A 56,303-nucleotide genomic window follows, 5' to 3' on the forward strand; every position below is an offset into this window, starting at 1 on the left:
GCCGATTTAATAAAAACCAGGTTTACGGCGGTGATGATATAAGCAGCAACGGTCGCCCGGTCATAATTGAGCTCTACCCGGTCAATGTTGAGATGAATACCTTGATAAAGCGCATAGCTGTTTACGGCCAGGCCGGTCATAACGGCGGCGATGATTGCGGCGCGCTGGCTTATACGCCTTTCGTTTAGCGTTACCAGCAGCAAAAACGAGGCTGCAATTTGTAGCCTTCCGGTCGACTGATACTGGCGGTAAAGGGTAATGTAATCCCCGGGCTGTTTATAGAGTGTGGTCCAGATAATGCTTACCATCCCGACAAGGAAAAGAGCACCGGGCAAAATCAGGTTTTTTTTCTCTTGCAGATAATATCTGGAATGAACAATAAATCCGGCCAGTGCCAGATAGCTGGTGATATAAAATACGTTTCTGCCGAACGATCCACCGAACGGGGCCGTCAGAAAAGCAAGGGCGCATCCGGAGAAAATGAGCAGGCTAAAAAATAAATGCGGCGTATCCTGTCGAAAAAGAGTCGGCTTAATTTTCATATCAGCTACCAGTTATAGCGTTCAACGCACCGTTAAATTCGATCCTGAAAACGGCGTAATCAAAATGCTCTTTCGTCCAGCGTTTTGCCTCTTCGCTAACGCGCTGATAGGTTGGCGGATTTAATAAGGTTTCTATAGCGTCCGCGCAGGCGGTATGGGAAAGCAATAGCGGGCGGGTCATCATATTTTTTACGGGATCGTAGACGTCGTAAGGAAAATCTACCCGTATGCCCGTCAGCTTTTCATGCTCCTCAATGGTAACGGAAGGCGTCAGTCCGATACCACACACGCCATTCTTTATAACCTCAGGCTGACCATCGATCAGAGGGTAAATAACAGGCACGCCGAAATAGAGGGACTCCATACATGACAGGCCGAAAGGTTCAGTAACCGGCGTACTCATATAGATATCAATACGATTAAAAAACGGCGCAATATCCTGCTGGAAGCCGCTGAAAGTGACTTTTTCCTCAATACCCAGTTTTCTGGCCAGAGCGGCAAAAGCATCACGGTCAGGCCCTTTGCCCGCGATTTCAAGGGTAACGTTGTGACCCCGCTGCAATAATTCTTTCAGCGTCAACAGGGTGACGCTAATCCCCTTCAGGCTGACCTGGCGCGAAGCTGTACCGATTTTAATCGGGGACGTCAGGACGCGAGGTTCTGTCCGGATACCGGGCGGAGTCATGATGCGGTTAATTACCACATGATGAGGGCAGGGCAGATTAAAACGATGCTTCATTACCTGAGAAGAAGCAGAAGATGCAGAGATAACGCCATCTAACATGCGCATAAAACTCAGGGTCTTATGATTCTTTGGATAGCGCCAGGAGCAGCCATGATCGTAATAAACCAGCTTTGCTCGCTTCGGTTTTGCCGTCAGCCGGGGAACTAAATCCCAGACCACAATGACCTGCGCATCGCTGGCCTCAACCCGCTTTTGCAGGAGATATTTTCTGAGTGACTGGGGCGCTTTTAATTTAAGGCCGTTAAACAACCGGCTCGCGAAGGTAATCTTTTGCTGCGGCATCTGCTGACGAATCTCTTCATCGATCTCATTGCTGATGCAAATAACCTCATCCTTTCCCTCAGAAAAATCATTGATGTACTGCAGAAAAAGGCGTTCAACGCCGCCCATCTTACCAAGATTGATAATATGAAGCTTTTTCATCCTAAAGCTTTCTCCAGCCTTTCTTTGACAGCTTCCGCGCTAATATCTGACATATCGTTGCCCTGAGGCGGACAGATAGCCTGCTGATTTTGTCCATAGCCCCCAATCAGGCCCGGATCCGTTGGCCCGTAAAGCGTGATATTCGGACGATCCAGCGCCGCGGTCAGATGGCTCAGTCCGGTATCTACGGACACAACCGCCCTGGCACCCGCCAGCTCGCGCGCTATCGCTTCCAGCGTCAGCTTCGGCAGCACCTCAACGTAATCAAAACCTTCCGCCAGGCGCTGGGCGCGCTGGTGCTCGTGCTCGGCACCCCACGGCAGCTTGATACGCAGTCCGGCTGGCTGCAGCAGGCCGATCAGCTCGCGCCAGTGGCTTTCCGGCCAGTGTTTGTTGTCACGCGTAGTCGCATGGAGGAACACCAGATAAGGGGCAATATCCTGCGGCTCGTCGCGCAGAAAGTGTGCGGCGATGGCATAATCGCCCTGGGTCTGCGGCTTCTCATAGCCGAGGCTTTTGGCGAACAGTTCGCGCGTCCGTTCTACCGCATGCTGCTTCTTATCAATCTCATGGCGTTGGTCGTACCACCAGCTGGCGAAAGGTTCGCGCGCGCTGCGGCTGTCCTGGCCATGCTTAACGCCCCTGGCCAGACGGGTCACCAACGCGGCGCTCTTAATCAGCCCCTGCGCATCGATCACGACGTCATACTGGCGCGACTGCAAATCGCGCTTGAAACGCACGCGCTCTTCGCGCTGCTGGCTGCCGAACCAGTGTTTGCGCCAGCGGCGAATCGCTACCGGCAAAACTTTATCCACCGCCGGATGCCAGGAGGGGATCTGGGCGAAATTCTCCTCCACCACCCAGTCGAAGCGGATACCGGGGATCGCCTGCATGGCATCGGTTAAGGCGGGAAGCGTATGAAGTACATCGCCCATCGACGAGGTTTTGACGATCAGGACGTGCATGCCTTCTCCTGCGGGTGAGCCAGCAGTTCGCTCAGCTCCTGATGAACGCGCGTCGGCTGAATATCGATCAGGCTCTGATGATAGCCCTCTCCGGCATCGCCTTTGCGCACCTTATGGTAGCCGGTGATCAGACGAATAATGCGCACCTGCCTGGAAAGCGGCGGCGTAAAGTCGGGGCTGCTTGGCCCATAGAGGGCTACCAGCGGGCGATTGAGCGCGGCGGCAATATGCATCAGACCAGAGTCATTGCTGACAACGGCGTCGCAGCGCGCAATCAACATTACCGCCTGCTCAAGCTGCGTTTCGCCCGCCAGGTTGCGGCAGTAATGTCGCGCTTCCGCAGGCAGCGCCGCGATAATCTCTTCGCCGCAGGCCCGGTCTTTTGCCGAACCGAACAGTACCACCTGCTTGCCTTCGGCAATCAGCTGCTGCGCCAGCGCGGCGTAGTGATAGTGCGGCCAGCGCTTCGCCGGGCCAAATTCCGCGCCGGGGCAAAAACCGATCAGCGGACGCTCCGCCGACAGCTGGAACTGGGCGGCGGTCTCGATTTTTTCCTGATCTTCTACCTGAAGCTTCGGCCAGAGCAGCGGTTGCGGCAGCTGCTGCGCCGAGGCGACCGGCGTGTCGCAGGCTAACGCAATGTAACGCTCCACCATCAGGGGAAACGCCGCTTTGTCCAGCACGCGAATATCGTTCAGCAGGCCGTAGCGCATCTCGCCGCGCCAGCCGATACGGCGTTTGATTCCGGCGAAGAAAGGCACCAGCGCAGATTTGAAGGAGTTAGGCAGCACATAGGCGCGATCGTAACCGCTGGCGCGCAGCCTTTTGCCAATGCGGCGACGCTCGCCGAGCGCCAGCGCGCCGTGTCCCAGCGGCATCGCCAGCGCCTGGTTGACTTCCGGCATGCGCGACAGCAGCGGACGGCACCATGCAGGCGCCATCACATCAATCACGGCGTCCGGATGCTGAGCCTTGAGGGTGCGATAGAGGCTTTGCGACATCATCATATCGCCGACCCACGATGGGCCAATAACCAGAATTTTCATCGCCGGTACGCGTTCCTTATGCGCTGCGGTTCAGCCAGGCCATATACTCGGCCACGCCCTGCGCCACGGTTTTGAACGGCTTGTCATATCCAGCCGCACGCAGGTTAGTGAGATCCGCCTGAGTATAGGCCTGATAGCGGCCTTTCAGCTTATCCGGGAAGGGAATGTATTCGATTTGCCCTTTCTGGTGGAATTTCAGCACCGCGTCCGCCACTTCCTGGAACGATTCGGCGCGGCCGGTACCGCAGTTATAGATGCCCGAAATGTTATTTTCCCAGCACCACAGATTGACCGCGACCACATCATCAACGTGGATAAAGTCGCGTCTGAAGTTATCGCTGCCTTCAAACAGCTTGGGATTTTCGCCGTTGGCGATTTGCGTATTGAGGTGGAACGCCACGCTCGCCATGCTGCCTTTGTGGCCTTCGCGCGGGCCGTAAACGTTGAAATAGCGGAAGCCGCATACTGGTGATTCCGCTTCCGGCAGGATCTGACGCACGTAGTGGTCGAACAGCATTTTCGAATAGCCGTAAACGTTCAGCGGCTGCTCATATTCGCGCTTCTCAATAAAGTTGTCGTTGCGACCGCCGTAGGTCGCGGCAGAAGAAGCGTAGAGGAAAGGAATTTCACGCTCCAGGCAGTAGTGCAGCAGATCTTTGGAGTACTGATAGTTATTGTCCATCATGTACTTGCCGTCCCACTCCGTCGTCGCGGAACAGGCGCCTTCATGAAAAACTGCCTCAATCGGACCCAGATCTTCGCCCGCGGCGATATAGGTCAGAAACTCCTCTTTATCCATGTAGTCGCTGATATCCAGATCGGCCAGATTGACAAATTTGGTGCCGTCTTTGAGGTTGTCTACAACCAGAATATCGCGAATACCACGCTCGTTGAGCCCCTTGACGATATTGCTGCCAATCATTCCTGCGCCGCCAGTGACGATAATCATGTGCTCTACCTTAAAAGTTGGGGCGCGAAACAGGCGGTTTCACGCGCTAATGTCTCACATCATAACATTTCGTCACGGAGCAGACAGCCAGATGACTCTGACACGCTGTCGCCGCTCCGCCCGCTGACGTGAACTATGCTGCAAAATTAACATTCTCCTGGTCGATTTATCGTTAGCATCCTTCTTATTCAGTAAGATGTGCCGAATTTATGCCATCTGAGGAGAACAATGATGCCAGCGCAATTTTATCAGCAGATCCGCCAGCAGCTGGATGTGGCGCACCGGGAAGGATTGTTTAAGCAGGAGCGCATCATTACCTCCGCTCAGCAAACCGATATTGAAGTCGGCCACGATCGGGTTATTAACTTTTGCGCCAACAATTACTTAGGACTGGCTAATCATCCTGCGTTAATCCAGGCGGCAAAAGAGGGTATGGAGTCGCATGGCTTTGGTATGGCCTCGGTACGCTTTATCTGCGGCACGCAGGATACCCATAAGCAGCTGGAGAAAAAGCTGGCGGCGTTTCTCGGCATGGACGATGCCATTCTCTATTCATCCTGCTTTGACGCCAACGGCGGGCTGTTTGAAACCCTGCTGGACGCGGAAGATGCGATCATCTCCGACGCGCTAAACCATGCCTCGATTATCGACGGCGTGCGGCTCTGCAAGGCGCAGCGCTATCGCTACGCCAACAATGATATGCAGGCGCTGCGGGCCTGTCTGGTTGAGGCGCGGGACAAAGGCGCGCGCCATATCCTTATTGCTACCGATGGCGTCTTCTCTATGGATGGCGTGATCGCTAACCTGCGCGCCATCTGCGATCTCGCCGACGAGTTTGATGCGCTGGTGATGGTGGATGACTCCCATGCGGTAGGCTTTGTCGGCGCGGCCGGCCGCGGCACGCATGAATATTGCGACGTTATGGGGCGCATCGACATTATTACCGGCACGCTGGGCAAAGCGCTGGGCGGCGCCTCCGGCGGCTATACCGCCGCTCGTGCAGAAGTAGTCGAATGGCTGCGACAGCGCTCGCGCCCCTACCTGTTCTCCAATTCGCTGGCGCCTGCGATCGTTGCCGCCTCAATTCGCGTGCTCGATCTGCTGAGCGAAGGCGATGGTCTGCGACAGCGCTTGTGGGACAACGCGCGCTTCTTCCGCGAGAAAATGACCGCAGCCGGTTTTACCCTGGCGGGCGCCGATCACGCCATTATTCCCGTGATGCTGGGCGAAGCCAGCGTGGCGCAGGAGTTCGCCCGCCTGCTTCAGCAGGAGGGGATTTACGTTACCGGCTTTTTCTTTCCTGTGGTGCCGCGCGGTCAGGCGCGCATCCGCACGCAGATTTCGGCAGCGCATACCCAGCAGCAGCTGGAGCGCGCAGTAGACGCCTTTACCCGTATTGGAAAACAGCTTGGCGTGATCGCCTGAGGAGCTCTGAATGAAAGCGTTAGCCAAACTTCATGCGCAGGAAGGTATCTGGATGGTTACCGATGCGCCGATACCGGAGCCGGGCCATAACGATTTGCTGATCAAGATCCGTAAAACCGCTATCTGCGGCACCGATATCCATATCTATAACTGGGATGACTGGTCGCGGAAAACGATCCCTGTGCCGATGATCGTCGGACATGAATATGTTGGCGAAGTGGTGGCGATCGGCCAGGAGGTGCGCGGCTTCAGCATCGGCGATCGCGTCTCTGGCGAAGGGCATATTACCTGCGGACACTGCCGCAACTGTCGTGCCGGACGCACCCATTTATGTCGCAATACCATTGGCGTGGGCGTAAACCGTCAGGGCTGTTTTGCCGAGTATCTGGTGATCCCGGCTTTCAACGCCTTCCGCATCCCTGACAATATTTCCGACGAGCTCGCCGCGATTTTCGACCCCTTCGGCAATGCGGTGCACACCGCGCTGTCGTTCGATCTGGTCGGCGAAGATGTGCTTATTTCCGGTGCTGGCCCTATCGGCATTATGGCGGCGGCGGTCTGTAAACATGTCGGCGCACGCAACGTAGTGATCACCGATATCAACGACTATCGCCTTGAACTGGCGCGCAAGATGGGCGTGACGCGCGCGGTTAACGTGGCGCGTGAGGATCTGCGCGTCGTCATGCGCGAGCTGGGGATGACGGAAGGTTTTGACGTCGGGCTGGAGATGTCCGGCGCGCCGCCTGCGTTCCGCACGCTGCTGGAGGTGATGAATCACGGCGGACGCATTGCGCTGCTTGGCATCCCGCCGGGTGAAATGGCTATCGACTGGAATCAGGTAATATTCAAAGGACTGTTTATTAAAGGCATTTATGGCCGTGAAATGTTCGAGACCTGGTACAAGATGGCGGCGCTGATTCAGTCTGGGCTCGATCTTACGCCGGTGATCACCCACCGCTACTCTATCGACGACTTCCAGCAAGGCTTCGACGAGATGCGTTCCGGGCGTTCAGGCAAAGTGGTGCTGAGCTGGGATTAAAAAGCCGCACAGGCGGCTTTATGGCTATTGCTGTTGCTTCTCCGCATCCGTCAGGTAGCGCACTTTCCGGGTGTAATCCTGTCCCTTAAAGGTCAGCGGCTGGCGGGGATCATCCAGGTATTTCTGCCATTCAGAAAGAGGAAAGCCGCCGTGTGCGCCCACCACTTCAGGCGGTATAACCCCCGGCTTGCCGCCAATGCGTTTAGAGACCGGCCAGTTTGCCCATTCGCCCAGGTTAACGGTGCGGAGGTCGAGCAGATCCAGCAGGCACGCCAGCGGCAGCTGATCGGTTGGCGGCTGGCTGTCATTCATTAATTTCCATGTGTCATCAAATAATGTCAGCCAGAGCGGGCAGACGCGCTGCCAGGTCTGGCGCGTGGCCGCCAGATAAGCGCCGTTCACATGGTCTACCAGGTAAGGGCGAACGCTGAGCTGATAATAGGCGGGGATGGCTTCCTGCGCCGCGCCAGCCAGTTTGGCAATCATTTTCCCCTGGCGGAAGCTGGAGTAAAAATGCCCGGGTTTCATGCTGATTTCAGGCATCTTGAGCAGGTTGAGATCGGAATCGATCATCAGGATCCCGTCACCCTGCGCGTGTAATGGCGCCTGTATTTTAATTAGCCGGCTGCGATAAATTTGCTTGTAGGGGTAGGACTCTTCGCGCTGCGGCACTTCCAGCGTCACAATGCGAGTTTTGCCCGGCAGCGTGCCAAATGCAGCGGCGGGCTGGTCGCTAACGATAACGATCTCCTGGGCCGCCGTTGCAAAACGTTCGGCAAACAGCGCGCTGAGCTTCGCCTCTTCAACGTAATCTTCCCCGGTACAAGGGATAACGATTGATGTAACGGGGATCTCGCCCTGCACGTCAGATTGTGAGTAGGGCAAGTTATGGCGTGCGCGCACGTGACGAAAGCGCGGGTTAAGAAAATTAAGCATGCTTCTTCCTTGTGACGCTTTTCAGGATGGCTTCTACGCCTTTAACGTAGTTTTCGATAGCGTATTGGGCCCGAACGCGCGTCGATGCGGCATGGGTTAATCGTTGACGCAGGGCCTGATCCTGCCAGAGCGTGATGAGATGTTGTGTTAACTGTGCGACATCGCCATATTCAAACAGCAGGCCAGTGTCGTTATGGCTGATTAATTCTTCAGTGCCAACCACGCGGGAACCTGCCACGGCGGTGTTTACCAGCATCGCCTCCAGCACGACGCGCGGCAGGCCTTCGCTACGTGACGCCAGGATAAAGACGTCAAAAGCGGCGAGGTAATCCAGCGCGTTATTCTGAAAACCGGTAAAGATTACCCGATCGAGAATATTTTCTCTCTCGGCCTGCTGGCGCAGCGGGCCTGCTTCCGGCCCATCGCCAACCACAATCATTTTCCAGTTCGCATCGGGACAGGCCTGTTTGAAATGGCTTAACGCTTGCAGAACATGATGGTTCGATTTGCGCAGGATCAGCGAGCCAATAGTCCCGAAAATAAAGGCGTCTGCCGGCAGGTTTAAGCGCTGGCGCACCGTCACGCGGTCGGGTAAAGGCTGGTGGATATCAATCGCGTTGGAGACGGTAAAACAGCGTGAGGCATCAACTCCGCTGGCGCGTAATGTCTGGTTTACTCCATGCGAGACGGCAATCACCGCGTCGCACCCATCGTTAACCATTTTTACCAGACGGCTGTTCATCAGCGGTTCAATGCGGCAGTGCTGAACAACGGAAATATCAAGACCGCGTGCGGCAACGTAGCCTTCAACATTCGTGCTGGGCTGATTATTCATATAGAGCGTATCGTAGCGCCCCTGTTGCAAAAGCGCGCGCAGCTTGCTGGCGTTAGGCAGGACGCGCCAGCGCGCGTCAATAGCGTCGACCGCCTCTTTTTTCAGACGACGGCTGAAGAAAAGTAGGGCGCGTGCAGCTTCCTTAGCGAGTTTCGCCCAGGCAGGCTGCTTTCTCTGCGGAATAAAGATCACCGGTATATTGATGGCGTTCAGAACCGATTCGATGGTTTCGCCATTGCCGCGCGTGTAATTGTGATAAAAGCAGCAGGTGATATCAAAAGCGTCACGGTCGATGCGTTTAAGCAGCTCCAGCATGCTGTTGGTGCCGCCGCCCCATTCTCTGCCGTTATCCAGCAGCATAATTCTTTGTTTCGCCGTCCCCATCCTGACAGAAATCCTTATAACCGGTCTGCGTAGCTCGCTCGGATTATAGTGATTTCTGTTCAGAAAAGAATGTTAAGGCTGCGCGGCCAAAAGAAATCGCTTGTTAGAAAAGCTCTTTTAGCCTTTGTGCGATGACGCTCTGGCTAACGCTCTCCCACACTACGCCAAGCGCTTTCGTCGCCGGAACCGGCTGCGGCTGCACCTGACATACGCCAGGCGGCTGGAAGACCGGTTTCTGCGGACGCGGTCGAGGCTGCGGCTTAACCGGAGACGTCCCGCTGTGCAGCGGCTCATTCAGCAGCTGGCTCGGACGCACCAGCGTGATATCCGCAGGCAGCGTCGGCAGCATCTGCTGCAGCACGCGCACCGTATTAGGATGTGGATGGCCAATAGCGATAGCGTAGCCGTCGCGCTGCGCCAGCTTCACCGCTCGCGCAAACTGCTGGCGAATCGCGTCAATATCCTGGCTGTCGTCCAGAAAAACGCGGCGCTTCAGCACCTTTACACGCGTGCCTTGCGCGGCGGGCACCGACTGGCTGTTGCCGATGGTCATGCTGTCGAGGAAGTAAAAATTGTACTGATTAAGCGCCTGCATCATCTTCACCATACCGGGCAGGCTGGATGTCATTTTACTGCCCATATGGTTATTCAGCCCAACGGCGTAAGGCACGTTATTGACTGCGTTGCGCAGGATGCGCGCGATCTCTTCGCTGCTCATCTCCGGCGTCAGCGTATCTTTTTCCAGCGGCTGCTTGCTGAGCGGCGCCATAGGAAGATGGATTAATACTTCATGACCGCCCTGATGCGCCTTAATCGCCATCGAACGCGCGCCGGGCGCGTCAGGCAGCACCGCGACGGAGATCGCGGCGGGCATCTGCAGCACTTTATTCTCTTCAGAAGGCCGATAGCCGAAATCGTCGATAACGATGGCGAGCTTACCCGCATGGGCGGCGCAGCTCAGTAGCAGTCCGCCGATAACGGCGGCGAGATGGGGACGTTGAAAAAACACTTACCTTCCTAACCACGGGAGTGGATTGACGGCCTGTCCCTGACGTCGGATTTCAAAATAGAGCGATGGCGTACCGCGTCCGCCGCTGGTGCCCACCAGGGCGATAGGCTGTCCGGCCTTCACCTGGGCACCCACGCTCACCAGCGCGCTCTGGTTATAGCCGTAGAGGCTCATATCGCCTTTGCCGTGTTCCAGCACGACCACCAGTCCGTAACCCTGCAACCAGTCAGCCATCAGCACGCGGCCGTCGGCTATCGCTTTAACTTCGGAACCTTCCGGCGCATCGATTACCAGCCCCTTCCAGCGCAGCTCGCCCTGCAGCTGCTCGCCGAAGCGGTGTTCGATACGTCCGCGCACCGGCCACATCGCCTGTCCGCCTGCGCGGCCAAGGCCCCCGGTACGCGCCACCAGTTCGCGCTCGCTCTGCGTCGGCTGGTAGGTAGAACCTTTGGCTTTCGCCTGCGCCTGACGCTGACGCACTTTTTCCGCCTCGCGCGCTTCTCGTGCAGCGCGCTCGCGCGCCTCGCGTTCGGCCCTGGCAATTTTGTCCTGCAGACGGCTTTCGTTCTGCCGCATCTCTACCAGATCGGCCTGATCTTTCTCCAGCGCGTTTTCCAACGCGCTCAGCGTCTTCTTACGCGCCGCGCTCGCCTGCTGCAGCTTCTCCTGCTGGCCTTGCTGCTGGGCCAGCAGCGTTTTTTGCTGCTGCTGTTTCTGCTCCAGCGACGTCTTTTGCTCGCCCAGCGTCTGGCGGGTTTTTTGCAGCGCGTCGATGCTCTGCTGACGCGCGTCGTTGAGATAGCCAAAATAGGCGAGAATACGTTCGCTGCGCTGGCTCTCTTCGCCGCCAAGCAGTAGCTGTACGCCGTTATGCTTGCCCTGACGGAACGCCGCATCAAGCTGCTGAGCCAGCAGGCTTTCCTGATGCGACTGCTGTTTTTCCAGCCGCGCTATCGAAGCGGTAAGCTGGCTGATTTCGCTGTTAAGGGCGTTCAGGCTGTTGCGGGTTTCACGCAGCTGGCGGCTCGCCTGCGCAATCACCTTTTCCTCGCTTTGCAGCTGATCGAGCAGCTTGCTGCGCGCGATTTTTTGCGCCTTAACGCTTTTCTCTTTTTCGGCGATATTTTGCTGGATGGATTTTAGCTGCGATTTGCTGTCGTCAGCGCTATGCGCAGCCACAGGCAATAACAGTACGCCCGCGCAAAGCAGGCTGAAGGAGAGAGTGGACAGGTGTGCAGGCAACGGGCGTTTCTTTCCGCTGTGACGAGTCCTTGTGGCTAAAACAGTCGCTTTTCCCTTCATAGGCCAGTGATTATTCCACGATGAACAGCCGCTTACCAGCGCAACGCCACTGGATTTCCTTTTCCAAAGATGTCGGTATTTCTCCCGATCTCGCATAAGGGTTACGTCATTTTTGCTATACGGCAATTTTTTTTAGAAAATGACGCACAAATCGTAACTCTGGCTGCTTAGCGTCTGTACATGAGAAGTGGCGCAGGTATACTCAGAACCCTTGTTTTTAGCTTAATTAGCCCGGTCTGGAGTCTTTACCCCTCATGCAAGAAATTATGCAGTTTGCAAGCAATCACACCATCCTTAGTCTGGCATGGGTCGTTTTACTGGTTCTGGTGATTGTGACCACCTTTAAAGGTATGTTTTCAAAGGTGAAAGTTATCAGCCGCGGTGAAGCAACCCGCCTGATTAACAAAGAAGAGGCGGTAGTAGTAGACGTGCGGTCGCGTGACGATTACCGCAAAGGACATATTTCTGGCGCGCTGAACGTGGCGGCGGCAGATATCAAAAAAGGCAGCTTTGGCGAGCTGGAAAAGCATAAAGCCCAGCCCATAATTGTGGTGTGCGCGACCGGTCAGAGCGCAAGCGAACCGGCTGAAAAACTGAGCGCTGCCGGCTTTAGCCAGGTGACCGTACTGAAAGACGGCATCAGCGGCTGGAGCGGAGACAACCTTCCGCTGGTACGCGGAAAATAACATCTACTGAGGTACGCAACATGGCGAATGTCGAGATTTACACCAAAGCGACCTGTCCTTTCTGCCACCGGGCGAAGGCGCTGTTGAGTCAAAAAGGTGTGTCGTTTCAGGAGATCCCTATCGACGGGAACGCCGCGAAACGCGAAGAGATGATCAAACGCAGCGGCCGCACTACAGTGCCTCAGATTTTCATTGATGCGCAGCACATTGGCGGCTGCGACGACCTTTACGCGCTGGACAGTCGTGAAGGATTAGATCCGCTACTGCAGGCGTAAGCGGCGCAGGATTTTTCAACTCACAGGACTTAGTCAGATGTCAGAACAAAACACCAACGAAATGCAATTCCAGATTCAACGCGTTTACACCAAAGACGTTTCCTTCGAAGCGCCGAACGCGCCGCAGGTTTTCCAGAAAGAGTGGGAACCGGAAGTGAAGCTGGATCTGGATACTGCGTCATCACAGCTGGCTGACGAAGTTTATGAAGTGGTGCTGCGCGTGACCGTGACCGCCAGCGTTGGCGAAGAAACCGCATTCCTGTGTGAAGTTCAGCAGGCGGGCATTTTCACCATCAGCGGCATCGAAGGCACGCAGATGGCACACTGCCTGGGCGCTTATTGCCCGAACATCCTGTTCCCGTATGCGCGCGAATGCATCACCAGCCTGGTCTCTCGCGGCACCTTCCCGCAGCTTAACCTGGCGCCGGTCAACTTTGATGCGCTGTTCATGAACTATCTGCAGCAGCAGCAAGGCGAAGGTGCCGAACCACATCAGGATGCCTGATGACTACACACGCTTCGATTAGCGTCATCGGTGCCGGCTCGTACGGCACCGCTCTGGCCATTACCTTAGCCCGCAACGGCAATCCTGTGCTGCTGTGGGGACACAATCCCGCGCATCTGGCGCAGCTGCAGGCCGAACGCTGCAACAGCGCTTTTCTTCCCGACGTGCCTTTTCCCGATAATCTTGAGCTTGAGCCTGATTTAGCCAGCGCCATTGCGGCCAGTCGCGATCTGCTGGTCGTCGTGCCAAGCCATGTATTTGGTGAGGTGCTGAGGCAGATTAAACCGCATCTGCGCCCCGAATCGCGCATCGTCTGGGCGACCAAAGGGCTGGAAAGAGAGACCGGAAGACTGTTGCAGGATGTGGCGCGTGAGATCCTGGGCGATGATACGCCGCTTGCGGTGATCTCTGGGCCGACCTTCGCCAAAGAGCTGGCTGCAGGCCTGCCGACCGCGATTGCGCTGGCGGCGACCGATGCCACCTTTGCCGAGGATCTGCAGCAAAAGCTGCACTGCGGCAAGAGCTTCCGCGTCTATAACAATCCTGATTTTATCGGCGTACAGCTTGGCGGCGCGGTGAAAAACGTTATCGCCATCGGCGCAGGCATCTCTGACGGCATCGGTTTCGGCGCGAATGCGCGTACCGCCCTGATCACGCGCGGCCTGGCAGAAATGAGCCGACTCGGCGCCGCGCTGGGTGCCGATCCCACCACCTTTATGGGCATGGCTGGCTTAGGCGATCTGGTGCTGACCTGTACCGATAATCAGTCGCGTAACCGTCGTTTCGGCCTGATGCTGGGACAGGGCGAAGAGGTCGAGAACGCGCAGCGCATTATCGGACAAGTTGTAGAAGGTTTTAAAAATACCAAAGAAGTCAGAGCGTTGGCAGCGCGTGTCGGCGTTGAAATGCCGATTACCGAGCAAATCTACCAGGTGCTCTATTGCGGAAAACCGGCGCGAGAGGCAGCATTAAGCCTGTTAGGCCGTACAAGGAAGGACGAAAACAGTACAAGCTGATGCAGGATGCGCAGCATTGTTACCTGTAGCGCCATCCAGGCGCTTTTTTTATCGGGAGAAAACCGCAATGTCGTCTGATGAGTTAGAACTGGTCTGGAACAACATCAAAGCGGAAGCGCGCGCGCTGGCCGATTGCGAGCCGATGCTGGCCAGCTTTTTTCATGCGACTTTGTTGAAGCACGAGAACCTCGGCAGCGCTCTGAGCTATATGCTGGCGAACAAGCTCTCCAATCCCATTATGCCCGCTATCGCCATTCGCGAAATCGTTGAGGAGGCCTATCGTCAGGATCCCTCAATGATCGCCTCGGCCGCGCACGATATCCAGGCGGTACGCCAGCGCGACCCGGCGGTAGATAAATACTCTACGCCGCTGCTCTATCTCAAAGGCTTCCATGCGCTGCAGGCGTATCGTATCGGCCACTGGCTCTGGAACGAAGGGCGTCGCGCGTTAGCAGTCTACCTGCAAAACCAAATCTCCGTCTCCTTTGCCGTGGATATCCATCCGGCGGCGCACATTGGTCATGGCATTATGCTTGACCATGCGACCGGCATCGTTATCGGCGAAACGGCGGTGGTGGAGAACGACGTTTCTATTCTTCAGTCGGTCACGCTTGGCGGTACCGGTAAAACCAGCGGCGATCGCCACCCGAAAATCCGTGAAGGCGTGATGATTGGCGCAGGCGCAAAAATCCTCGGCAATATCGAAGTAGGGCGCGGCGCAAAAATCGGCGCGGGCTCAGTGGTATTGCAGCCGGTGCCTCCGCATACTACCGCGGCAGGCGTACCGGCGCGCATCGTCGGCAAACCGGCGAGCGATAAACCTTCGATGGATATGGATCAACACTTCAACGGCACCGTACCGGGCTTTGAGTTTGGCGACGGGATCTAACTGAGCCGCGCGCCTGCGTAATCAAGCTGGCGCCAGGCTTCATACACCACGACCGATACCGCGTTCGACAGATTCATGCTGCGACTCTCTGCGCGCATAGGGATGCGGATTTTATGCTCTGCCGGCAGCGCGTTAAGGATTTCGGCTGGCAAGCCGCGACTTTCCGGACCAAACAGCAGATAGTCACCCGCCTGGTAGCTGACCGTGCTATGCGCTGGCGTACCCTTGGTGGTCAGCGCAAACAGCCGCTCCGGCTGCTCTACGCGCAGAAAAGCGTCGTAGCTCTCATGCTTCTTAATCGCGGTAAATTCGTGATAGTCGAGACCGGCGCGGCGCAGCCGTTTGTCATCCCAGGCGAAACCGAGCGGCTCAATCAGATGCAGGTGAAAGCCGGTATTCGCGCAGAGGCGGATAATATTGCCGGTATTAGGTGGGATTTCTGGTTCAAATAAGACGATGTTAAGCATAAGGCCCCCGATAACGAGGGCCGAAGCATAGCAAATTATTGTCGGCTGGAGGAGTAGAGCGGCAGCCAGAGCGTCAGGCGCAGGCCGCCAAGCGGGCTGTCGTCAGCTTTTACCCAGCCGCGATGCTGTTGAATCGCGGTCTCGACAATCGCCAGGCCGAGCCCCGTTCCGCCGGACTCGCGGTCTCGCGCCTCATCGGTACGGTAGAAGGGACGGAAGATCTGTTCGCGATCCTCAGGGCTGACGCCCGGACCGTCATCGTCAACGTGTACCGTCAGGCCGCTGATATCCACCGAGAAGCTGACGCTGATATGCGAGTGCGAGTAGCGCAGCGCGTTTCGCACGATGTTTTCCAGCGCGCTCTCCAGCGCATGCGGGTTGCCGTAAAGCGGCCAGGGGCCTGGCGGATAGGGCACATCAAGCTGTTTACCCATCTGCTCGGCTTCGAATTTCGCGTCTTCCAGCACGTCGTTCCAGAGCTGATTCGCCTTTATCGCCTCGCTGACCAGCGCGTTCTTGTGCTGGGTACGCGACAGCACCAGCAGATCGTTAATCATGCCGTCCAGACGCTGCGCTTCTACCTCGATTCGCTCCAGTTCTTTGCCTTCGCCGTGACGGCGGCGCAGCAGCGCTGTGGCGAGCTGCAGACGCGTCAGCGGCGTGCGCAGTTCATGGCTGATATCTGACAGCAGACGCTGTTGCGACGTCATCATTCTTTCGAGCGCGCTCACCATCTGGTTAAAGCTGGAGCCGGCGGCGAGAAATTCCTGCGGGCCAGATTCCAGTTCCGGATGCTGGCGCAAATTGCCGCTGGCGACTTCATCCGCCGCATATTTAAGCTTGCGCGCCGGACGCGCCAGGCTCCACGCCAGCCACAGCAGCAGCGGCGAGCTGATTAGCATGGTGACAATCAGCAGCAGCAACGGGCGGTCAAACAGCAGATTAATAAAATCGAGCTGCGAGCTGGTCGCCGGTCGAATCAGGTAAAGCTGATAGTTATCTTCGCCGTCGCGTACGGCAAAGGGGCCGACCATTTCGATACGGCCATATTTCTTTTTCTGAGGATGATCGGCGTTATCGGACTGCCCGATAAAGTTGCGAATTACCTGCATTTCATTATGCTGCGCGCCAATTACGCGGCCTTCGCTGGTAACCAGCAGCAAACGCTGTCCCGGTGGCGCCCATTTGTCGATGGCGCGCGAGAGTCGCCGCCACCACATCAAATCGTTGGGCGGATCCTGCGCCAGCTCCACTTCCACATGCTGTTCAATCATAGTGCCCTGTCGCTGCTCACTATCGAGCAGCGACGCCATCTGACGGGAGTCCAGCTTGGGCACCATCAACACCAGCATCAACACCAGCGCCAGAGTTAACCAGAAAATGGCGAAGATGCGGGTGGTAAGGCTGCCAATCATGAAGCTGAAACCATCAGATAGCCGCGGCCGCGCAGGGTTTTAAACCAGGGGTGGCCGTCACGGCGCTCGGGCAGTTTACGGCGCAGGTTGGAGATATGCATATCGATGGCGCGATCGAACGGCGTCAGACGCTTGCCAAGCACTTCCTGGCTCAGGTGTTCGCGTGAGACGACCTGGCCAAGATGCTGCGCCAGCAGATAGAGCAGGGTGAACTCCGTACCGGTGAGATCCAGCGTCTGGCTGTCGAAGCTGGCTTCCTGACGGCCCGGATTAAGGCGCAGGCAGTCCACTTCCAGCGTCGGCGAGCTGCTGTCGTGCTGCTGTTGCTGTTCGCTCCAGTTAGAGCGGCGCAAAATGGCGCGGATACGCGCTACCAGCTCTCGATCGTTAAAGGGCTTAGGAAGATAGTCATCCGCACCCAGTTCAAGCCCCAGCACGCGATCCAGCTCGCTACCGCGCGCGGTTAACATAATGACGGGCGTCTGATGTTGCTGGCGTAGCTCTTTTAGCGTGTCGATGCCGTTCTTTTTCGGCATCATCACATCGAGCAAAAGCAGATCGATGGAGTTGTCCAGCAGGCTCAACGCCTGTTCGCCGTCGCTGGCAACTACCACTTCAAACCCTTCCATTTCTAACAGTTCTTTAAGCAGCGAAGTCAATTCGCGATCATCGTCAACCAACAGGATTTTATTCATTTTTTATTGCCCTCCGCAGGCAAAATACCGTGTTCCTGACTCGTCAATCCAACGCTTTACGTAGTTTTACACCCCCTGACGGATGTTTGCAGCTGTCGCCGTACACTGGTTCTCGTTGAATCGTAAAACGGAACGAACTGGAGTAAACGATGCGCACAGTAACCGCCGTCGTCATTGCCTCAGCGATGGTTCTCAATCACGCCAGCGCAGGAGCAGCAGACACGACGACGATTGACGAAATGCATCACGGCGGATTGACGACAGGCAGTATGACGCAAAATCCGCAAAGCCACATGTTCGACGGCATTGATCTGACAGAAGAACAACGTCAGCAGATGCGAGACCTGATGCAGCAGGCGCGATATGAACGTTCCCCTGTCAGCATCGGCGATATCGAAAACATGCATGGGCTGATTACGGCAGACAATTTTAACGAAGCGGCTATCCGCGCTCAGGCTGAGAAAATCGCTCAGGCGCAGGTCGAACAGCATGTCGAGATGGCGCGCATTCGTAACCAGATGTACCACTTGCTAACGCCGGCGCAGCAGGCCGTATTGCAGAAGAATTACGAGCGGCGCCTCGCCGAGTTACGCAAGCTCTCAAATTTGCAGTCAGCGTCATCGCTGCAAGCAGTGAGTAGTACCAGCAGTAACCAGTAACATAGTATCCCTGTTTTCCTTGCCATAGACACCATCCCTGTCTTCCCCGCCATGATGGCGGGGTTTTTTTTGCTTTTTTGCGCGTTTCTGGCCGCTGTGTCAACCTGCGTTGAATGTTGCCATAAAGCTATTAACACTCCATTTAAGAAAGGGACTAACCCCTTAAATATTCAACTAATTGTCGGAAATATATTTTCCCGCGTCTCGTTTGTTTTTTTTTGAGTGGCTAAGTAATGTCGGGTAAATACAGGAATAAGCGAGGCGAAGAAAATAAATAAAGCGATACGGTGAATTATTTAAATATATGATAATAAGCAAATAAGTTTTACTTATATATAAAATAAACTTTAAAATCATAAGGTTATCCATTTTTGCCGTTTCTTGAATTATCTCAGGTTACCTCTACACTTAATCCTGTCGCAGCAAGGAAAGCGCACATCCCGGGAATTTAAATGGAGTGCATTAACCACATTACGTAAATCAATCTGAATATATTAACGGAGTAAGTTATGGCAGAACATCGTGGTGGTTCAGGCAATTTCGCAGATAACCCGCAGAAAGCCTCTGAAGCTGGTAAAAAAGGCGGACAAAACAGCGGCGGTAACTTCAAAAATGACCGTGAAAAAGCCTCTGAAGCGGGCAAAAAAGGCGGTCAGAACAGCCACGGCGGCGGCCGCAGCTCTTCCTGATTTTTAACGAGCTCAGCTGTAGTCGTGCATTTCCCGAGCGGGAAATGATGCCCCGTCCTCCCTGAGGACGGGGTTTGTTTTTTTATAGTGCTTTGACAGCTTTCCTCTTCCTGGTGACAGAGGATTTATGCGCAGCGACAGTCTGGATGTTAAACTTTAGCCATTCCTTTATTTCGGGTGCATGCCTGTAATGGCTCAGGGAGCAAACTATGCAACCCACCTATGCCCGTCTGGTAAAGCGCGCAGCGCTGGCGGCGACTATTCTGGCGAGCTGCCTGCTTATCGTAAAAATTTTTGCCTGGTGGTATACCGGCTCCGTCAGCCTGCTGGCTGGCCTGGTGGATTCGCTGGTGGATATCGCCGCCTCGCTGACAAACCTTCTGGTAGTGCGCTATGCGCTGCAGCCTGCTGACGCCGACCATACCTTTGGTCATGGCAAAGCGGAGTCGCTGGCGGCGCTGGCGCAGAGCATGTTTATCTCCGGCTCGGCTCTGTTCCTGTTTTTAACCGGTCTTCAGCATCTGGCTTCGCCAGGTACGCTGCGCGCGCCGCTGGTTGGGGTGATCGTCACCGTTGTGGCGCTCTGTTCGACCCTACTGCTGGTGGCGTTTCAACGCTGGGTCGTCCGCCACACGCACAGTCAGGCGATCCGCGCCGATATGCTGCATTACCAGTCCGACGTCATCATGAACGGCGCTATCCTCATCGCTCTTGCCCTGAGCAGCTATGGCTTTACGCGCGCGGATGCGCTGTTCGCGTTGGGCATCGGCGTTTTTATCTTGTACAGCGCGCTGCGTATGGGTTACGACGCCGTACAGGCGCTGCTGGATCGCGCGCTTCCTGAAGAAGAGCACAATATCATTCTGAATCTCGCACTGAACTGGCCCGGCGTAGAGGGGGTGCACGATGTGCGCACGCGCCAGTCAGGACCGACTAAATTTATACAGCTGCATCTGGAGCTGGATGACAATTTACCGCTGGTTCAGGCGCATCGCGTAGCGGATCAGGTTGAAAAGGCGCTGCGTAAGCGATTCCCCGGCTCGGACGTGATTATTCACCAGGATCCCTGCTCGGTAGTGGCAATCGAACAGCAAGATTCACCGGGCTTTTAACCTGATTGAATCAGTTTTATCTATTTAAAATGACGAAGCGCTAACATATATGCAAAAAATTTAGTGAAAACTTGTCTGACCTGAATCAATTCAGCAGCAAGCCTTTGATATACTATCTGCCATCACGGGTCGCGCATAACGATATGCCGCTTAGCGGCGCACGACAGGCAGGATTAACTTTTCGTTTTAACAATCCAGAGGTTGTCATGATCAAAAAAATTGGTGTATTGACCAGCGGCGGCGACGCCCCCGGCATGAACGCAGCCATTCGCGGCGTTGTGCGATCAGCGCTGAGCGAAGGACTGGAAGTTTTTGGTATCTATGACGGCTATCTGGGACTGTATGAAGACCGTATGATTAATCTCGACCGCTATAGCGTGTCTGACATGATTAACCGCGGCGGCACCTTTCTGGGATCGGCGCGCTTTCCGGAATTCCGTAACGACGAAGTCCGCCAGGTCGCGATTGAGAATATGAAAAAGCGCGGCATCGATGCGCTGGTCGTCATCGGCGGCGACGGCTCCTATATGGGCGCGAAGCGCCTGACTGAAATGGGCTTCCCCTGTATCGGCCTGCCTGGCACCATTGATAACGATGTAGCGGGTACTGACTATACCATCGGCTACTTCACCGCGCTGGAGACCGTGGTCGAAGCGATCGACCGTCTGCGCGATACCTCTTCTTCGCATCAGCGTATCTCTATTGTCGAAGTGATGGGACGCTACTGCGGCGACCTGACGCTGGCTGCGGCAATTGCGGGCGGCTGCGAATTTATCGTGCTGCCGGAAATTCCGTACACCCGCGAAGAGCTGGTAATGGAGATTAAAGCGGGCATCGCGAAAGGCAAAAAACACGCGATTGTGGCGATCACAGAGCATATCTGCGATATCGACGATCTGGCGAAGTACATCGAAGCGGAAACCAAACGCGAAACGCGCGCTACTGTGCTCGGCCATATTCAGCGCGGCGGCGCGCCTTGCGCTTACGACCGTATCCTGGCATCGCGTATGGGCGCCTATGCAATTGAACTGCTGCTGCAGGGCTACGGCGGTCGCTGCGTCGGTATCCAGAACGAGAAGATGGTGCATCACGATATTATCGACGCTATCGAAAATATGAAGCGTCCGTTTAAGCGCGACTGGCTGGAAACGGCGAAGAAGCTCTACTGATTTACAGACAATTTCAGGCGTGTTCTACAGGCACGCCTTTATTTTAGCTGTCTATATTCCAGCCGGTTATAACTGCTTATTTTTAATTCTTTTAGCTCTAAAATGGTTTATGTCACGCTACCGGCCAGATGAGATCGGGAGCGTGCATAATGAAAAAGTGGAGTATCGGAATTACCCTTCTGCTGGCCTCAGCCAGCGTTCTGGCAAAGGATTACCAGCTGCTAAACGTCTCTTACGATCCGACGCGCGAGCTGTACGAGCAGTACAATAAGGCCTTCGCCGCGCACTATAAGCAAGAAACCGGCGATAACGTCGTGATCCGCCAGTCCCACGGCGGCTCAGGCAAACAGGCGACTTCCGTAATTAACGGCATTCGCGCCGATGTCGTTACGCTGGCGCTGCAGTCCGACGTCGATGCCATCGCCGAACGCGGCCGTATCGATAAGAACTGGATCAAACGTCTGCCGGACAACTCCGCACCTTACACCTCCACCATTGTCTTCCTGGTGCGTAAAGGCAATCCGAAAGGCATTCACGACTGGCCAGATTTGATCAAGCCAGGCGTTTCAGTTATCACGCCGAACCCGAAAACCTCAGGCGGCGCGCGCTGGAACTATCTGGCCGCATGGGGCTGGGCGCTGGATCAAAACAACGGCGATCAGGCGAAAGCGCTGGCTTACGTAAAAGCGCTGTTTAAAAACGTCGAGGTTCAGGACTCTGGCGCGCGAGGCGCGACTAACACCTTCGTAGAGCGCGGCATTGGCGACGTGCTGATCGCCTGGGAAAACGAAGCTTACCTGGCGGTTGATAAGCTGGGTAAAGACAAATTTGAAATCGTCACGCCGAGCGAATCTATTCTGGCCGAGCCGACCATTTCCGTAGTCGATAAGGTGGTAGACGGGCAGGGCACGCGCAAAGTTGCAGAGGCCTACCTGAAGTACCTCTACTCGCCGGAAGGCCAGACCATTGCGGCGCAGAACTTCTATCGCCCGCGTGATGCGGAAGTAGCGAAGAAATTCGCCAGTACCTTCGCGCCGGTGAAGCTGTTCACCATCGACAATAAGTTCGGCGGCTGGACGCAGGCGCAGAAAACGCACTTCGCCGATGGCGGCACCTACGATCAGGTGATGAAGCCTTAACCGTAAAAATGCAGTAAGGGGGGCCAGCCAGCAAGCTGGCCCTTTTTATTTGTGCGTGACATTCGGCGGCGGCCAGGCGAGGATTCGGGCAAAAGCTGAAAGAGGAACATTGCTATGCGGGAACGTCGCCGTGCGCTGGGCCTGATTGCACTGCTGCTGTTGCTCCTTATAAGCGGCTTAGCGATCGCCGCTCTCCACCTGCATAAAAACAGCGATGCGCTGTGGCAGATCGTCAGCGAAAAATGCGAGCCGAATCAGCGCGCAACGGGCAGCCCCGCGCCCTGCCAGCGCGTCGCGCTCGATCAGGGCTATGCGCTGCTAAAAGATCTGAACGGGCCGCTGCAGTATCTGCTGATCCCGCTGGCGAAAATCACCGGCATGGAAAGTCCGGCGCTGCTGGATCCCGCCACGCCCAACTTTTTCGCTTTCGCCTGGCAGTCGCGCGCACAGCTGGCGGCGCGGCGCGGCGCGCCCATCGCAGACAGTGCGCTGTCGCTGGCAATTAACGCTCAGTATGGCCGCACCCAGAATCAGCTGCATATTCATATTTCCTGCCTGCGTCCCGATGTGCGCCGCACGCTGGACAGCCTTGCGCCTGCGCTATCCAGCCGCTGGCAAACGGAAAGGCTGCGTCAGCACGATTACCTGATACGCACGCTAACGCTGCCGGAGCTGACGCAGCAGAGCCTGTTTATCCGCGTGGCAAATGAAATTCCTGATGCGCGCAGCGAGATGGGCAAATATGGCCTGGCGCTGGCGGCACTGCCGGACGGGCGTCTGGCGCTGATGGCGCTTGAGCGCAACTGGCTGTTGCTAAACCGGGGATCGGCGGAGGAGTTGCAGGACCACAGCTGCGAGATTTTACGGCAATAAAAAAGGCGGCCTGCAGGCCGCCTTTATTACTTAGCTGACATTACGCTTTTTTCGCTTCTGCCGCTGCTTTAACGATAACGGCGAAGGCATCAGCCTTCAGCGAGGCGCCGCCTACCAGCGCGCCGTCGATATCCGGCTGGGTAAAGAGTTCAGCCGCGTTCTTGTCGTTAACAGAACCGCCGTACTGAATGATCACCTGCTCGGCGACCGCAGCGTCTTTCTTCGCGATGTGCTGACGAATAAACTTGTGTACCGCCTGCGCCTGCGCCGGGGTAGCTGATTTGCCTGTGCCGATAGCCCAGACCGGCTCATAGGCGATAACAACGCCGTTAAAGGCTTCTGCGCCCTGGGTTTCCAGCACCGCGTCGATCTGACGCGCGCACACTTCTTCAGTCTGGCCCGCTTCGTTTTCCGCTTCGGTTTCACCAATGCACAGCACCGGCACCAGGCCAGCCGCTTTCAGCACGGCGAATTTCTTCGCGATGAACTCGTCGCTCTCTTTGTGGTAAGTACGACGCTCAGAGTGACCGATAATGATATATTTCGCGCCGATGTCTTTCAGCATTTCCGCGGAGGTTTCGCCGGTAAAAGCGCCGGACAGGTTTACGTCGACGTTCTGCGCGCCAAGGGCAATATGGCTGCCGGAGATGGCATGTTTCGCCTGGTCGAGATAGATAGCCGGCGGTGCGATCGCGACGCCGCAGCCGTCAACGCCGGAAAGCGCTTTGCGCAGGCCTTCGATCAGCTCGCCCGTCATCTGCTTGCTGCCATTCAGTTTCCAGTTACCCATAACCAATGGATGTCGCATTCTATCCTCCGCGTTACGCGATTCATTAAATTGCACTGCCGTCAGGCAGCGTAGACTGCCAGACAGTATAGAGATCTCTCAGGTCAATGGCTTTGCTTTTCGTCATTTTTGCCGCCCTGATCGACAGGCGGCAGCGTGAGTTTTATCGGCTCAATGGCGAAGGTCAGCCCCTTGTCGCCGTTATCCGCTACGACGAAACGCAGCGCGCCTTCGGTGCGGGAAAAATAGCGCGCGCCTTTGCCCTCGCTCAGTAGCGCGTTCAGCTTTTGTCGCGCCTCCTCCGGCGAGAGACCGGAAACAAAAAAGCGCAGCAACGCGGTCATATAAGCCATCGCTTTCTCCTGTGAGGCTTTCTGATCCGGTCCCGGCACCGGCAGCCAGGTCAGCTGGAGCGTTTTCACTTTCCCGGTACCCTGTTCCAGTGCGGTGGAGGCGTAAAGCGTTTCGCTGATTTTACTCGCCGCGCGCGTCAGGTGGCTGCTGTCGTTTTTGTTGTCGATGGCGCGATACTCCATCAGCGGCAGGTCAGCGTTAGCGGCGTTATACCTTTCGCGGAACTGGCCGATGGTCATATCAAAGGTAGGCGCGCCCGCCAGCAAATAGGGCGCGGCAGGCACGGACTCGCTACGCTCGCGCAGCGGGAGATCGGCAGCGAACGCCGAAGCCGTAAGCGCAAGACTCAGCAACAATGCGCCAGGCAAATTCTTCATTTCGTAGGCTCTACCAGTAAACTTAGTGCCAAATTAGAACGGTTTTTATCTGCTAAAGTCAAAAGCACAACGGGCAAAATTTGCCCTTAGATAAGATTTACCGCATCGCAGCACCGCTTACCAGTAGTGCTCACTGGTGATATGTCCCGGTTTACGCTTCAGATGCTTGCGCATGTCACGCGTCTCTTTCAGCAGCTGCTGGGTATCGCGCACCATCTGCGGGTTGCCGCACAGCATAATATGACCCGATTCCGGCTCTATCGGCAGACCTACCGCGCGCTCCAGTTCGCCGCTCTCTATCAGCGCCGGCACGCGGCCGGTCAGCGAGCCGGTGGCGTTTTCACGGCTCACTACCGTCTGAATACGCAGCTTGCCGTTATAGATCTGCTGCAGTGACTGCATCAGCGGCAGGTAGCTGAGATCCGCGGCGTAGCGCACCGCGTGCACCAGCACGATATGGTCGAAGCGATCCAGGCCTTCGCCCTGTTGCAGAATAGAGAGATAGGGGCCAATCGCCGTACCGGTAGCCAGCATCCATAAGGTTTTACACGGCGGGATCTCATCCAGTACAAAAAAGCCGGCGGCCTCCTTTGTCACCATTACAGTGTCGCCTGGCTTAAGCGCCTGCAGACGCGGGCTCAGCTTGCCCTCCGGCACAGTGACCAGATAGAACTCCAGCAGCGGATCGCTGGGCGCGTTAACGTAAGAGTAAGCGCGCTGCACGCGTTCGCCGTCTATCTCCAGCGCCAGCTTAGCGAACTGTCCGGCGGTGAAAGTATCGATCGGTGCGTGCACCCGCAGACTGAACAGCGCATCTGTCCAGTTTTTCACTTCCTTTACTTGCGCATTGACCCATTCGGCCATCATTACTCTCCTGGTCGTTGATTTTTCAGGCACAGAGATATCATCGCGGCTGCTCGATGGATTTTCCACCCGCGCGCCGGTTTTTAGGCTCTAATCGACAAATGCACCGCACGCCTCAACACGCCGTTGCCCTGGATTGACAGGGTGGTACGAAAACTTGACGCGCCTTCTTCTGCAGCTTTACGCCCGCCTCTCGATTTGTCACGTAATCCTGATATTTTGCCCGTCATTATCTCAATGCAGCGCGTTTTGCTGCTGAATTAACCTTATTTCCCAGACCGAGATGTCGATGAAGAAGATGGAAAATCGGCCGCTGCTGCTGATGTTGATTTTAATGCTGGCGGTTGGGCAGATGGCGCAAACTATCTATGTACCGGCGATGGCTGACATGGCGGACGCGCTTAACGTGCACAACGGCACAATGCAGCGCGTGATGGCGGCCTATCTGATGACCTATGGCGGATCGCAGCTGATCTATGGCCCGCTTTCCGACAGCATTGGACGCCGTCCGGTGATCCTCGCTGGCATGACGATCTTTATGATCGGCGCCGTGACCTCTATGCTGGCGCCGTCGCTGAACGTGCTGGTGCTGGGCAGCGCCATCCAGGGACTGGGCACCGGCGTGGCGGGCGTGATGGCGCGCACCATGCCGCGCGATCTCTATGCGGGCGTTGCGCTGCGTCAGGCTAACAGCCTGCTCAATATGGGGCTGCTGGTCAGCCCGCTGCTCGCGCCGGTCATCGGCGCGCTGCTGACGAAGCTGTTCGGCTGGCACGCCTGTTTCGCCTTTTTACTGCTGCTCTGCGTCACAGTAACGGGCGCGATGGCGCGCTGGCTGCCGGAAACGCGGCCGCAAGGCGGTGACGTAACGCCCTTTTTCCGCCGCTACCAGCGTCTTCTGAGCGACGCCAGCTTCGTGCGCTTTATTCTGCTGCTTATCGGCGCGCTGGCGGGGATTGCGGTATTTGAAGCGAGCTGCGGCGTGCTGTTGGGTGGGGTCCTCGGACTGGATGCGTTCACCGTCAGTATTCTGTTTATTCTGCCTATTCCCGCCGCCTTTTTCGGCGCGTGGTTTGCCGGACGCGAGGCGCGCTCATGGCACAGCCTGATGTGGACCGGCGTCAACAGCTGTCTGCTGGCCGGGGCGCTGATGTGGATCCCGGCGTGGTTCGGCGTAATGAATATCTGGACGCTGCTGGTGCCCGCTGCGCTCTTCTTTTTCGGCGCGGGCATGCTGTTTCCGCTGGCGACCTCAGGCGCGATGGAGCCCTACGCGTGGCTGGCGGGTAGTGCAGGCGCGCTGATTGGCGGTTTGCAGAATCTGGGCTCAGGCGTGGTGGCATGGGCGTCCGCACTGCTGCCGCAGCGCGACCAGTTCAGCCTGGGCATGTTAATGTTTGCTACCGCGCTGGTGATGCTGCTCTGCTGGCTGCCGCTGTCGCGGCAGCCGGAGAGTCAAAGCGGTACGGTTACAGGATAAAAGGGTGCAGCGCCGCGTCTTTGCGATCCAGGTAGTGGATCGACTGAATGCGGCGGATAGTGCGCGATTTACCACGAATCAGCAGCGTTTCGCTGGTGGCGATATTGCCCTGACGCGTAATGCCTTTCAGCAGGTCGCCGCTGGTAATGCCGGTGGCTGCGAAGATAACGTTATCGTTGCGCGCCATACGCGCCAGCGGTAACACTTCGCCCGCCTTAATCCCCATCTCGTCGCAGCGCGCCAGCTCCTGCTCGCCGATGCGGCGATTCTCTTCGCTCTCGCCTTTGACCTGATGACGCGGCAGCAGGCGGCCCTGCATATCGCCATCCAGCGCGCGGATCACCGCCGCCGACACCACGCCCTCTGGCGCGCCGCCGATGCCGTAGAGCACGTCGACTTCGCTGTCAGGCATACAGGTAAGGATAGAGGCCGCCACGTCGCCGTCCGGGAACGCAAACACGCGTACGCCAAGCTGTTGCAGCTGCGCGATGATCGCGTCGTGGCGCGGTTTCGCCAGAATAGAAACCGTCAGCTGCGCCAGCGGTTTATCCAGCGCCGTCGCGATATTACGCAGATTGGTCTCCAGCGGCAGGTTGAGATCGATATGACCCCTCGCCGCCGGGCCGACAATCAGCTTTTCCATATACATATCCGGCGCGTGCAGAAAACTGCCTTTGTCGCCGACCGCCAGCACCGCCAGCGCGTTAGCCTGGCCCATCGCAGTCATGCGCGTGCCTTCGATCGGATCGACTGCGATATCTACCGCGTCGCCGCGACCGCTGCCGACCTTTTCGCCGATATAGAGCATCGGCGCTTCATCGATTTCCCCTTCGCCGATCACAATCTGGCCGTCGATATCAATGGTGTTCAGGACGTGTCGCATAGCGTGGACAGCGGCGCCGTCGGCGCTGTTTTTGTCGCCGCGGCCCAGCCAGCGATAGCCAGCTAAGGCTGCCGCTTCGGTCACGCGGGAAAATTCTATGGCAAGTTCTCGTTTCATGGCCTGCACCTGATGAAAAAGGGCAGTGTAGCATAGCGGGGAAGGGCAAAAAAAAGCCCGCGATAGGGTCGCGGGCGCAGAGTGCTCAGAGAGCGTGTCGGCGAAAGGCCGTGGTCAGCGAGTAAAACATCCCGCGTAAGGACGCGGGACGGTGCATTACTCGTCGTGTTCTTCCCACGCCTGCGCGCGAGCCACAGCTTTTCTCCAGCCGGCGTAACGAACGTTGCGCTCAGTGGTCTCGATGCTTGGGCGGAATTCACGTTCGATAACCGCCTTGGCGCGAACCTCTTCCAGGTCGCCCCAGAAGCCCACAGCCAGCCCCGCCAGATAGGCGGCGCCCAGCGCGGTAACTTCACGCACTTCCGGACGCTCTACGCGCGTGCCGAGAATGTCGGACTGGAACTGCATCAGGAAGTTGTTCGCTACCGCGCCGCCATCCACGCGCAGCGACTGCAGGCGTGTATTGGCGTCGTTCTGCATCGCTTCCAGCACGTCGCGCGTCTGATAGGCGATAGACTCCAGCGTGGCGCGAATAATGTGGTTAGCATTAGCGCCGCGCGTCAGGCCGAAAATCGCGCCGCGTGCATAGGGATCCCAGTAGGGCGCGCCCAGACCGGTAAAGGCGGGAACCATATAGACGCCGTTGGTATCTTTAACCTTAAGAGCGAAGTATTCAGAGTCAGTAGAGTCGCTGATCAGCTTCATCTCGTCACGCAGCCACTGAATAGAGGCGCCGCCGATAAACACTGCGCCTTCCAGCGCATAGTTCACTTCGCCGCGCGGGCCACAGGCGATGGTGGTCAGCAGGCCATGCGATGAAGTTACCGCTTCTGTGCCGGTGTTCATCAGCATAAAGCAGCCGGTGCCGTAGGTGTTTTTCGCCATGCCCGGCTGAACGCAGAGTTGGCCGTAGAGCGCCGCCTGCTGGTCGCCTGCGATACCAGCGATAGGAATACGCGTACCGCCTTTACCGCCGATGTTGGTCTGGCCGTAAACTTCTGAAGAGCCTTTCACTTCCGGCAGCATTTCACGCGGAATGTCGAGGATCTCCAGCATACGCTGATCCCATTCCAGCTTGTGAATGTTGTACATCATGGTACGCGAGGCGTTGGTGTGATCGGTAATATGCACGCGGCCCTGGGTCATTTTCCACACCAGCCAGGTATCCACGGTGCCGAACAGCAGCTCGCCGCGCTTCGCACGTTCACGCGCGCCTTCTACATGATCGAGGATCCATTTAACCTTGGTGCCGGAGAAGTAGGGGTTAATCACCAGGCCGGTGGTGTGCTGGATATACTCTTCCAGACCCTCTTTTTTCAGCTTATTGCAGTAGTCCGCGGTGCGCGGATCCTGCCACACGATAGCGTTATAGATCGGCTTGCCGGTCTCTTTGTCCCAGACGATGGCAGTTTCACGCTGGTTGGTGATGCCGATTGCGGCGATCTCATCAGAACGGATGTCGGCGTGCGCCAGCACCTCTACCAGCGTAGAGCTCTGGGATGCCCAGATATCCATCGGGTCATGTTCAACCCAGCCGGCTTTAGGGTAGATCTGGGTAAATTCACGCTGCGATACCGCAACGATATTGGCGTCATGATCCAGCACAACGGCGCGTGAGCTGGTGGTGCCCTGGTCGAGCGCAACAATATATTTTTTATCAGTAGTCGTTGTCATAATGCATTCCCGATGAAAAGGTGAAACTTACGCTTTACGCTGCTCAGCGCGTGCGACCGGTTTTTCTGATTTGCTGCTGGCCACTACTGCGCCCGGCAGATGGCGACCAATCAGTGCGCGATAGGAGAAGGCGCCCAGGCAGGCTCCCACTAACGGGCCAAAGATCGGTACCAGGAAGTAGGGGATATCTTTACCGCCCGTGAAGGCAACGTTACCCCAACCAGCGAAGAAGGCGAACAGCTTGGGTCCGAAATCACGCGCCGGGTTAAGGGCGAAGCCGGTCAGCGGGCCCATGGAACCGCCGATAACGGCTACCAGCAGACCGATCAACAGCGGCGCCAGCGGACCGCGAGGTACGCCGTTGCCATCGTCGGTCAGCGCCATGATCACCGCCATCAATACTGCTGTAATCACCATTTCAACCAGAAACGCCTGTCCCACGCTGATATGCGGGTTAGGGTAGGTTGAGAAGATACCGGCGAGATCCAGGCTCTGAACCGTACCGCGCACCATCTGGTGACTCTGCTCGTAATCGAAAAACAGATTGTAATAAAGGCCGTAAACCAGCGCGGCTGCGCAGAATGCGCCTGCGACCTGCGCCAGAATATAGGGAACCACCTTACGCCCTTCAAAGTTGGCGAACAGACAAAGCGCCACCGTGACGGCAGGGTTAAGATGAGCGCCAGATACGCCGGCGGTAAGGTAAACGGCCATGGAGACGGCAAGTCCCCAGACAATGCATATTTCCCATTGTCCGAAGGCGGCACCAGCGACTTTCAGCGCGGCCACGCAGCCTGCGCCAAAAAAGATAATTAAGCCGGTCCCAATAAATTCGGCGATGCACTGCCCTTTCAGTGTGTTTGTTGTCTGACTCATAATGGTATTCCTGAAGCGAGGTTAAATTTTATCAGTTTTTGTTCTCAATCCATGAGCCACCCAGCTCTCTTGTAGGGCTGATGTGAATTTATCGTTAACGAGCATAAACGAGAAATAGCGAAATCTAAATCTGTGTGCTGAGTCAAAAAAATGCGCGTTTTCGCGCCTTTTGGCTTTCATGAAACATCATTTCATCTTTTTAACCGCTTCGTTTTTAGACAGGCTCGCGTCTGGCGGTCAGGCTCCAGGCATAAGCCGAAAAATGGTACAGACTGCGCTCGCAGCGCCCACGTCGCTGGACTTGCGCTATCAGGCTACATACAATCGGAAACATTGTTGCTGGCCTGGCTGATACAGGGCGTCATGCGCTAAGGCTGGCATCATCAACGCCCTGCGAGAATTTAGGAGAGGTCAGAAAGATGTCATTTGAAGTATTCGAGAAACTGGAAGCGAAAGTACAGCAGGCGATTGATACCATCACCCTGCTGCAGATGGAAATCGAAGAGCTGAAAGAGCAGAACAACGCGCTGAGAAACGAAGCGCAACAGGCCGCGGGCAATCACGACTCGCTGGTGCGTGAAAATCAGCAGCTTAAGGAAGAGCAGCATCTGTGGCAGGATCGCCTGCGTGCACTGCTGGGAAAAATGGAAGAGGTGTAAGCGCCTCAGTAGAATGAAAAACGGGAGCGATGCGCTCCCGTTTTCGTTTTCGACGCTACTCGATATCGAGCGGATCTTCAGAAAGGATAATGCCGGTATTGTCGGCATAGAGATGGTCGCCGGAGAAGAAGGTAACGCCGCCAAAGTTAACGCGCACATCGCTTTCCCCGATGCCTTCGCCCGCCGCGCCCGCCGGAACAGCGGCAATCGCCTGAATGCCGATCTCCAGCTCCTCCAGATCGTCTACCTGACGTACGGAGCCGTAAACCACCAGGCCTTCCCATTCATTTTCAACCGCCAGGCGAGCCAGCTGCGCATCAACCAGCGCGCGCCGCACCGAGCCGCCGCCGTCAATCACCAGCACGCGGCCCCGTCCGTTCTCTTCCAGCAAGTCGTAGAGCAGGCCGTTGTCTTCAAAACATTTCACTGTGGTTATCTGACCACCAAATGAGGTGCGGCCACCAAAGTTTGAAAAAAGTGGTTCAACAACGTTCACTTCTTCATGATAGATGTCGCAGAGTTCAGAGGTATCGTATTTCATGATGGGTTCATCTGTTTGCCACAGGAGCGGTAAGTATACCGCCAGTTGCGGATTGTTGGCAAAATCATCAGCGGAAAAAAAGGCGCTGCATCAGCAGCATGCAGAAAATAAAAGCCCGGCGCAGTGGCCGGGCTTTGCGCAAGCGCATTGAAAAACGGAATTACAGGATAAAGCGGCTGAGATCTTCGTCCGCCACCAGCTCATCCAGATGCTTGCTGACATACTCCGCATCAATGGTGATGGAGTCGCCATGGCGATCGCTGGCGTCATAGGAGATATCTTCCATCAGACGCTCCAGCACAGTATGCAGACGACGCGCACCGATATTTTCGGTGGTTTCGTTTACCTGCCATGCCGCTTCGGCGATGCGGCGAATACCATCCTCGGTAAACTCGACGTTAACGCCTTCGGTACCCATCAGCGCTTTGTACTGTACGGTTACAGAGGCGTTCGGCTCGGTAAGGATGCGCTCGAAGTCGTTCACTGTCAGCGCCTGCAGCTCAACGCGGATCGGCAGACGGCCCTGCAGCTCCGGGATCAGATCTGACGGGCTGGCGACCTGGAACGCGCCTGACGCGATAAACAGAATGTGATCGGTTTTCACCATGCCGTGTTTGGTCGAAACGGTGCAACCCTCCACCAGCGGCAGCAGATCGCGCTGTACGCCTTCGCGTGACACGTCCGGGCCGGATGACTGGCCGCGCTTACAGATTTTGTCGATCTCGTCGATAAACACGATACCGTGCTGCTCTACCGCCTCGATTGCGTCCTGCTTCAGCTCTTCCGGATTAACCAGCTTGGCCGCTTCTTCTTCGATAAGCAGCTTCATCGCGTCTTTGATTTTCAGCTTACGCGGCTTCTGCTTCTGGCCGCCCAGATTCTGGAACATCGACTGAAGCTGGTTGGTCATCTCTTCCATGCCGGGAGGCGCCATGATCTCGACGCCAGCCGGAGCGGCCGCAAGGTCAATCTCGATCTCTTTATCGTCCAGCTGGCCTTCGCGCAGCTTTTTGCGGAACGACTGGCGCGCGGCTGAAGGCTCGCTGCTCTGCTCCGGCTGGCCCCAGTTGTTCTTGGCCGGCGGGATCAGCACGTCGAGAATGCGCTCTTCTGCCATCTCTTCGGCGCGGTATTTGTTCTTTTCAATCGCCTGACTGCGCACCATTTTTACCGCGGCGTCGGTCAGGTCGCGAATAATGGAGTCCACCTCTTTACCGACGTAGCCGACTTCGGTGAATTTTGTGGCTTCCACTTTGATGAAAGGTGCGTTGGCGAGTTTAGCCAGGCGACGGGCAATTTCGGTTTTACCGACGCCGGTCGGGCCGATCATCAGGATATTTTTCGGCGTCACTTCATGGCGCAGCTCTTCGTCGAGCTGCATACGACGCCAGCGGTTGCGCAGCGCGATGGCAACTGCACGTTTTGCGCCGTCCTGGCCGATAATAAAGCGATTCAGTTCGCTGACGATTTCGCGTGGAGTCATCTCAGACATGTTTAATCCTTACGCCCTGGCCGGCAGTTCTTCGAAGTTAACATTGTGGTTGGTGTAGATGCAGATGTCGCCCGCGATATCTAATGATTTCGCGACGATATCATGCGCGCTCAGCTCGGTATTCTCCAGCAGCGCACGCGCTGCCGCCTGAGCGAAGGGGCCACCGGAACCAATGGCGATCAGATCGTTTTCTGGCTGGATAACGTCGCCGTTGCCGCTGATGATCAGCGAGGCGTTTTCATCGGCAACCGCCAGCAGCGCTTCAAGGCGACGCAGCATACGATCGGTACGCCAGTCTTTCGCCAGTTCAACGGCAGCTTTCACCAGGTGACCCTGATGCATTTCCAGTTTACGTTCGAAGAGTTCAAAGAGCGTGAAGGCATCTGCAGTGCCGCCAGCGAAACCGGCAATTACTTTATCGTTGTAAAGACGACGCACTTTTTTAACGTTGCCTTTCATAACGGTATTGCCGAGAGTTGCCTGGCCATCACCGCCGATCACGACTCGTCCGTTGCGTCGTACGCTTACTATTGTTGTCACGGGCAGACCCCTTGTTGCAGTAGAAAAAAAGCGCCGCGCGGCAAGGCGCGGCGCATCATGCAACCAGATATGGGGCGGGTTTGGCGGGTTTCAACCCCCGACGGCGAGCGGAATACAGTTTGAATGGCCGTTGCCGCGCAGCCGCTTCAGCGTGCTGTCAGCGCTGCTGCGATCTTTAAAGGGACCTATCACCACGCGGTTCCAGCCGCCGCCGGTAGTAATGCGGCTTTCGAACCCTTCAAACGCCAGACCGGCGCGAACCGATTCCGCCTGGTCGGTGCCTTTGAACGAGCCGCACTGCACCATCCAGCGCTGCGAAGAGGCAGGTTTTTCCGCCGCTTTCTTCGCTGTTTCCTGCGCAGGCTCGCGCGTGACGGGAGCAGGCTGCTGCTGTTGCGTCTGACGCGGTTGCGGCGTCGCGCGCGGCGGCTGCGTCTGATGCGTTGTCTGCGGCTGATGCGCCGGCTGGCTCTGCTGCATGATTTGCGGCTGACGCGCCGGCTGGCTCTGCTGCGTGATTTGCGGCTGACGCGTCGGCTGGCTCTGCTGCGTAGTTTGCTGCGTCTGCTGCTGGCGCGACTGCATCTGAAGCTGCTGCTGGCGTTGCAGCGTCTGCTGCCGCTGCGCCGGGGTCTGTTCATTCCACGGCACTTCATTCAGCTGCGTCGGCGACTGACGCATATCCGCCTGCATCTGCTCCAGCAGCTGGCGCTGTTCGTCGGTAAGCTGCGTGTGCGACTGGATCTCGCCGCCTGCCGACGGTTCGGTCGGCGTCGGCACCGTGACCTGACGATTCTCCAGCTCTTTAATATATTTCCAGCGCTCTTCAGGCTTCGGCGGCAGACCGTTGCCGTTGGCTTTATGATCCGGGATCACCGGCACATCTTCTTTTTTATGATGCGCAAGGAACCATAAACCACCGGCAAAGGTCACCAGCACCGCGACGGCCAGCCCCACCATGAGTTTGGAAACACCTGAACCGCCTTTGCTTTTCTTTCCACGGCTGGTGTTGCTTTTTTTGCGACGCGTCCCTGTTGAACGCCCGCGGCTTACGTAATCTCTCTGTGCCACTCTCGTTCTGATACCCTTCAAAAAATCGTGCCAACGGGGCGAAAACGCCTTGAAAGACCGCCCGGCAAGGAGTCCGCCATGTTACTCAAGGGTTGGAACTTTGACCAGCAGTGTTCGCCTTAAGAATCTACTGAAAATAACTGAAAATTGCGGCTATTTCTCGCGCTTCTTCTCAGGGGCCGTACTGCCACGCACGGTGAGTTCGGCGTCCAGCAGACGTGAACCGTTATTTACGCGTTTGCCCTGCAGCTCATCCAGCAGCAGCAGCATCGCCTCGCGCCCAATCTGATAGCGCGGCTGCGTCACGGTGGTCAGCGGCGGCTCACAGTAGCGCGAAAGCTCAATATCATCGAAACCAACGATCGACAGATCCTGCGGCACGCGCAAACCAAGGCGTTTCGCCTGATTCATTGCGCCGAGCGCTATCATATCGCTGTGACAGAACAGCGCGCGCGGCGGCTGAGGGAGGGCCATCAGCTGTTTCAGCGCCTGCGCGCCCGCTTCAAAGCTGAAGTCGCCGCGAACAATATAAGTGGGATCGACGGTCAGGTTGCTGCGGCGAAGCGCCTGAATATAGCCCTGAGTGCGGTACTGGCACAGCGGCATATCTTCCGGCCCGGCGATGCAGGCGATCTGGCGATGGCCCAGCTGCAGCAGATGATTGACCGCCTCAAATGCGGCCGTCAGGTTGTCGATATGCACAGTAGGCAGCGCCATCTCCGGGGCAAACTCGTTTGCCATCACCATCGGCGGCAGATTGCGCTGCTCCTCATTGACGGGATCGAATGGGATCTGCGAGCCGAGCAGCACCATGCCGTCGATCTGGCGCGTCAGCAGCAGATCCAGAAAGGTCTTCTCCTGCTGGTTCTGGTGCGCGCAGTCGCCAATCAGCACCAGATAACCCTCCTGCGCCGCCGTCACTTCGACGCCGCGAATGATTTCGCTAAAAAAGGGATCGCAGATGTCGGGCACAATCACCAGAATCGTCTGCGTCTCGCCGCGACGCCCGTTGCGCGCCAGCCCGTGTGACGCATAGCCGACAGCTATCACTGCCTGCTCGACTTTTTGTCGCGTCGCCGCCGAGACTTTTTCAGGATTCATCAGCGCGCGCGAGACGGTTGCGGTTGAAACGCCCGCCTTCTCAGCCACATCTTTCATGGTGGCGGTGGACGCTTGAGGATTCTGCTCCAACACTCTACTCCTGACGCATTCAAAGGATAGTTGTGGCCGAAAAAAGCCACGCCGCGCACATTGTTAACGATTGCGCGGCTGGGTTGTTACTTAATTTGCATAAAAATTGTGACTTGTGCGACTTTTTTCGATCTGGCTCGCAGGCTTAGCTCTCGGTGGGATCGATATCGAGCGTCCATTTGACTTTACGTGCGGCGGGCAGCGTCGCGATCAGCGGCAGCGAGCCGTCGAGCAGCTGTTGCAGGCGCTTACGCGAAGCATGCTGCACCAGCAACTGCCAGCGCCAGCGTCCCCCGCGCTTTGGCTGCAAAGCGGGAACCGGGCCCATCAGCCACATGGCGTTATCCTTCAGCGGGCTGGCATCCAGCAGGTTGCGCAGCTGCTGCAAAAATTCAGCGGCCTGCTGGTTATCGTGATCTTCGGCGCGAAACAGCGCATGACTGGTCCAGGGCGGTAGCATCACCGACTGGCGCTCCAGCAGCGCCTGCTGGGCAAAAGCGAAATAGCCCTGATGCAAGAGCGACTGCAGCAGGGGATGTTCAGGATGGTGGGTTTGTAGCAATACTTCGCCCTGTTTGCCGGCGCGGCCGGCGCGACCTGCGACCTGCGTATAGAGCTGCGCGAAGCGCTCTGCGGCGCGGAAATCGGCGGAAAAAAGCGCGCCATCCACGTCCAGCAGTGATACCAGCGTCACGTCCGGGAAATGGTGGCCTTTCGCCAGCATCTGCGTGCCCACCAGAATGCGCGCGCCGCCGCGATGCACATCGGCCAGATGCTGCTCCAGCGCGCCCTTGCGGCTGGTGGTGTCGCGGTCGATACGCGATACCGGCACGCCGGGAAACAGCGTGCCGAGCTGCTGCTCCAGCTGCTCTGTGCCAACGCCGACCGGCAGCAGATGCGTCGAACCACACTGTGGACACTGATTGGGCAGCGGGCGCTGGCTGTCACAGTGGTGGCAGCGCAGCTGGCGCTGCTGCTGATGCAGGGTGTAATAACGCTCGCAGCGCTGGCACTCCGCAATCCAGCCGCAGTCATGGCAGAGCAGCGCGGGGGAATAGCCGCGGCGGTTAAGAAACAGCAATACCTGATTGCCCGCCTGCAGATGCTGGCGCATTTTGCCGATCAGCGCGGGCGCCAGGCCGCCGATAAGCTGCTGGCCTTTGAGATCCACCAGCTGCTGCAGCGCCGGCTTCGCGTTTCCGGCGCGTTTTGTCAGGTCGAGCTGGCGATATTTGCCGCTGCGTACGTTGTGCAGCGTCTCCAGCGCGGGCGTCGCTGAGCCCATTACAATCGGGATATTCTCTTCGCGCGCGCGGAACACCGCCAGGTCGCGCGCCTGATAGCGCCAGCCTTCCTGCTGTTTATAGGAGCTGTCGTGCTCCTCATCAATAATGATCACGCCTGGACGCGCCAGTGGGGTAAACAGCGCCGACCGCGTGCCGATGATAATGGCGTTTTCGCCCTGGCGCGCGCGCAGCCAGACGGCGAGGCGCTCGCTGTCGTTCAGGGCGGAATGCAGCACGTCGACGGGAGCGTCGAAGCGCTCGCGGAAGCGGGCGATGGTTTGCGGCGTCAGGCCGATCTCCGGCACCAGCACCAGCGCCTGCTTGCCGCGTGCCAGCACATTCTCCAGCACGCTGAGATAGACTTCGGTTTTACCGGAACCGGTAATGCCGGCCAGCAGCCAGGCGGCATAGTGCTCATCCTCGCTGCGGATTGCGCCGACCGCCATCGCCTGGTCGGTATTGAGGCGCAAACGCTCGCCTTTCACCGCATAGCGCTCGCGCCAGTCCAGCCGCTGCGGCTGGTGTTCGCGCAGATCGCACAATCCTTTAGCGCGCAGCGCCTGGAAAGCCGTTTCGGTCAGATCCTGTTCGGTGACCTGATGACGATAGAGCGGCTGATTGCGCAGCGCCGCCAGTGCCTGCTGCTGTTTCGGCGCGCGCTTCAGGCTTTCCGGCGCGGTCGCCTGGCCCTGTTCAGTGATAACCCATTGCCACAGCGGCGCCTCCTGCGCGGGTTTGCCCTGGCGCAGCAGCACCGGCAGCGCATGGCTCAGCACCTCGCCGACGGGTGAGTGATAGTAGCCCGCCGACCAGTTAAGCAGCCGCCATAGCGAAGGAGGATAGAGTGATTCGCTGTCCAGCACCTCGGCGACGCGTTTAAGCTGCGCTTCCGGCAGGTCGCTCTGTTCGCGAAAGCCCACCACGATGCCGACCATTTTACGGTTGCCGAACGGCACGCTGACGCGTCCGCCTATTACCGGCTGCGCGCCGTGTGGCGGCAGATAGTCAAACAGACGAGGTAGCGGAACGGGCAGGGCAACCTGAACGACGGGCATAGCGATCTTTTTCCGGTTCAACGATTCATAGCGGGATGCCTAGTGTACACGCTGGCGCGACCAGCGGGTATCTTGCAGAAGATTTGCTAAAAGCGGTTATTTTCTGTATAGTATGCCGCCTTTGGTGAGAAGCTCTCGCCAAAGCCTAAACATTAATGTTCAACCGCGTGTGGTGCTGTGCAGGTTTTAGCCTGGCACGGAGAGCGACACGGCCTTTTATGAGGTTCTCCCATGAAACAAGGTATTCACCCGAAATACGAAGCTGTGACCATCACCTGCACCTGCGGTAACGTGATTCACACTCGCTCTACTATGGCTCACGACTTAAACCTGGACGTATGTGGTAAATGCCACCCGTTCTACACCGGCAAGCAGCGTGAAGTTGCAACTGGTGGCCGTGTTGACCGCTTCAACAAGCGTTTCAGCGTGCCAGGCGCGAAAAAATAAGATTAAACGGCATTCGAACCTTTCAGGTTCGACGGCAAGAAAAAACCCAGCTCAGGCTGGGTTTTTTTATATCTGGCGAATCAGTATTCCCAGGTATCGGGATCGATGCCCATCTCGCGCATGATCTTTTTCGCTTCTTCCGGGATCTCATCGCTGCGCTCTTTGCGCAAATCAACGTCATCCGGCAACGGTTGTCCGGTAAAGGCGTGTAAAAAGGCTTCGCACAGCAGTTCGCTGTTTGTGGCGTGACGCAGATTATTTACCTGACGACGGGTACGCTCATCCGTTAAAATTTTCAGCACGCTCAACGGGATAGAAACTGTGATCTTCTTAACCTGCTCACTCTTCTTACCGTGTTCAGCGTAGGGGCTGATATATTCGCCGTTCCATTCAGCCATGGGTTACCTTAATCAATAAAAGTTAAAAGTGGGGAAATCCGTGGATTATGCCCGATTTTACCGTACCTGACCTCTTGAACTGCGGGGTTTCTTCATCCTGGCCGCAAAAACGGACGCAAAACGCAGGCAATGAAGGGTAATTTTAGCGGTTTATAGCTTTCTGCTCAATCTATACGCAAAGACATTTAGATGTCCAGATGTATTGACGTCCAATTGTGGAATGTTATCCTGATGCCTCTCTATTACTCTTTTCAGGAACACAAGCACCATGACGCGTAAACAGGCAACCATCGCAGTCCGCAGCGGTTTGAATGATGACGAGCAATATGGCTGCGTTGTCCCGCCGATTCATCTCTCCAGCACCTATAACTTCCTTGATTTCAACGAGCCGCGCGCCCATGACTATTCGCGTCGCGGCAACCCAACGCGTGATGTGGTGCAGCGCGCGCTGGCGGAGCTGGAGGGCGGAGCGGGCGCGGTGCTGACCAATACCGGCATGTCGGCGATCCATCTGGTAACGACGGTGTTCCTGAAACCGGGCGATCTGCTGGTCGCTCCGCACGACTGTTATGGCGGCAGCTATCGCCTGTTCGACAGCCTGGCGAAACGCGGCGCCTATCGCGTGAAGTTCGTCGATCAGGGCGACCGCGCGGCGCTGGATGCGGCGCTGGCGGAAAAACCGAAGCTGGTGCTGGTGGAAAGCCCGAGCAATCCGCTGCTGCGCGTGGTGGATATCGCCGCTATCTGCGAGGCGGCGCGCGCTGCGGGAGCTGTCAGCGTGGTCGACAATACCTTCCTGAGTCCGGCGCTGCAAAATCCGCTGGCGCTGGGCGCGGACCTGGTGATCCACTCCTGTACCAAATACCTGAATGGCCACTCCGACGTGGTGGCGGGCGCGGTGATTGCCAAAGATCCGGCACTGGTGACAGAACTGGCCTGGTGGGCGAACAATATCGGCGTTACCGGCGCGGCCTTCGACAGTTATCTGCTGTTGCGCGGTCTGCGTACGCTGGCGCCGCGTATGGCGGCGGCACAACGCAACGCGCTGGCAATTGTGAGCTATCTGCAACAGCAGCCGCTGGTGAAAAAGCTGTATCATCCTTCTCTGCCGGAAAACGCCGGACACGAACACGCGGCGCGTCAGCAGCGCGGCTTCGGCGCGATGCTGAGTTTTGAACTGGACGGTGACGAAGCGCTGCTGCGTCGCTTCCTGAAAGCGCTGCAGCTGTTTACGCTGGCGGAATCGCTGGGCGGCGTAGAAAGCCTGATTTCCCACACCGCGACCATGACGCACGCCGGCATGTCGGCGGAAGCGCGCGCGGCGGCAGGCATTTCCGAAACCTTGCTGCGCGTCTCTGTGGGCATTGAGGATCATGAAGATTTAATCGCCGATCTGGATAATGCATTCCGGACGGCATCCGAGGGTTAAAAATGACGATTTCAGCCGGCGCGGCAACGCCGAATATTAAGCAGCTGCACAAGTTTGGCGGCAGCAGCCTGGCCGATGCGCGCTGTTACCAGCGCGTCGCCAGCATCATGGCGGATTACAGCCAGCCGGGCGATTTAATGGTGGTCTCAGCGGCAGGTTCGACGACCAACCAGCTGATCAGCTGGCTGAAGCTCAGCCAGAGCGATCGCCTTGCCGCGCATCAGGTGCAACAGGCTTTACGGCGTTATCACAGCGAGCTGATCGCCGGGCTGTTGCCTGCTGAATATGCTGAACCGCTGATAGCGAGCTTTATCCGCGATCTGGAAAAACTCGCCGCGATGCTGGATGGCGCGATTACCGACGCGGTATACGCCGAAGTGGTCGGACACGGAGAAGTGTGGTCGGCGCGCCTGATGGCGGCGGTGCTGAGCCAGCGCGACATCGACGCCTGCTGGCTGGACGCGCGCGACTTTCTGCGTGCGGAGCGCGCCGCGCAGCCGCAGGTGGATGAAGGCAAATCCTGGCCGCTGCTGCAAACGCTGCTGGCGCAACATCCGCACCAGCGTATCGTGGTAACCGGCTTTATCAGCCGCAACGACGCGGGCGAAACTGTTCTGCTGGGGCGTAACGGTTCCGACTACTCTGCCACGCAAATCGGCGCGCTGGCGGGCGTCAGCCGCGTCACAATCTGGAGCGACGTCGCCGGGGTTTACAGCGCCGATCCGCGCAAAGTCTCCGACGCCTGCCTGCTGCCGCTGCTGCGCCTCGACGAAGCCAGCGAGCTGGCGCGCCTCGCCGCGCCGGTGCTGCATACGCGTACGCTACAGCCGGTCTCCGGCAGCGATATCGATCTTCAGCTGCGCTGCAGCTACCAGCCGGAGCAGGGCTCGACGCGTATCGAACGCGTGCTGGCTTCCGGTACCGGCGCGCGCATCGTCACCAGCCATGACGATGTCTGCCTGATTGAAGTTCAGGTGCCGGATCAACACGATTTCGCAGCGCTGCACAAAGAGGTAGAGCTGCACCTCAAGCGTGCGCAGCTGCGTCCGCTGGCGACCGGAGTACATCCGGATCGTCAGCTACTGCAGCTCTGCTATACCGCCGAAGTGGTTCACAGCGTGTTTCAGCTGCTGCAGGATGCGGGACTGCCTGCGCATCTGCAGCTACGCGAAGGGCTGGCGCTGGTGGCGCTGGTCGGCGCGGGCGTTACGCGCAATCCGCTGCATAGCCACCGCTTCTGGCAGGAGATTCAGGATCAGCCGGTCGAGTTTGTCTGGCAGTCGGAAGACCACATCAGCCTGGTGGCGGTGCTGCGCGTCGGACCGACGCAGTCGCTGGTTCAGGGCCTGCATCAGTCGCTGTTCCGTGCGGAAAAGCGCATCGGCCTGATGCTGTTCGGCAAAGGCAACATCGGCTCGCGCTGGCTGGAGCTGTTTGCGCGCGAGCAGGAAGCGCTCTCGGCGCGCACCGGTTTTGAGTATGTGCTGGCGGGCGTGGCGGACAGCCAGCGCAGCCTGCTGAGCTATGACGGACTCGACGCCAGCCGCGCGCTCGCCTTCTTTGATGACGAAGCGGAGGCGCGTGACGAAGAGTCGCTGTTCCTGTTGATGCGCGCGCATCCGTTCGACGATCTGGTGGTGCTCGACGTCACCGCCAGCACGCCGCTGGCGCAGCAGTATCTCGACTTCGCCAGCCATGGCTTCCACGTTATCAGCGCGAATAAGGTTGCGGGCGCGTCTGACAGCCAGACCTGGCGGCAGATCCGCGACGCCTTTACCAAAACCGGCCGGCACTGGCTCTATAACGCCACGGTCGGTGCAGGGTTGCCTGTTAACTACACGGTGCGCGATCTGCGCGACAGCGGCGACACTATTTTAGCTATCAGCGGCATCTTTTCCGGCACGCTCTCCTGGCTGTTCCTGCAATTCGACGGCACTGTGCCCTTTACCGAGCTGGTGGACCAGGCGTGGCAGCAGGGCTTAACTGAACCCGATCCGCGCGTTGACCTGTCGGGCCAGGACGTGAAGCGCAAGCTGGTGATTCTGGCGCGTGAGGCGGGCTACAACATCGAGCCGGATCAGGTGCGCGTAGAGTCGCTGGTGCCGGCGGGCTGTGAAGAAGGGTCTATCGACGACTTCTTCGAGCATGGCGAAGCGCTTAACGAGCAGATGCTACAGCGTCTGGAAGCCGCGCAGGAGATGGGGCTGGTGCTGCGCTACGTGGCGCGTTTCGACGCCAGTGGCAAAGCGCGCGTCGGCGTTGAAGCGGTGCGCCCGGAGCATCCGCTGGCGGCGCTGTTGCCGTGTGATAACGTCTTCGCGATTGAAAGCCGCTGGTATCGCGATAACCCGCTGGTGATCCGCGGTCCTGGCGCGGGGCGGGACGTTACGGCGGGTGCCATTCAGTCCGATCTACATCGACTCGCTCAGCTGCTGTAACGGCTTCAGAATGCATTGCATCGCCTGAGAGCAGATAAAGCGCAATAAAGCGTCTCGCGTAAAGGAATGCGCGAGACGAGTTTTTTAAATTATTGCGTCAGGATTTCTGCTTTCTGCGATAAAGCGCTGACTGTCAAAGACTCTTCTCTTTTCTGTATGAATTTCCCTCACCTGGTTTGAATATTTGTCACGCCTCGTTAGCACTTTTTTGTTGACGCCTTCATGAGATTCGTTCATTTTGTGCATCTGGACGTCTAAACGTATGGATGTTCGCAGGCAGCAAATTAACCCGACGTTTTTGATGAGGTAAGCAGGATGAGTTTCTTTCATGCCAACCAGCGCGAAGCGCTGAATCAGAGCCTGGCAGAGCTGAACGGGCAGATTAATGTCTCATTCGAGTTTTTTCCGCCCCGTACCAGCGAAATGGAAGAAACCCTGTGGCACTCCATCGATCGTCTGAGCAGCCTGAAGCCGAAATTTGTCTCCGTTACCTACGGCGCGAACTCCGGCGAACGCGACCGCACCCACAGCATTATTAAAGGCATTAAGGATCGCACCGGGCTGGAAGCCGCGCCGCATCTGACCTGTATCGACGCCACGCGCGCAGAGCTGCGCGCCATTGCGGAAGATTACTGGAACAGCGGCATTCGCCATATCGTGGCGCTGCGCGGCGATTTGCCTGCAGGCAGCGGCAAACCGGATATGTATGCCTGCGATCTGGTTTCCCTGCTGAAAGAGGTGGGCGACTTTGATATTTCTGTGGCGGCCTACCCGGAAGTGCATCCTGAAGCGAAAAGCGCGCAGGCCGATCTGATCAACCTGAAACGTAAAATCGATGCGGGTGCTAACCGCGCCATCACGCAGTTCTTTTTTGATGTAGAGAGCTACCTGCGCTTCCGCGACCGCTGCGTCGCCACCGGCATTGACGTAGAGATCGTGCCGGGGATTTTGCCGGTATCGAACTTCAAACAGCTAACGCGCTTCGCCACTATGACCAACGTGCGCGTGCCGGGCTGGATGAACGCGATGTTTGACGGGCTGGATGACGATGCGGAGACGCGCAAAATGGTCGGCGCGAATATCGCTATGGACATGGTAAAAATCCTGTCGCGCGAAGGGGTGAAGGACTTCCACTTCTATACGCTGAACCGCGCGGAGATGAGCTACGCCATTTGCCATACGCTGGGCGTACGACCGGTTATCGCTGCGTAATTTCTGCTATCTGGCGGGGCAGGCGCGCTGCCCCGTTAACCTTTAAAATACCACCGCCTGACCATCCTTTCTGCTCTCTGTCGCTGCGATATAGAACCCCTGCGGGTCGCGCACAATCGCCTGCGCGCCGCCGAAATTATACCCTTGCAGCGGATCCTCCAGCGTCACCTGATGGCCCAGCCGCCGCAGCGCCGCCAGCGTATTGCGCTCAAGCGAGGCCTCAAACACGACGTGACGACCCTGCACCACGCGCCAGCGCGGCGCGTCGATTGCCGCCTGCGGATTCTGTTTGTGCAGCATGATGCGCAGCGCCACCTGGAGGTGGCCCTGCGCCTGCATCGGACCGCCCATAACGCCAAATGACATCAGCGGCGCACCCTGAGCGTCGAGCGCGAAAGCCGGGATAATAGTATGAAAAGGGCGCTTGCCGCCCGCCACCACGTTGGGATGCGCAGGATCAAGCGAAAAGCCCGCTCCGCGATTCTGCAAACTGATGCCGGTTTCAGGCACGACCACGCCAGATCCAAAGCCCATAAAGTTTGACTGAATAAAAGAGACCATCATGCCGCTGGCATCGGCTGTGCTGAGGTAGACGGTGCCGCTCTGCTGCGGCGCGCCGAAGGTGAAGTCGCCTGCGCGTTCAGGATCGATCAGCGCCGCGCGCTGGCGCAAATAGCTGTCGCTAAGCAGCCGCTGCGCCGGAAACTCCAGATGATCTTCGTCGCTGACGTAACGCTCCAGATCCACCAGCGCCAGCTTCATCGCCTCAATAGAAAGATGCAGCCAGGGAACGGAATCGGGCGGGTAGCGGTCGATATCAAGCTGCTCCAGAATGCCCAGCGCAATCAGCGTGGCGATCCCCTGGCCGTTAGGCGGCAGCTCCTGCACCGAGCCGCCGGCAAACGGCTGCGACAGCACATCTACCCAGGTGGCGCGATGCCTGTTGAGATCCTCCAGCGTCAGCGCGGCGTTGTGCTGACGGGCGAAGGCAGCGATTTTTTCCGCCAGCTCGCCGCGATAAAAGCTCTCTCCATTACTTTCAGCGATCTTTTGCAGCGTGTCGGCCAGCGCCGGGTTGCGGAACAGTTCACCGACGCCCGGCGGTCGGCCGTCTGGCGCAAAGCAGGCGCTGAAGCCGGGCTGGTGCTGAAGCTTGTCGAAGCCGCGCTGCCATAGCTCGGCAATGAGCGGCGAGACGGGAAAGCCGTTCCGCGCGTAGTCGATAGCGGGCTGCGCCAGCGTGGTCAGCGGCAGCGTGCCGAAGCGCTCCGCCAGCGCGACCCATGCCGACACTGCGCCCGGCACAGTCACTGCTTCCCAGCCTGTCTCTGGCATGCGGTCGCGGCCGGCAAAACGGTCAGGGCACCAGGCGGCTGGCGCGCGTCCTGAGGCGTTCAGACCATGCAGCTGGCTGCCGTCCCAGACGATAGCGAAGGCGTCGCTTCCTGCGCCGTTGCCGGTCGGCTCCAGCACCGTCAGCGCCATCGCGGTGGCGATCGCCGCGTCTACTGCGTTTCCGCCTTGCAGCAACATGCGCAAGCCAGCCTGCGACGCCAGCGGCTGAGAAGTGGCGACGGCATTGCGGCCCATAACAGGAACGCGATGCGACGCGTAGCTGGCGTGAAAATCGAATTCAGAACGCATGTCTCATTCCTTATCAGAGTGCAGCTGCGCCATAACGATGCGCTGATGTGGTGCAACTTATTTTCTGTCGCAAGCGGGGGTGAGGTGAAACAAGAAAAAATCATGGGCTTTGCATGTTGGCGCGAATTTTGCCTGCTTTTTAGGCAAACCAGGTTACAGTAGCAGTGTAAACGTTGTGCACTTTTTGCAATTTTTGCGCTTTTTTTAAGCGAGGCGCGACGGGTTTGCCTTTTGTGATCAAAGGCTTGTTTTGCTTATAGCAAAAACAACAGTTTTGGCTAAAAAAATAATCAATATTCACGCAGCAAAACGTCAGGTCTCTATCCATACTTAGAATCCCGGCGAAATGATGCATTGTGCTGACACGTTTTCAGGCGGTGCGAATCAGGCTGTGTCCCGTAAGGGTTTCACTAACGATAACCATAAACCCTTGCGGGATACAGCCTGCAAAGATCGGTGTGTAAACCATTTGGTTTTTACCTCTACTTTCACGTGATTCATAGTGAGTTTTAAGGAGTTCTCTATGGAAGTAAAAGATCCCGTTTTTGAATTGCTCAGCAGCCTTGAGCAGATTGTACTGACACGTGATGCAACACCTGCCACAACTGAAATTCAGCTTCAGCCCGCCATGCCAGAGCCGCAACGCCTGCGTGAATTAACCGGTATGAAAGTAGATGAATTTGCCAAAGTGATGGGCGTCAGCGTCTCTTCAGTCAAAAGCTGGGAAGCGCGCCGTACACGCCCCTCCGCGACGGCGCAGAAACTGATGAAATTGTTGCATGCCAATCCCTATCTTGGACGGCAGTTGCTGGACTAAAAAAAAGAAAAAAGAGAACCCGCCAGCGGCGGGTTTTTTTTTAACTCAGACTGCGGTATTTCGCCGCCTGCTTAACGAACCAGCTCTCCGGCACGCTATAGGGCGGCTGACCAAGCTGTGCAATTCCCTGTTCGATAATAGCGCTGGCCTGGCGCCATAGCTGCGCGTCGCCCTGCTTCAACAGTTCGATCTGAACGCGTTTTTCCACCAGATAAACGCGCGCGAAATGGGGATCGAAACGTACGATGGCGCGCGTATTATCGATAATATCGGCCAGCTTGACGGTTTGCGCCTCGGGCGAGGCGTCGGCGGTATGACGAAAATGCGCCAGCTTGCGCGCGGCGCGGTTTTTCGCCTGCGGCTGAGCGCTGTCGGTAAGCATTTCCACCAGCTGCGCGACGCGCGAACCAAAGTGTGATTCAATATCGGCAAGCGTAGTCTCTGTATCCTCTACCGTATCGTGTAGCCAGGCTGTCGCCAGCAGTTCATCGTCTGCGCTGACGCTGCGCACCAGTTCCACAACGGCGGCGGGGTGTACGATATAGGGTTCGTCGGTATATTTACGTCGTTGACCGGCTGCCGCGTGTGCGCGTGTCGCATAGCGTCGCGCCTGCTCTTCCAGAGATTCCAGCATGCAAAAGCCCTCCTGGTAAAAAGTTGCTTGCAATTATCTAGCGCGCTATCTATATTTATTGCCATGAACAGTAACCAAAATGACAAAAAAGTGAAGGCGTCGCCACTGTTGGTCAATCAACAGCTCTGCTTCGCGCTCTATTCCGCCAACCTGGCGATGAATAAAGTCTATCGACAACTGCTGTCGCAGCTCGACATTACCTATCCGCAATATCTGGTGATGCTGGTGCTCTGGGCGCAGGACGATCTCACCGTGTCTGAAATCGGCGAGCAGCTGTTTCTTGACTCCGCCACGCTGACGCCTTTGCTGAAGCGTCTGGAAAGCGCAGGGTTGATTAACCGTCAGCGTTCGCGTCAGGATGAACGCCAGGTGGTGGTCACGCTGACAGAGCAGGGCCGCGCGCTGCAAAGCCAGGCGAGTGCGATACCAGAAGCGGTCCAGTGCGCGACCGCCTGTGATAGCGACACGCTGATGGCGCTGAAAGACGGACTCGATTTGCTGCGCGACAATCTTAACCAGTCGCGCTAAAGATTTACCGGGCGTTCGCGCCCGTCGAAACACCTGCTACACTTTTATTAATCGCGTACGATTAAATCGTTTAATACAGAGAGGAAGTTATGTCTTTAGAGAAAGCTGTTTATACCGCAAAAGCCAAAGCAACCGGCGGCCGTGATGGTCGTGCAACCTCTTCTGACGGCGTGCTGGACGTGAAGCTGGGCGTGCCGAAAGAGATGGGCGGCGCGGGCGGTGAAGTCACTAACCCGGAACAGCTGTTCGCTGCCGGTTACTCCGCCTGTTTCCTCGGCGCAATGAAGTTCGTGGCGGGCCGCGATAAAATCGCCATGCCGAAAGATGCCTGGATCGAAGGCGAAGTCGGTATCGGCCCAATCCCGAATGGTTTCGGCATCGAAGCCAAACTGAATATCCACCTGCCGGAGATGGACGAAGCGGAAGCGCAGAAGTTGGTTGACGCCGCGCATATCGTTTGTCCTTACTCTAACGCCACGCGCAATAACATCGACGTGACGCTGAATATTATTCGCTAAGTGATATGGGCTCCTCAGGGGGCCCGTTTTTCGCTTCTCATCGCATTTTCCCCCTTGTCTCATCCTCTTTTCTGGTCTGACTGGTTAATTTATGTTCTACTGTGCGGCCTCGTGAAAGAGCCGTCCGATCCCGTTCAGATTCTTCCTGTTCTCCAGGAAATCGTCATGTCTCTGCGCTAAGCAAGCGAACTCTTCCGCGTTCCGGTAGTCACAATACCGTTCAACATCATGCTCCACTCCAGGGAAAACCCTTTAAGATGAATTACATAAAAACCATAACCCAGCAAAAGCTCTCGCTGCTGCTGGCGTTATACATCGGCATTCTGCTTAATCTGCCGATCTTTTATCGTCGCTTTGACGGCTTTCTGACCAAATCTACCGTAACAAACTGGCTGACGGCTGTGACTGAAGTGATGGCTATCGTCGTGCTCACTTTTTTCCTGATGCGTCTGCTGTCGCTGGGCGGAAAACGCTTCTATCGGGTGCTTGCTACGCTGCTGGTGCTGATTTCCGTCGCCGCCGCCTATTACATGGCCTTTTTTAACGTAATGATTGGCTACGGCATCGTAGCGTCGGTCATGACGACCGATGTTGATCTGTCGAAAGAGGTGGTCGGCCTGCACTTTGTGTTATGGATGGTCGCCGTTAGCGCGCTGCCGCTGCTGATGATCTGGCGCAACAATCTCAGCCAGACGTTGATTGAGCAGCTGCGTACGCCGGGACAGCGCCTGAAGCCGACGCTGGTGATGCTGCTGTGTGTCGCGCTGGTATGGCTGCCGATCCGTTATTTCGACAAGCTGCAAAAAGCTAACGAAGAGATTACCAATATCGATCTGCCAAGTTATGGCGGCGTGGTTGCCCACTCTTATCTGCCGTCGAACTGGCTGGCCGCGGTAGGGCTGTTCGCCTGGACGCATATCGATGAGACGCTGGACAGCCAGGAACTGCTCGACCCGGCGAAGAAATTTACTTATGTTGCGCCGCCGGGCATCGACGACACCTATGTGGTGTTCGTTATTGGCGAGACTACGCGCTGGGATCATATGGGCATGCTGGGCTACGATCGCGACACTACGCCGAAGCTTTCCAAAGAGAAGAACCTGGTGGCGTTTCGCGGCGAGTCTTGCGATACCTCTACTAAGCTGTCGCTGCGCTGTATGTTTGTGCGCGAGGGCGGCACCGAGGACAGTCCGGGACGCACGCTTAAAGAAAAGAATATCTTTGCCGTGATGAAGGAGCTGGGCTTTTCGTCCGAGCTGTTCGCCATGCAGAGCGAGGTGTGGTTTTACGATAATGCGGAAGTGAATAACTTCTCCTTCCGCGAGCAGATTGGCTCAGAACCGCGCAATGCCGGCAAGTCGGTTGACGATATGCTGCTAGTGCCGGAGCTTAAGGCGTCGCTGGAGCGTTATCCGCATGGGAAGCATCTGGTAGTGCTGCATACCAAAGGCTCGCACTATCTCTATTCGCAGCGCTATCCGCGCAGTTTCGCCCGCTATCAGCCGGAGTGTATGGGCGTCGATGAGACCTGCAGCAAGGCGCAGCTGATTAACGCTTACGATAACTCGATCCTTTACGTAGACAGCATGCTGGACAGCGTGCTTGATCAGCTGCGCGACAAGAAAGCGATTGTGTTTTATGCCGCAGACCACGGCGAGTCGATCAGTGAAAATATGCATCTTCACGGTACGCCGCGCGAGATGGCGCCGCCGGAGCAGTTCCGCGTGCCGATGATGGTGTGGGCTTCGGACAAGTATCTGGCTGACGCCAATAACCGCGCTAATTTCGAACGTCTGCAGGCGCAGCAGCGCATCGGCAAGACGCATCGTCATGTTGAGCTGTTCGATACTATTCTGGGCTGCCTGGGCTATACCTCTCCGAATGGCGGTATTAAAGCGGCGAACAACTGGTGCCAGGCACCAGCTTCTTCAGGCGCCAGCGCGCTGTGAAGTGCCGGAACTGGCTGAGCGGTGAGGGATTTTACTGACAGGTTGCTTTTCAGGCGATCGCGGCTAAATGGTGAAAAAGCGGTTGACGCTTAGAAACCGGCGCAGTAACATGCGCCCCCATCGGTGAGTGGCGCAGCCTGGTAGCGCACTTCGTTCGGGACGAAGGGGTCGGAGGTTCGAATCCTCTCTCACCGACCAGATTTAAGAAACCTGCTTGAAAAAGCAGGTTTTTTTTTCGCCTGTAGAAAAGAGGATGAGAACCTCCGAAGGAGGTTTGCGCCGAGCGTAGCGAGACAACGTTGCGCAGCAACGGCCCGAAGGGCGCTTATCGCAGATAAGCGTCATCCTCTCTCACCGACCAGATTTAAGAAACCTGCTTGAAAAAGCAGGTTTTTTTTCGCCTGTAGAAAAGAGGATGAGAACCTCCGAAGGAGGTTTGCGCCGAGCGTAGCAAGACAACGTTGCGCAGCAACGGCCCGAAGGGCGCTTATCGCAGATAAGCGTTATCCTCTCTCACCGACCAGATTTAAGAAACCTGCTTGAAAAAGCAGGTTTTTTTCGCCTGTAGAAAAGAGGATGAGAACCTCCGAAGGAGGTTTGCGCCGAGCGTAGCGAGACAACGTTGCGCAGCAACGGCCCGAAGGGCGCTTATCGCAGATAAGCGTTATCCTCTCTCACCGACCAGATTTAAGAAACCTGCTTGAAAAAGCAGCTTTTTTTTCGCCTGTAGAAAAGCGCCGCCGTGAATTGCCTGGCAACGCTGTGCGTTGTTTAACACGTCCCTGGCGCTTTATCCCTGATGCGAGACGCTTTGCTTTTTTATCCCGGGCATTCTCTTAATACGCCGCTCGGCTTATCAAAAATAAGCACAATAAGGCCGTTATTCGCATAAGTTTTTATGAGGCATTAGCAGGCGACACAGAGGAATATTGGCGCCTGTTTGCTGAGGTAATATTGCCCTTGTCAGATTCAACTGTCTCTTGCCAGTTTTACTGGAAACCTGTTGAAATAAACCTTTGCCGTCGTTCAGGCCTGATCCATCCAGTTATTCCCGCTTTTAATATGTTATCGCCCGCTGCAACAGGCCCAGATGCTTATTTCGCATCACGTTTTTCTTATGACGTTTTTTATTGTCATGCCGATTTCTTATAGCCATGTACTAGCATTTTCCACTACCTGGACGCGATAACGCACGCTAAATCGTTCAGTTATTCAACATTTATCGGGTAATTGCTTATGTTTTTTAGCGGTGAGAATCACTGTCAATTATCGTCCGAATTAGTGGGATATATGGCCTTGTGGGTAAAAGCGCTGTGCAATATCCGGCAATTAACGACGAAGGCTTTTTTTTACCGTTGCTTGCTATTCCTCACACTCTGTGTAAATAACTCGCGGCTGTATTGACGTTCATTGCAACTGTTGACAAATTGATGCGTCAATAAAGTTGCAGAAGCGGCGTGATCCGGCAGTTTCTACGGCGTCGGAAAACACAACAAGAACCGCTCCGCACTTTCGACCACTTCAGTGGTCTGCCTGAACCGCATAAAAAAAACAGAGGTCGGGCAATACACACAACAACACATCACAATGGAGTAAAAGCATGATCAACTCCCTGGCCAAATCCAGGATGCTGAAGGTCGGTCTGAGCCTGATTGCTATGACCGTCGCCGCAGGTGTTCAGGCAAAAACCCTCGTTTACTGCTCAGAAGGCTCGCCGGAAGGTTTTAACCCGCAGCTGTTCACTTCAGGCACAACCTATGACGCCAGCTCTGTGCCGATCTATAACCGTCTGGTTGAGTTCAAAATCGGCACCACCGAGCTGCAGCCTGGTCTGGCAGAGAAGTGGGATATCAGCGATGACGGCAAAACCTACACGTTCCACCTGCGCAAAGGCGTAAAGTGGCAGACCACCAAAGAGTTTAAGCCATCACGTGAGTTTAACGCCGACGACGTAATCTTCTCTTTCGAGCGTCAGCTGGATAAAAACAACGCCTACCATAGCGTTTCCGGCGGCAGCTACGAATATTTCGAAGGCATGGACATGCCGAAGCTGATCGGCAAAGTCGAGAAAGTTGACGACTACACTGTGCGCTTTACGCTGACGCGTCCAGAAGCGCCGTTCCTGGCTGACCTCGGCATGGACTTCGCATCAATTCTGTCGAAAGAGTATGCGGACAAGATGCAGAAAGCGGGTACGCCGGAGAAGCTGGACCTGAACCCGGTCGGCACCGGCCCGTTCGTGCTGCAGCAGTACCAGAAAGACTCACGCATTCTGTATAAGGCCAACCCGGATTTCTGGGGCACGAAGCCGAAAATCGATCGTCTGGTCTTCTCTATTACCCCGGACGCTTCCGTACGCTACGCCAAGCTGCAGAAGGGCGAGTGCCAGGTGATGCCGTATCCAAACCCGGCCGACATCGCCAGCATGAAGAAAGACACCAACATCAACCTGATGGAACAGCCGGGACTGAACGTTGGCTATCTCTCGTTTAACACCGAGAAGAAGCCGATGGATAACGTCAAGGTGCGTCAGGCGCTGACCATGGCGGTAAACAAACAGGCCATCATTGATGCCGTTTATCAGGGCGCAGGCCAGGCCGCGAAAAACCTGATCCCGCCAACCATGTGGGGCTATAACGACGCGATTCAGGATTACGCTTACGATCCGGCAAAAGCCAAAGCGCTGCTGAAAGAAGCGGGCCTGCCGGATGGCTTCTCTATCGACCTGTGGGCGATGCCGGTTCAGCGTCCTTACAACCCGAACGCGCGCCGTATGGCCGAAATGGTTCAGGCTGACTGGGCGAAGATCGGCGTGAAAGCCAAAATCGTGACCTACGAGTGGGGTGAATACCTGAAGCGCGCGAAAGCGGGCGAACACCAGTCGGTGATGATGGGCTGGACCGGCGACAACGGGGATCCAGACAACTTCTTCGCCACGCTGTTTAGCTGCGCGGCGGCAAAAGATGGCTCCAACTATTCGCGCTGGTGCTATAAGCCGTTTGAAGATCTGATCCAGCCGGCTCGCGCCGAATCGGACCACAATAAACGTATCGAGCTTTATAAGCAGGCGCAGGTTGTAATGCATGACCAGGCGCCGGCGCTGATTATCGCGCACTCTACGGTGTATGAACCGGTGAGCAAAAAAGTCTCTGGCTACGTGGTCGATCCGTTAGGCAAACACCACTTCGAAAACGTCGATATCCAGGAATAACGCCTGCGGTCTGGGCCGACCTGTTCGGCCCCTGAGCGGGCGCTTGCCCGCTCAGTCGATGTGCATTTTCGGCTAACTTCTTCGAATTAAACCCAACATCTTCGCGCTGCAGGAAAGCGGCGAGCCGACCAGTCTCCGACATTTACTCCGGTAAGCGTTGGAAAAGGGTTATCGCGCCTGCACAGCGAGAGATGACGGTTAAACGCACTTTGCGTCGCGTCCGAGGATTTCCCCGGGCGCGAGTTGTGAGCAATAGATCCTGGCGCTTATCGCGGCGGGAAAAGACTGAGAATCCGGCTTATGCTGCAGTTCATACTCCGACGTCTGGGACTTGTCATCCCGACATTTATCGGCATTACCCTGTTGACCTTCGCGTTCGTGCATATGATCCCCGGCGATCCGGTGCTGATCATGGCGGGCGAACGCGGGATCTCCCCGGAACGCCACGCGCAGCTGATGGCGGCCTTTGGCCTCGACCAGCCGCTGTGGAAACAGTACGTTCACTACATTTACGGCGTGCTGCATGGCGATCTGGGCATTTCGCTCAAGAGCCGCATCCCGGTATGGGATGAGTTCGTGCCGCGCTTTAAAGCCACGCTGGAACTGGGCATCTGCGCCATGATCTTCGCCGTCGCCGTGGGTATCCCGGTGGGCGTTCTCGCGGCGGTCAAGCGCGGCTCCATCTTTGACCATACCGCGGTCGGCATCTCCCTGACCGGCTACTCCATGCCGATTTTCTGGTGGGGCATCATGCTGATTATGCTGGTATCGGTGCAGCTTAACCTGACGCCGGTATCCGGACGCGTCAGCGATACCGTCTTCCTTGATGACAGCAATCCGCTCACCGGCTTTATGCTGATTGACACCTTCTTCTGGGGCGAGGCGGGCGACTTCAAGGATGCGGTAATGCATATGATCCTGCCCGCTATCGTGCTCGGCACCATCCCGCTGGCGGTGATTGTGCGTATGACGCGTTCGGCGATGCTGGAAGTGCTGGGCGAAGATTATATCCGCACCGCGCGCGCGAAAGGCCTGACGCGGATGCGCGTTATTGTCGTTCACGCGCTGCGCAATGCCATGCTGCCGGTGGTCACGGTGATCGGACTGCAGGTCGGCACGCTGCTGGCGGGCGCCATCCTGACGGAAACCATCTTCTCGTGGCCGGGCCTCGGCCGCTGGCTGATCGAAGCGCTGCAACGCCGCGACTATCCGGTAGTGCAGGGCGGCGTGCTGCTGACTGCGGTGCTGATTATCCTGGTCAACCTGCTGGTTGATCTGCTGTACGGCGTGGTCAACCCGCGCATACGACATAAAAAATAAGGGGGCGTCATGTCTGTTGTTGATCCCGCAAGCGTAGCCGCTGCACCTAAGCCGATGACCCCCATCCAGGAGTTCTGGCACTATTTTAAACGCAATAAAGGCGCGGTCATCGGCCTGGTCTATGTGGTGCTGATGCTGCTGATCGCCATTTTCGCCGGCGCGCTGGCACCGCATGCGCCCGCAGAGCAGTTCCGCGATGCGCTGCTGCATCCGCCGGTCTGGCAGGAAGGCGGCAGCTGGAGCTATATCCTCGGCACCGACGATGTGGGCCGCGATGTGCTGTCGCGTCTGATGTACGGCGCGCGCCTGTCGCTGCTGGTGGGCTGTATGGTGGTGGTGCTGTCACTGATCCTCGGCGTCGTGTTTGGCCTGCTGGCGGGCTACCTCGGCGGCGTGGTAGACGCCACCATTATGCGCGTGGTGGATATTATGCTGGCGCTGCCGAGCCTGCTGCTGGCGCTGGTGCTGGTGGCGATATTCGGCCCGTCAATCGTCAACGCCTCTATTGCGCTGACCTTTGTCGCGCTGCCGCACTATATCCGTCTTACCCGCGCCGCGGTGCTGGTGGAGGTGAACCGCGACTACGTCACTGCGTCCAGCGTGGCGGGCGCGGGCATGCTGCGTCAGATGTTCGTCAATATTCTGCCTAACTGTCTGGCGCCGCTGATCGTGCAGGCGTCGCTGGGCTTCTCCAACGCCATTCTTGATATGGCGGCGTTGGGCTTTCTCGGTATGGGTGCGCAGCCGCCGACGCCGGAGTGGGGCACCATGCTCTCCGACGTATTGCAGTATGCGCAAAGCGCCTGGTGGGTAGTGACCTTCCCTGGACTGGTTATTCTGCTCACCGTACTGGCCTTTAACCTGATGGGCGATGGCTTACGCGACGCCCTCGACCCGAAACTCAAGCAGTAAGAGGCACCGAGATGGCGTTATTAAATGTAGATAAATTATCGGTGCATTTCGGCGACGATAAGGCACCGTTCCGCGCGGTAGACCGCATCAGCTATCAGGTAGAGCAGGGGCAGGTCGTGGGGATCGTCGGCGAGTCCGGCTCCGGCAAATCGGTCAGCTCGCTGGCGATTATGGGCCTGATCGATTTTCCCGGCAAAGTGATGGCGGAGAAGCTGGAGTTTAACCAGCGTGACCTGAAACGCATCTCCGAGAAAGAGCGCCGCCAGCTGGTAGGCGCAGAAGTGGCGATGATTTTCCAGGACCCGATGACCAGCCTTAACCCTTGCTACACCGTCGGCTACCAGATTATGGAAGCGATTAAGGTGCATCAGGGTGGCAACCGGCGTACCCGTCGTCAGCGCGCAATCGAT

The 56,303-nt window shown here is 56.9% G+C and carries 55 protein-coding genes, 1 tRNA gene and 3 other RNA genes (2 of these 59 cut by a window edge); 32 read left to right on the plus strand and 27 right to left on the minus strand.

Translation table 11 applies throughout. The features are described 5' to 3' along the window. The 5 genes in view from MHZ89_RS18440 to rfaD are tightly spaced (at most 16 nt apart) and all read right to left on the minus strand, a layout consistent with a single transcriptional unit that may run on beyond the window. Positions 1 to 542: the 5' portion of an O-antigen ligase family protein gene (locus MHZ89_RS18440; RefSeq protein ID WP_311784185.1), read on the minus strand. Its footprint begins 715 nt before the window's first position; the window shows 542 of its 1,257 coding nt (coding positions 1-542); it begins with the start codon at positions 540 to 542; its stop codon lies beyond the left edge, outside the window. 1 nt (position 543) lies between these two features. Next, on the minus strand, positions 544 to 1,710 hold the full coding sequence (locus tag MHZ89_RS18445) for a glycosyltransferase (RefSeq protein WP_311784186.1): 1,167 nt from the start codon (positions 1,708 to 1,710) through the stop codon (positions 544 to 546). Further along, the gene (gene rfaC / locus MHZ89_RS18450; RefSeq protein ID WP_311784187.1) at positions 1,707 to 2,675 is read right to left on the minus strand and encodes a lipopolysaccharide heptosyltransferase RfaC; all 969 of its coding nucleotides are present in this window, start codon (positions 2,673 to 2,675) and stop codon (positions 1,707 to 1,709) included. Before rfaC ends, MHZ89_RS18445 begins: the two co-directional genes overlap by 4 nt. After that, positions 2,663 to 3,721 (minus strand): ADP-heptose--LPS heptosyltransferase RfaF, encoded by a 1,059-nt coding sequence (gene rfaF, locus MHZ89_RS18455; RefSeq protein WP_311784188.1) that lies wholly within the window; start codon positions 3,719 to 3,721, stop codon positions 2,663 to 2,665. Before rfaF ends, rfaC begins: the two co-directional genes overlap by 13 nt. A gap of 16 nt (positions 3,722 to 3,737) precedes the next feature. Further along, positions 3,738 to 4,670 carry an ADP-glyceromanno-heptose 6-epimerase gene (gene rfaD, locus MHZ89_RS18460; protein ID WP_311784189.1) on the minus strand — a complete coding sequence of 311 codons (933 nt, stop codon included), beginning with the start codon at positions 4,668 to 4,670 and terminating at the stop codon, positions 3,738 to 3,740. 231 nt (positions 4,671 to 4,901) lie between these two features. Between rfaD and MHZ89_RS18465 the strand changes: the two genes are divergently transcribed. Then, positions 4,902 to 6,095 carry a glycine C-acetyltransferase gene (locus MHZ89_RS18465; protein ID WP_311784190.1) on the plus strand — a complete coding sequence of 398 codons (1,194 nt, stop codon included), beginning with the start codon at positions 4,902 to 4,904 and terminating at the stop codon, positions 6,093 to 6,095. A 10-nt stretch (positions 6,096 to 6,105) separates the two neighbouring features. After that, positions 6,106 to 7,134: an L-threonine 3-dehydrogenase gene (gene tdh / locus MHZ89_RS18470; protein WP_311784191.1), complete on the plus strand. Its 1,029-nt coding sequence runs from the start codon at positions 6,106 to 6,108 to the stop codon at positions 7,132 to 7,134. Positions 7,135 to 7,158: 24 nt separating this feature from the next. Here the strand turns inward: tdh and MHZ89_RS18475 are convergent, their stop codons facing one another. From MHZ89_RS18475 to envC, 4 genes are all read right to left on the minus strand, one after another. Then, positions 7,159 to 8,070, minus strand: a complete 912-nt coding sequence (locus MHZ89_RS18475) for a hypothetical protein (protein ID WP_311784192.1) — start codon at positions 8,068 to 8,070, stop codon at positions 7,159 to 7,161. Beyond that, positions 8,063 to 9,289, minus strand: a complete 1,227-nt coding sequence (locus MHZ89_RS18480) for a glycosyltransferase (protein WP_311784193.1) — start codon at positions 9,287 to 9,289, stop codon at positions 8,063 to 8,065. The genes MHZ89_RS18475 and MHZ89_RS18480 overlap by 8 nt, the downstream gene beginning before the upstream one ends. Positions 9,290 to 9,392: 103 nt before the next feature. Further along, positions 9,393 to 10,298, minus strand: coding sequence for a divergent polysaccharide deacetylase family protein (locus tag MHZ89_RS18485; protein ID WP_311784194.1), 906 nt, complete (start codon positions 10,296 to 10,298; stop codon positions 9,393 to 9,395). Further along, on the minus strand, positions 10,299 to 11,600 hold the full coding sequence (gene envC, locus MHZ89_RS18490) for a murein hydrolase activator EnvC (protein ID WP_311784195.1): 1,302 nt from the start codon (positions 11,598 to 11,600) through the stop codon (positions 10,299 to 10,301). It lies immediately after the preceding gene. Positions 11,601 to 11,854: 254 nt separating this feature from the next. Between envC and MHZ89_RS18495 the strand changes: the two genes are divergently transcribed. The 5 genes from MHZ89_RS18495 to cysE all read left to right on the plus strand — a co-directional run bounded on the left by MHZ89_RS18495 (position 11,855) and on the right by cysE (position 14,971). Continuing rightward, complete coding sequence (locus MHZ89_RS18495; protein ID WP_081137831.1) at positions 11,855 to 12,286, plus strand: rhodanese-like domain-containing protein; 432 nt, start codon at positions 11,855 to 11,857, stop codon at positions 12,284 to 12,286. A gap of 20 nt (positions 12,287 to 12,306) precedes the next feature. Next, entirely contained in the window at positions 12,307 to 12,561 is a 255-nt protein-coding gene (grxC, locus tag MHZ89_RS18500) for a glutaredoxin 3 (RefSeq protein ID WP_033754368.1), read from the plus strand. A gap of 37 nt (positions 12,562 to 12,598) precedes the next feature. After that, positions 12,599 to 13,066: a protein-export chaperone SecB gene (secB, locus tag MHZ89_RS18505; protein ID WP_311784196.1), complete on the plus strand. Its 468-nt coding sequence runs from the start codon at positions 12,599 to 12,601 to the stop codon at positions 13,064 to 13,066. Beyond that, the gene (gene gpsA / locus MHZ89_RS18510; protein WP_409373360.1) at positions 13,066 to 14,082 is read left to right on the plus strand and encodes an NAD(P)H-dependent glycerol-3-phosphate dehydrogenase; all 1,017 of its coding nucleotides are present in this window, start codon (positions 13,066 to 13,068) and stop codon (positions 14,080 to 14,082) included. Before secB ends, gpsA begins: the two co-directional genes overlap by 1 nt. A 67-nt stretch (positions 14,083 to 14,149) precedes the next feature. Beyond that, positions 14,150 to 14,971 carry a serine O-acetyltransferase gene (gene cysE, locus MHZ89_RS18515; RefSeq protein WP_120458060.1) on the plus strand — a complete coding sequence of 274 codons (822 nt, stop codon included), beginning with the start codon at positions 14,150 to 14,152 and terminating at the stop codon, positions 14,969 to 14,971. Here cysE and trmL read toward each other — a convergent pair. The 3 genes from trmL to cpxR are packed head-to-tail and all read right to left on the minus strand — an operon-like array spanning position 14,968 to position 17,548. After that, entirely contained in the window at positions 14,968 to 15,438 is a 471-nt protein-coding gene (gene trmL / locus MHZ89_RS18520; protein WP_311784197.1) for a tRNA (uridine(34)/cytosine(34)/5-carboxymethylaminomethyluridine(34)-2'-O)-methyltransferase TrmL, read from the minus strand. The genes cysE and trmL overlap by 4 nt on opposite strands. 35 nt (positions 15,439 to 15,473) lie before the next feature. Then, positions 15,474 to 16,853, minus strand: a complete 1,380-nt coding sequence (gene cpxA, locus MHZ89_RS18525) for an envelope stress sensor histidine kinase CpxA (protein WP_311784198.1) — start codon at positions 16,851 to 16,853, stop codon at positions 15,474 to 15,476. Next, positions 16,850 to 17,548, minus strand: coding sequence for an envelope stress response regulator transcription factor CpxR (gene cpxR, locus MHZ89_RS18530; RefSeq protein ID WP_120458055.1), 699 nt, complete (start codon positions 17,546 to 17,548; stop codon positions 16,850 to 16,852). The genes cpxA and cpxR overlap by 4 nt, the downstream gene beginning before the upstream one ends. Before the next feature lie 149 nt (positions 17,549 to 17,697). On the opposite strand from cpxR, the gene cpxP reads away from it, so the two are divergent. The 6 genes from cpxP to MHZ89_RS18560 all read left to right on the plus strand — a co-directional run bounded on the left by cpxP (position 17,698) and on the right by MHZ89_RS18560 (position 23,189). After that, positions 17,698 to 18,207, plus strand: coding sequence for a cell-envelope stress modulator CpxP (cpxP, locus tag MHZ89_RS18535; RefSeq protein ID WP_311784199.1), 510 nt, complete (start codon positions 17,698 to 17,700; stop codon positions 18,205 to 18,207). 509 nt (positions 18,208 to 18,716) lie between these two features. After that, positions 18,717 to 18,896 carry a general stress protein gene (locus MHZ89_RS18540; RefSeq protein WP_081137847.1) on the plus strand — a complete coding sequence of 60 codons (180 nt, stop codon included), beginning with the start codon at positions 18,717 to 18,719 and terminating at the stop codon, positions 18,894 to 18,896. Positions 18,897 to 19,105: 209 nt separating this feature from the next. After that, the gene (fieF, locus tag MHZ89_RS18545; RefSeq protein ID WP_311784200.1) at positions 19,106 to 20,008 is read left to right on the plus strand and encodes a CDF family cation-efflux transporter FieF; all 903 of its coding nucleotides are present in this window, start codon (positions 19,106 to 19,108) and stop codon (positions 20,006 to 20,008) included. 206 nt (positions 20,009 to 20,214) lie between these two features. Beyond that, on the plus strand, positions 20,215 to 21,177 hold the full coding sequence (gene pfkA, locus MHZ89_RS18550) for a 6-phosphofructokinase (protein ID WP_033754393.1): 963 nt from the start codon (positions 20,215 to 20,217) through the stop codon (positions 21,175 to 21,177). A gap of 149 nt (positions 21,178 to 21,326) precedes the next feature. Beyond that, entirely contained in the window at positions 21,327 to 22,316 is a 990-nt protein-coding gene (locus MHZ89_RS18555; protein ID WP_311784201.1) for a sulfate ABC transporter substrate-binding protein, read from the plus strand. Between the two features lie 114 nt (positions 22,317 to 22,430). Continuing rightward, entirely contained in the window at positions 22,431 to 23,189 is a 759-nt protein-coding gene (locus tag MHZ89_RS18560; RefSeq protein WP_311784202.1) for a CDP-diacylglycerol diphosphatase, read from the plus strand. A 40-nt stretch (positions 23,190 to 23,229) separates the two neighbouring features. Here the strand turns inward: MHZ89_RS18560 and tpiA are convergent, their stop codons facing one another. From tpiA to fpr, 3 genes are all read right to left on the minus strand, one after another. Next, positions 23,230 to 23,997 (minus strand): triose-phosphate isomerase, encoded by a 768-nt coding sequence (gene tpiA, locus MHZ89_RS18565; RefSeq protein ID WP_120458045.1) that lies wholly within the window; start codon positions 23,995 to 23,997, stop codon positions 23,230 to 23,232. Positions 23,998 to 24,080: 83 nt separating this feature from the next. After that, complete coding sequence (locus MHZ89_RS18570) at positions 24,081 to 24,707, minus strand: DUF1454 family protein (RefSeq protein WP_311784203.1); 627 nt, start codon at positions 24,705 to 24,707, stop codon at positions 24,081 to 24,083. A gap of 117 nt (positions 24,708 to 24,824) precedes the next feature. Then, entirely contained in the window at positions 24,825 to 25,571 is a 747-nt protein-coding gene (gene fpr / locus MHZ89_RS18575; protein ID WP_311784295.1) for a ferredoxin--NADP(+) reductase, read from the minus strand. Between the two features lie 289 nt (positions 25,572 to 25,860). On the opposite strand from fpr, the gene emrD reads away from it, so the two are divergent. Next, positions 25,861 to 27,051: a multidrug efflux MFS transporter EmrD gene (gene emrD / locus MHZ89_RS18580; RefSeq protein ID WP_311784204.1), complete on the plus strand. Its 1,191-nt coding sequence runs from the start codon at positions 25,861 to 25,863 to the stop codon at positions 27,049 to 27,051. Here the strand turns inward: emrD and glpX are convergent. The 3 genes from glpX to MHZ89_RS18595 form a co-directional block, all read right to left on the minus strand. Then, entirely contained in the window at positions 27,041 to 28,051 is a 1,011-nt protein-coding gene (gene glpX, locus MHZ89_RS18585; RefSeq protein WP_120458040.1) for a class II fructose-bisphosphatase, read from the minus strand. The two genes, emrD and glpX, sit on opposite strands and share 11 nt — an antisense overlap. A 156-nt stretch (positions 28,052 to 28,207) precedes the next feature. Further along, complete coding sequence (glpK, locus tag MHZ89_RS18590; protein WP_311784205.1) at positions 28,208 to 29,725, minus strand: glycerol kinase GlpK; 1,518 nt, start codon at positions 29,723 to 29,725, stop codon at positions 28,208 to 28,210. 27 nt (positions 29,726 to 29,752) lie between these two features. Then, the gene (locus MHZ89_RS18595; RefSeq protein ID WP_311784206.1) at positions 29,753 to 30,601 is read right to left on the minus strand and encodes an MIP/aquaporin family protein; all 849 of its coding nucleotides are present in this window, start codon (positions 30,599 to 30,601) and stop codon (positions 29,753 to 29,755) included. A 419-nt stretch (positions 30,602 to 31,020) separates the two neighbouring features. On the opposite strand from MHZ89_RS18595, the gene zapB reads away from it, so the two are divergent. Then, positions 31,021 to 31,260, plus strand: a complete 240-nt coding sequence (gene zapB / locus MHZ89_RS18600; RefSeq protein WP_311784207.1) for a cell division protein ZapB — start codon at positions 31,021 to 31,023, stop codon at positions 31,258 to 31,260. A 55-nt stretch (positions 31,261 to 31,315) separates the two neighbouring features. On the opposite strand, the gene rraA is transcribed toward zapB, so the two are convergent. Next, positions 31,316 to 31,801, minus strand: a complete 486-nt coding sequence (gene rraA / locus MHZ89_RS18605; RefSeq protein ID WP_120458032.1) for a ribonuclease E activity regulator RraA — start codon at positions 31,799 to 31,801, stop codon at positions 31,316 to 31,318. On the opposite strand from rraA, the gene MHZ89_RS18610 reads away from it, so the two are divergent. Beyond that, complete coding sequence (locus MHZ89_RS18610) at positions 31,800 to 31,952, plus strand: hypothetical protein (RefSeq protein WP_271152483.1); 153 nt, start codon at positions 31,800 to 31,802, stop codon at positions 31,950 to 31,952. The two genes, rraA and MHZ89_RS18610, sit on opposite strands and share 2 nt — an antisense overlap. Positions 31,953 to 31,961: 9 nt before the next feature. Here MHZ89_RS18610 and hslU read toward each other — a convergent pair whose 3' ends face one another. From hslU to priA, 5 genes are all read right to left on the minus strand, one after another. After that, positions 31,962 to 33,293, minus strand: coding sequence for an HslU--HslV peptidase ATPase subunit (hslU, locus tag MHZ89_RS18615; RefSeq protein WP_311784208.1), 1,332 nt, complete (start codon positions 33,291 to 33,293; stop codon positions 31,962 to 31,964). Positions 33,294 to 33,302: 9 nt separating this feature from the next. After that, complete coding sequence (gene hslV, locus MHZ89_RS18620) at positions 33,303 to 33,833, minus strand: ATP-dependent protease subunit HslV (RefSeq protein ID WP_120458028.1); 531 nt, start codon at positions 33,831 to 33,833, stop codon at positions 33,303 to 33,305. Between the two features lie 90 nt (positions 33,834 to 33,923). Further along, entirely contained in the window at positions 33,924 to 34,904 is a 981-nt protein-coding gene (gene ftsN, locus MHZ89_RS18625) for a cell division protein FtsN (protein ID WP_311784209.1), read from the minus strand. A 153-nt stretch (positions 34,905 to 35,057) separates the two neighbouring features. Next, positions 35,058 to 36,095, minus strand: coding sequence for a DNA-binding transcriptional regulator CytR (gene cytR / locus MHZ89_RS18630; RefSeq protein ID WP_311784210.1), 1,038 nt, complete (start codon positions 36,093 to 36,095; stop codon positions 35,058 to 35,060). A gap of 145 nt (positions 36,096 to 36,240) precedes the next feature. Beyond that, complete coding sequence (gene priA, locus MHZ89_RS18635) at positions 36,241 to 38,436, minus strand: primosomal protein N' (RefSeq protein WP_311784211.1); 2,196 nt, start codon at positions 38,434 to 38,436, stop codon at positions 36,241 to 36,243. A gap of 231 nt (positions 38,437 to 38,667) precedes the next feature. Here priA and rpmE point away from each other — a divergent pair, with 231 nt between their 5' ends. After that, positions 38,668 to 38,883 (plus strand): 50S ribosomal protein L31, encoded by a 216-nt coding sequence (rpmE, locus tag MHZ89_RS18640; RefSeq protein ID WP_311784212.1) that lies wholly within the window; start codon positions 38,668 to 38,670, stop codon positions 38,881 to 38,883. A gap of 80 nt (positions 38,884 to 38,963) precedes the next feature. Here rpmE and metJ read toward each other — a convergent pair whose 3' ends face one another. Then, entirely contained in the window at positions 38,964 to 39,281 is a 318-nt protein-coding gene (metJ, locus tag MHZ89_RS18645; RefSeq protein WP_081137884.1) for a met regulon transcriptional regulator MetJ, read from the minus strand. A gap of 268 nt (positions 39,282 to 39,549) precedes the next feature. On the opposite strand from metJ, the gene metB reads away from it, so the two are divergent. From metB to metF, 3 genes are all read left to right on the plus strand, one after another. Continuing rightward, positions 39,550 to 40,710 (plus strand): cystathionine gamma-synthase, encoded by a 1,161-nt coding sequence (gene metB / locus MHZ89_RS18650; protein WP_311784213.1) that lies wholly within the window; start codon positions 39,550 to 39,552, stop codon positions 40,708 to 40,710. Positions 40,711 to 40,712: 2 nt separating this feature from the next. Continuing rightward, complete coding sequence (locus MHZ89_RS18655) at positions 40,713 to 43,148, plus strand: bifunctional aspartate kinase/homoserine dehydrogenase II (RefSeq protein WP_311784214.1); 2,436 nt, start codon at positions 40,713 to 40,715, stop codon at positions 43,146 to 43,148. Positions 43,149 to 43,463: 315 nt separating this feature from the next. Further along, positions 43,464 to 44,360 (plus strand): methylenetetrahydrofolate reductase, encoded by an 897-nt coding sequence (gene metF, locus MHZ89_RS18660; RefSeq protein ID WP_311784215.1) that lies wholly within the window; start codon positions 43,464 to 43,466, stop codon positions 44,358 to 44,360. A 42-nt stretch (positions 44,361 to 44,402) separates the two neighbouring features. Here metF and MHZ89_RS18665 read toward each other — a convergent pair whose 3' ends face one another. Next, positions 44,403 to 46,004: a gamma-glutamyltransferase family protein gene (locus tag MHZ89_RS18665; protein WP_311784216.1), complete on the minus strand. Its 1,602-nt coding sequence runs from the start codon at positions 46,002 to 46,004 to the stop codon at positions 44,403 to 44,405. 523 nt (positions 46,005 to 46,527) lie between these two features. Here MHZ89_RS18665 and MHZ89_RS18670 point away from each other — a divergent pair. Next, positions 46,528 to 46,821, plus strand: a complete 294-nt coding sequence (locus MHZ89_RS18670; protein ID WP_033754453.1) for an HTH-type transcriptional regulator — start codon at positions 46,528 to 46,530, stop codon at positions 46,819 to 46,821. Between the two features lie 40 nt (positions 46,822 to 46,861). On the opposite strand, the gene MHZ89_RS18675 is transcribed toward MHZ89_RS18670, so the two are convergent. Then, positions 46,862 to 47,455 (minus strand): HD domain-containing protein, encoded by a 594-nt coding sequence (locus MHZ89_RS18675; RefSeq protein ID WP_311784217.1) that lies wholly within the window; start codon positions 47,453 to 47,455, stop codon positions 46,862 to 46,864. A 63-nt stretch (positions 47,456 to 47,518) separates the two neighbouring features. On the opposite strand from MHZ89_RS18675, the gene MHZ89_RS18680 reads away from it, so the two are divergent. From MHZ89_RS18680 to dppD, 11 genes are all read left to right on the plus strand, one after another. Next, the gene (locus tag MHZ89_RS18680; protein ID WP_311784218.1) at positions 47,519 to 47,983 is read left to right on the plus strand and encodes a MarR family transcriptional regulator; all 465 of its coding nucleotides are present in this window, start codon (positions 47,519 to 47,521) and stop codon (positions 47,981 to 47,983) included. A gap of 89 nt (positions 47,984 to 48,072) precedes the next feature. After that, positions 48,073 to 48,501 (plus strand): organic hydroperoxide resistance protein, encoded by a 429-nt coding sequence (locus tag MHZ89_RS18685; protein WP_311784219.1) that lies wholly within the window; start codon positions 48,073 to 48,075, stop codon positions 48,499 to 48,501. Between the two features lie 257 nt (positions 48,502 to 48,758). Then, positions 48,759 to 50,450, plus strand: a complete 1,692-nt coding sequence (gene eptB / locus MHZ89_RS18690; RefSeq protein ID WP_311784220.1) for a kdo(2)-lipid A phosphoethanolamine 7''-transferase — start codon at positions 48,759 to 48,761, stop codon at positions 50,448 to 50,450. A 121-nt stretch (positions 50,451 to 50,571) separates the two neighbouring features. Next, a tRNA-Pro gene (locus MHZ89_RS18695) sits at positions 50,572 to 50,648 on the plus strand. Between the two features lie 34 nt (positions 50,649 to 50,682). Beyond that, a non-coding RNA gene (locus MHZ89_RS18700) (RtT sRNA) lies at positions 50,683 to 50,811 on the plus strand. A gap of 33 nt (positions 50,812 to 50,844) precedes the next feature. Next, positions 50,845 to 50,973: non-coding RNA, RtT sRNA (locus MHZ89_RS18705), on the plus strand. Positions 50,974 to 51,005: 32 nt separating this feature from the next. Further along, positions 51,006 to 51,134: non-coding RNA, RtT sRNA (locus MHZ89_RS18710), on the plus strand. A 916-nt stretch (positions 51,135 to 52,050) separates the two neighbouring features. Next, complete coding sequence (dppA, locus tag MHZ89_RS18715) at positions 52,051 to 53,661, plus strand: dipeptide ABC transporter periplasmic-binding protein DppA (RefSeq protein ID WP_311784221.1); 1,611 nt, start codon at positions 52,051 to 52,053, stop codon at positions 53,659 to 53,661. Between the two features lie 300 nt (positions 53,662 to 53,961). Beyond that, entirely contained in the window at positions 53,962 to 54,981 is a 1,020-nt protein-coding gene (dppB, locus tag MHZ89_RS18720; protein WP_033754467.1) for a dipeptide ABC transporter permease DppB, read from the plus strand. Positions 54,982 to 54,990: 9 nt separating this feature from the next. Then, positions 54,991 to 55,893, plus strand: a complete 903-nt coding sequence (dppC, locus tag MHZ89_RS18725; protein ID WP_311784222.1) for a dipeptide ABC transporter permease DppC — start codon at positions 54,991 to 54,993, stop codon at positions 55,891 to 55,893. An 11-nt stretch (positions 55,894 to 55,904) separates the two neighbouring features. After that, on the plus strand, positions 55,905 to 56,303 hold the 5' end (the start) of the coding sequence (gene dppD / locus MHZ89_RS18730) for a dipeptide ABC transporter ATP-binding protein (protein ID WP_311784223.1). Its footprint extends 588 nt past the window's final position; the window shows 399 of its 987 coding nt (coding positions 1-399); the start codon lies at positions 55,905 to 55,907; its stop codon lies off the right edge, out of view.

The sequence above is a fragment of the Pantoea sp. ACRSB genome, assembly GCF_022346905.1.
In the GTDB taxonomy this organism is placed as follows: Bacteria; Pseudomonadota; Gammaproteobacteria; order Enterobacterales; family Enterobacteriaceae; genus Pantoea; species Pantoea piersonii.

Coding starts and splice junctions, on each gene's coding strand:
- tpiA (WP_120458045.1), bottom strand. CDS start 23,997: ATGCGACATCCATTGGTTATGGGTAACTGGAAACTGAATGGCAGCAAG.
- rraA (WP_120458032.1), bottom strand. CDS start 31,801: ATGAAATACGATACCTCTGAACTCTGCGACATCTATCATGAAGAAGTG.
- dppA (WP_311784221.1), top strand. CDS start 52,051: ATGATCAACTCCCTGGCCAAATCCAGGATGCTGAAGGTCGGTCTGAGC.
- MHZ89_RS18465 (WP_311784190.1), top strand. CDS start 4,902: ATGCCAGCGCAATTTTATCAGCAGATCCGCCAGCAGCTGGATGTGGCG.
- dppB (WP_033754467.1), top strand. CDS start 53,962: ATGCTGCAGTTCATACTCCGACGTCTGGGACTTGTCATCCCGACATTT.
- MHZ89_RS18680 (WP_311784218.1), top strand. CDS start 47,519: ATGAACAGTAACCAAAATGACAAAAAAGTGAAGGCGTCGCCACTGTTG.
- glpK (WP_311784205.1), bottom strand. CDS start 29,725: ATGACAACGACTACTGATAAAAAATATATTGTTGCGCTCGACCAGGGC.
- cpxP (WP_311784199.1), top strand. CDS start 17,698: ATGCGCACAGTAACCGCCGTCGTCATTGCCTCAGCGATGGTTCTCAAT.
- MHZ89_RS18665 (WP_311784216.1), bottom strand. CDS start 46,004: ATGCGTTCTGAATTCGATTTTCACGCCAGCTACGCGTCGCATCGCGTT.
- metB (WP_311784213.1), top strand. CDS start 39,550: ATGACGCGTAAACAGGCAACCATCGCAGTCCGCAGCGGTTTGAATGAT.
- MHZ89_RS18495 (WP_081137831.1), top strand. CDS start 11,855: ATGCAAGAAATTATGCAGTTTGCAAGCAATCACACCATCCTTAGTCTG.
- grxC (WP_033754368.1), top strand. CDS start 12,307: ATGGCGAATGTCGAGATTTACACCAAAGCGACCTGTCCTTTCTGCCAC.
- MHZ89_RS18475 (WP_311784192.1), bottom strand. CDS start 8,070: ATGCTTAATTTTCTTAACCCGCGCTTTCGTCACGTGCGCGCACGCCAT.
- MHZ89_RS18610 (WP_271152483.1), top strand. CDS start 31,800: ATGATGGGTTCATCTGTTTGCCACAGGAGCGGTAAGTATACCGCCAGT.
- MHZ89_RS18670 (WP_033754453.1), top strand. CDS start 46,528: ATGGAAGTAAAAGATCCCGTTTTTGAATTGCTCAGCAGCCTTGAGCAG.
- cpxA (WP_311784198.1), bottom strand. CDS start 16,853: ATGATTGGCAGCCTTACCACCCGCATCTTCGCCATTTTCTGGTTAACT.
- metF (WP_311784215.1), top strand. CDS start 43,464: ATGAGTTTCTTTCATGCCAACCAGCGCGAAGCGCTGAATCAGAGCCTG.
- rfaF (WP_311784188.1), bottom strand. CDS start 3,721: ATGAAAATTCTGGTTATTGGCCCATCGTGGGTCGGCGATATGATGATG.
- envC (WP_311784195.1), bottom strand. CDS start 11,600: ATGAAGGGAAAAGCGACTGTTTTAGCCACAAGGACTCGTCACAGCGGA.
- pfkA (WP_033754393.1), top strand. CDS start 20,215: ATGATCAAAAAAATTGGTGTATTGACCAGCGGCGGCGACGCCCCCGGC.
- rfaC (WP_311784187.1), bottom strand. CDS start 2,675: ATGCACGTCCTGATCGTCAAAACCTCGTCGATGGGCGATGTACTTCAT.
- MHZ89_RS18540 (WP_081137847.1), top strand. CDS start 18,717: ATGGCAGAACATCGTGGTGGTTCAGGCAATTTCGCAGATAACCCGCAG.
- zapB (WP_311784207.1), top strand. CDS start 31,021: ATGTCATTTGAAGTATTCGAGAAACTGGAAGCGAAAGTACAGCAGGCG.
- metJ (WP_081137884.1), bottom strand. CDS start 39,281: ATGGCTGAATGGAACGGCGAATATATCAGCCCCTACGCTGAACACGGT.
- dppC (WP_311784222.1), top strand. CDS start 54,991: ATGTCTGTTGTTGATCCCGCAAGCGTAGCCGCTGCACCTAAGCCGATG.
- gpsA (WP_409373360.1), top strand. CDS start 13,066: ATGACTACACACGCTTCGATTAGCGTCATCGGTGCCGGCTCGTACGGC.
- MHZ89_RS18445 (WP_311784186.1), bottom strand. CDS start 1,710: ATGAAAAAGCTTCATATTATCAATCTTGGTAAGATGGGCGGCGTTGAA.
- rpmE (WP_311784212.1), top strand. CDS start 38,668: ATGAAACAAGGTATTCACCCGAAATACGAAGCTGTGACCATCACCTGC.
- tdh (WP_311784191.1), top strand. CDS start 6,106: ATGAAAGCGTTAGCCAAACTTCATGCGCAGGAAGGTATCTGGATGGTT.
- MHZ89_RS18685 (WP_311784219.1), top strand. CDS start 48,073: ATGTCTTTAGAGAAAGCTGTTTATACCGCAAAAGCCAAAGCAACCGGC.
- eptB (WP_311784220.1), top strand. CDS start 48,759: ATGAATTACATAAAAACCATAACCCAGCAAAAGCTCTCGCTGCTGCTG.
- trmL (WP_311784197.1), bottom strand. CDS start 15,438: ATGCTTAACATCGTCTTATTTGAACCAGAAATCCCACCTAATACCGGC.
- MHZ89_RS18555 (WP_311784201.1), top strand. CDS start 21,327: ATGAAAAAGTGGAGTATCGGAATTACCCTTCTGCTGGCCTCAGCCAGC.
- cpxR (WP_120458055.1), bottom strand. CDS start 17,548: ATGAATAAAATCCTGTTGGTTGACGATGATCGCGAATTGACTTCGCTG.
- emrD (WP_311784204.1), top strand. CDS start 25,861: ATGAAGAAGATGGAAAATCGGCCGCTGCTGCTGATGTTGATTTTAATG.
- MHZ89_RS18570 (WP_311784203.1), bottom strand. CDS start 24,707: ATGAAGAATTTGCCTGGCGCATTGTTGCTGAGTCTTGCGCTTACGGCT.
- MHZ89_RS18595 (WP_311784206.1), bottom strand. CDS start 30,601: ATGAGTCAGACAACAAACACACTGAAAGGGCAGTGCATCGCCGAATTT.
- glpX (WP_120458040.1), bottom strand. CDS start 28,051: ATGAAACGAGAACTTGCCATAGAATTTTCCCGCGTGACCGAAGCGGCA.
- MHZ89_RS18480 (WP_311784193.1), bottom strand. CDS start 9,289: ATGGGGACGGCGAAACAAAGAATTATGCTGCTGGATAACGGCAGAGAA.
- fieF (WP_311784200.1), top strand. CDS start 19,106: ATGCAACCCACCTATGCCCGTCTGGTAAAGCGCGCAGCGCTGGCGGCG.
- hslU (WP_311784208.1), bottom strand. CDS start 33,293: ATGTCTGAGATGACTCCACGCGAAATCGTCAGCGAACTGAATCGCTTT.
- fpr (WP_311784295.1), bottom strand. CDS start 25,571: ATGGCCGAATGGGTCAATGCGCAAGTAAAGGAAGTGAAAAACTGGACA.
- secB (WP_311784196.1), top strand. CDS start 12,599: ATGTCAGAACAAAACACCAACGAAATGCAATTCCAGATTCAACGCGTT.
- MHZ89_RS18655 (WP_311784214.1), top strand. CDS start 40,713: ATGACGATTTCAGCCGGCGCGGCAACGCCGAATATTAAGCAGCTGCAC.
- rfaD (WP_311784189.1), bottom strand. CDS start 4,670: ATGATTATCGTCACTGGCGGCGCAGGAATGATTGGCAGCAATATCGTC.
- MHZ89_RS18560 (WP_311784202.1), top strand. CDS start 22,431: ATGCGGGAACGTCGCCGTGCGCTGGGCCTGATTGCACTGCTGCTGTTG.
- MHZ89_RS18675 (WP_311784217.1), bottom strand. CDS start 47,455: ATGCTGGAATCTCTGGAAGAGCAGGCGCGACGCTATGCGACACGCGCA.
- priA (WP_311784211.1), bottom strand. CDS start 38,436: ATGCCCGTCGTTCAGGTTGCCCTGCCCGTTCCGCTACCTCGTCTGTTT.
- cysE (WP_120458060.1), top strand. CDS start 14,150: ATGTCGTCTGATGAGTTAGAACTGGTCTGGAACAACATCAAAGCGGAA.